Raw genomic sequence first — 57,671 nt, 5'->3', positions numbered from 1 at the left:
GTATAAAGCAGAAAGGTAGTGGAAATATTTCTTCTAGAAGATTTGCATTTTATCTTACATTCACAAAAAAATAGTACTCCTGAAACAATGAAGTTCATTTTATTTGAATGAAATAGGGAGAGAGGATAATGAAGAAAAAAATATTGGGTGTAATGATGATTGCGACAATGGCAGGAGGTATATTTGCAGGGGCGAATGTGACACCTGTAAAAGCGGAAGAGTATCCACAAATGATTGTGTTTGAAGATGTTCCATACGGATTTTGGGCATATGATGCTATTATGGATTTAGCGTATCATAAAGTTATATTAGGGTATGGAAACGGGAAGTATGGTGTTGGCGATCTTATAACACGTGAACAAGTAGCTGGGACTATTTACAGAACACTTGAGATAAAAGAAGAAGGGCCAGTAGGGAATCCATATAAAGATGTTTCTGATAGTACAACCACTTTTAAAAAGGAAATTTTAGCGTTAACAAAACGTGGTGTTTTTTCAGGGGATGGCCAAGGGAATTTTAGGCCGAAAGCACCAATCTCTAGAGCGGAAATGGCTGTCATTTTAAAACGAGCATTTCATTTTGAAACGAAACAAAAACATACATTTAAAGATATTCCAAAAGGCCACTGGGCAGAAGACGCAATTAGTGCGTTACAATCTAATAATGTTGTGAGAGGAACTGGGAATGACATGTATGAATTAAATCGCCCTGTACCTAGAGAACAATATGCTCAGTTTATTAATAATGCGATTATTAATTATCATTTGAAAGAGGATTGGAAGTAGAGTGAAATATGAAAGCACAAATAGAAAAATTTGTGCTTTTTTGTTTGTTTAAAAAAGAATTATTATTCGTATTTATGTATTTTTATGGTTATAAACAAGCTTTATAATCAACCCGATGAAAAAGACATGATGTGTAATATGATTCACAAAACCGTCACGAAATGTGTCGGAAAATATATTGTCACTATACCATTTATTCTGTATATTTTTAAAAAAACATATACATATTGGGGAGATAATTTGATGAGCAAAAAATTATTAAAAACAGCTACAGCATTAACAATTATGGGTGGGGTGTTATTCTCAGCAGAGAGTAATAGTGTAAAAGCGGAAAGTGCACCGTTGCAAAAAGCAAATACAATTGTATTTAAAGATGTACCAAAAGGACATTGGGCATATGAGGCAATTCATGAATTAGCGGAACAAGAAATTATTTTAGGATATGGCGATGGAATATTCGGTTTTGGGGATAATGTAACACGTGAGCAAGTTGCAGCTTTAATTTACCGTGTGTTTGATATGGAAGAACAAGATGAATATGAAAACCCATATGGAGATATTGATGAAAATTCAACAAGCTTTATCGAGGAGATATTGGCTTTAACGGAAATGGGAATTTTCCAGGGAGACGAGAATGGAAACTTTAGACCGAAGGCGACGTTAACGCGTGCGGAAATGGCACAAGTTCTTACGAATGCTTTTGACTTACAGACAAAGGGGTCTCATAACTTTAATGATGTTTCAGCAAATTCATGGGCAACGAATGCAATTAGTGCATTACAAACAAATGGTATTACAATGGGAATCGGAGAAGGTAAATTCGGTCCGTCTATGAAGGTAACGAGAGAACAATACGCACAGTTTTTACATAGAGCAATATTGCATGATATGGAACAAGGGCAGTAATAAAGTTTAACTAGTCAAAGTGAAATTCAAAAATAATACAAAAAGGTCGTTGTTGTATAACAGCGGCCTTTTTTGTATGAAATAAAGCGCGAAAGAATGGCGTTTTGAAAAAAAACGAAATGAATTTTCAAAAAAAACTTCCTTTTCTGAAGATTTGTTATATAATATAAAACATGAAATCAAATCTGTTATAAAACAGTTTAAGAAGGGGATGCTAATATGTCGACGCAAACTTCACGGGTTACACTCGTTGGAGAAATGTTACCAGCGTACAACGAAATATTGACACCTGAGGTGCTTAGTTTTTTGAAGGAACTACATGAGAATTTTAATGAGCGCCGCATAGAACTTTTACAAAAACGTGTAGAAAAACAAAAGAGAATTGATGCAGGGGAGTTTCCGAAGTTTCTAGAAGAAACAAAACACATACGTGAAGCGGATTGGACAATTGCCAAGCTGCCAAAAGACTTAGAGGATCGCCGCGTAGAGATTACTGGACCGGTAGATAGAAAGATGGTCATTAACGCTTTAAATTCAGGAGCGCATCTTTTTATGGCGGATTTTGAAGATTCGAATTCACCAACTTGGGAAAACGCAGTTGAAGGTCAAATCAATTTACGAGATGCAGTAAAGGGAACGATTTCACATGAAAATGATAAAGGGAAAGAATATAGATTAAATGAGAAAACAGCTGTACTCATTGTACGTCCAAGAGGATGGCATTTAGAGGAAAAGCATATGCAAGTTGATGGGAAAAATATGTCGGGTAGTTTAGTAGACTTCGGCTTGTACTTTTTCCATAATGCGAAAGCTCTTTTAGCAAAAGGGAGCGGCCCATACTTTTACTTACCGAAAATGGAAAGTTATTTAGAAGCGAGATTATGGAATGATGTATTCGTATTTGCTCAAAAATATATCGGCATTCCAAATGGAACGATTAAAGCAACTGTGTTACTGGAAACGATTCACGCTTCGTTTGAAATGGATGAAATTTTGTATGAGCTAAAAGATCATTCTGCTGGTTTAAACTGCGGAAGATGGGATTATATTTTTAGCTTTTTAAAGAGTTTCCGTAATCATAATAAATTCTTACTACCAGATAGAGCACAAGTCACGATGACGGCGCCATTTATGCGTTCGTATTCTTTGAAAGTAATTCAAACATGTCACCGCCGTAATGCACCAGCAATTGGAGGAATGGCGGCACAAATTCCGATTAAAAATAATCCAGAAGCAAATGAAGCAGCTTTTGAAAAAGTGCGTGCTGATAAGGAACGCGAAGCTTTAGACGGTCATGACGGGACTTGGGTTGCCCACCCTGGACTTGTACCGGTTGCAATGGAAGTGTTTAATCACATTATGAAAACACCAAATCAAATTTTTAGAAAACGTGAAGAAATATGTGTAACAGAAAACGATTTACTAGAGGTACCGGTGGGAACGATTACAGAAGAGGGCCTTCGCATGAATATTAGCGTAGGTATTCAATATATTGCATCTTGGTTAAGCGGACGGGGAGCAGCACCCATTTATAATTTAATGGAAGATGCGGCAACAGCTGAAATTTCAAGAGCACAAGTATGGCAATGGATTCGTCATGAAGGTGGAAAACTAAATGATGGTCGTAATATTACGCTTGAATTAATGGAAGAGCTAAAAGAAGAAGAATTAGCAAAAATAGAAAGAGAGATTGGTAAGGAAGCCTTTAAGAAAGGGAGATTCCAAGAGGCGACAACGTTGTTTACAAATCTCGTTCGAAATGATGAATTCGTACCATTTTTAACATTACCGGGTTATGAAATTTTATAAAAAACGAAAAGGGGATGGAACAAATGAAAAACGAAAGAATCGAGAAGTTGCAAGAAAGCTGGGAATTAGATGAGCGTTGGAAAGGGATCACACGTCCATATTCGGCAGAAGATGTAATTCGCCTGCGCGGGTCAATTGATATTGAACATACGTTAGCGCGTCGCGGTGCTGAGAAGCTTTGGACATCGCTTCATACAGAAGACTATATTAACGCACTTGGCGCATTAACAGGAAACCAAGCGATGCAACAAGTAAAAGCTGGGTTAAAAGCGATTTACTTAAGTGGTTGGCAAGTAGCAGCTGATGCAAACCTTTCTGGACATATGTATCCAGACCAAAGTTTATATCCAGCGAACAGCGTACCTGCTGTAGTAAAACGAATTAATCAAACGCTTCAACGTGCGGACCAAATTCAGCATATGGAAGGAAGCGATGATACAGACTATTTCGTACCGATTGTAGCAGATGCAGAAGCTGGATTTGGTGGGCAATTAAATGTATTCGAACTGATGAAAGGTATGATTGAAGCAGGTGCATCAGGTGTGCATTTTGAAGATCAATTATCTTCAGAGAAAAAATGTGGCCATTTAGGTGGAAAAGTACTACTACCAACGCAAACAGCAGTACGCAATTTAATTTCTGCACGCCTAGCAGCAGATGTAATGGGAGTGCCGACAATTATCGTTGCAAGAACAGATGCGGATGCAGCTGATTTAATTACGAGCGATATCGATCCTGTTGATAAAGCATTTATTACAGGAGAAAGAACACCAGAAGGGTTTTACCGTACGAATGCAGGTCTTGATCAAGCAATTGCGCGCGGTTTAGCGTATGCACCGTACGCAGACCTCGTTTGGTGTGAAACGTCAGAACCAAATTTAGAAGATGCAAAACGATTTGCGGACGCAATTCATAAGGAGCATCCAGGGAAGCTACTTGCATATAACTGCTCACCTTCATTCAACTGGAAACAAAAACTAGATGAAAAAACAATTGCAAGCTTCCAAAAGGAAATCGCATCTTACGGTTACAAGTTCCAATTCGTAACACTTGCTGGATTCCATTCATTAAATTACGGTATGTTTGAACTAGCACGTGGCTATAAAGAGCGCGGCATGGCAGCATACTCTGAACTACAACAAGCAGAATTCGCAGCTGAAAAACACGGATACTCTGCAACACGTCATCAACGCGAAGTAGGAACAGGTTACTTTGATGAAGTGGCACAAGTGATTACAGGCGGAACTTCATCAACGACAGCGTTAAAAGGATCTACAGAAGAAGCACAGTTTACGAAATAAAAGGAAGGGGCACCTTTTTGAAAGGTGCCCCTTGTTATTTTCTAAACGATTCGAAAAGAGAGATTGAGTTGTCGGCAAAAAACGATACTAACTTTTCTTTATTACTAAATCAACTCCACTCAGCCCTATGATCACGAATAAACTTCATATCTTTCTCATAATGCTCTAGATGTCCTTCATCGATCATTCTTTGGAAATTCAAGTCGCCTTCTTGCGCTTTTCGTTTCATATATGTACATAACCCTTCTAATCGAAGCAACACCATTCCTAAGTAATCTTCATCCATATTTTTATCATAGGACTGAACGAACAAATTCACTCTCTCTTTAATACGATCTGCATGTTGCGATGAGTCATAATGAACGGCTTCACCGGATTCAGTATAATACACTCTACTTAAAGGCACACAAGTATAGAGTGTATAAGCGATATCCCATAGTCTTGGACCAGGAGCAGCAACATCGAAATCAATAATCCCTACTGGCTTCTCATTATTAAAAATAATGTTATATATGGCAAAATCATTGTGACATAAAACCTCAATGTTATTTGGAGTATGATCCATCGGTTTCCAATCAGCTAATAACGGAAAATCACTTACAGCATCATGGTAAAGGCGGAGCATCTTTGCTATTTCTTTTAATACATCATTAGATCGCATATATTCTTTTAAAGGATAATTGCCAGCTTCTCCTTCAATAAAGGATAAAATCTCTCTATCCTTTTCATCTACACCTAAAAACTTTGGAGCATAATGAAATCCTTTGTTTTCTAAATGTTGCAATAGCTTATGAATCTTTTCACTGCCTGGCTTTAACTCTCGCCGAACAGTATTTTCAGAACGATATACGCTTGAGACGTTTCCCCCTGTTAGCTTTTCTTCGTTATCGTAGTTTGACATGTGAAAATTCCCCCTGTGATTAAAAAATCCAATTCCAAATAGTGAATAGACCAACAACGGCAGAAAAGAGAAGGGAAGCAAGCAATGCTAGACAGCCAAAAGGAACTAGCTTATCTTTCCATGTTTCTTTATACTCATAAATTAACTCCTCTGTTACTTTCTTCTGCACTGAAGATAAAGGTTGATCTTTATACAAACCTTTTATATGGTTAGAATCGCCTTTAAACTTTAAAGCACGTGCAATATGATGAGGACTATTTCCCATTGATTTTTCAAATAATAAACATGATTCATGCATAATATCTGTTTTATGCTCCTCTAGATACCAGTAACGTCCAGCCATTTCTGGATATTGTAATTTATAATAAATATCTCCGAGTTGTTTTCGAAGATGTAATTCATTTGGGTATGTAAAGATGAGGCCATGCAATCTATCTCTTGCTTTTCCAAGATTATTATTTTCAATATCCTCTTCAATTCTTTTTAATGTTTTTCTAGGAATTTTATTGGTCATAAACTCCTCCTTATTTAGAATAGAGATAATTATATTTTATAAGAAATACTAAAAATTAGAAATTCTATTTTCGAAAAAGATTGTACATTTTATTTTAATGTGCTATGATGATGTCAGTTGAATAGTTAAATTAAGCAATCCATATGTTATCAAGTGCTGAAAACGAACGAGAAAAAGTATGTGAGAACTAGTTTATGTTTCGTATTTGATAATGTGTGGATTCTTTTTTTAGACAGGAAGACTAAAAAATTTAAAATTTGTATTTTCTTAGGAGGAAATAATTATGGCAGTAACAGGACAAGTAAAATGGTTTAACAACGAAAAAGGTTTCGGTTTCATCGAAGTTCCAGGCGAAAACGACGTATTCGTACACTTCTCAGCAATCGAAACTGACGGTTTCAAATCTCTAGAAGAAGGTCAAAAAGTTAGCTTCGAAATCGAAGAAGGTAACCGTGGACCTCAAGCTAAAAACGTAATCAAACTATAATTTTATAGTTGATGATGGAAAAAAGGATGGCTAATGCCATCCTTTTTTTGTTGAGGAGAAAGTTTTTCCAGAGCCTGTTTTTATATGTAAATCTTTTTTTTATGTTACAACTGGTAAAAAAATATCTGGAATGCGTATTAGTTTCTGTAGAAGAATTAGTTCAGCAAGAGCATTTGCTGCGTATGATAGTAAATAACTATAAATTTGTATTCTCTGTTGAAATAGGGAAATCTTTTCCAGATAGACCTTGAGTAACATCTTTTTTGTTAGCGTTGTTGTTGGAATTTTGTACGTTTTGAGATGATGTTTCTAACAGTTGTTCTTGTTCCTTACTAGGGGTATTCAGAGCATCTGAGGGAATGCTATTAACCTGCTGATTTAATGGATTTTCTTTATCCATAGTATACAACTCCTTTGTAGAATTCGATAAAAAGCAATGTAATTATAAATAGCTACTTATATATATTGTGTTTTTGAATGACATTATATACAAAACTTATATTACAAAGTTAACTAATTAACGAATTGTTAGTGATGGATAAAGATGTACAAATTTTAATTTTTTAACAAAAATTAAAAGCAGGTAACAAGTACAAATACTCTTTCTCATGTTTTATATAAGGATCATATTACAAATCAAAAAAGATGTAGAGAACCTTGGAAGAAAATATAGTCGTTTTTTAGGGGGAAGAAGAATAAATAAAATGATACTACGAATGTAAAAAGGCATTCCATAAAGGAAGGCCTTTTATTGTTCTTGCCCTGATTTTTTCTTCTCACGTTTTTTACATTCTGGACATTTTGATTTACGAAACGGTTTGGCAAAGAATAGCAGAATGAAAAATAAACCGAATATAATACTAGCTGAGTTTTTCACGATAATGACGCTACTATTTTTCATTTGAATCGATGGTTGGAGCTCTTTTTCTTCCATAGTGGCCCTCCATATATTGGATTTACATTTTAATTATAGCAAAGTTAGTTGTTGTAATGATGTGAAATGAGGAATGGATAATAAATATTTATAGGTAGTATAAATGCTGTTTTTACAACTTTAAAATTAATTAATTTCTATATTGTGATTTTATTGTTTAACAAATGTTTGATAAATGATAAAAAATTGTAAAAAAGCGGAACTTGTAAGCTATTTCCTTTTCATAGATGCTAAAATTATATATGCAGCTGCTAATATAAATGGAAAAAAGGAGATAATGGAGTATGGAAAGTAAAGTGGAACGCTATGTCGAAAATTATGTTGTAACGAAAAATACGATGGCCTTACTTCCTGTTATTCTAAGTGAAAAGAAAATTGTTACGCGAGTCGTTGAAATGAATGATTCTTTTTTCGTATTTCAAAAACCTCTAGATATTATAGAAAGAAGTTGCCGCAAGCATGGCTCTAGTTTCTTAGGCAGAAAAGAAGGAACGAAAGAGTTAACTCATATTACACATAAAGCACCGATTGCGATTAGTCCAGCAGATCAACTTTATTTTTTCCCTACCTATTCTTACTCTAGAAAAGAGTGCGCTTGGTTGTCTCATTTTTATATTGAAAGTAATAAAGAATTAGAAGATGGAAATCTTATTATTAGATTTATAAATGGCTTTGCTGTGAAATTAGAGATATCAAAAACTAGTTTTGAAAATCAACAAAATCGTACAGCGAAATTACGTACTGAATATGAAGATCGTAGGAAAAAACAAGGGAATCCTTGTTTTAAAGAAATTGATAAAAGTGAAGAATCAACATTAAGACCAGCTTATGAGAAAGTGTATGTTGTTAGAGAAGAAGAAGTGTAATATAGAAAAAGCTGCCTCTAGAATGTTGCCTTAAGTGGCATTCTAGGACAGCTTTTTTTGCTATTTAAATATTAATAAGTTTCTTCCTTACGGGCAGCATCCATCATAATGAAGATAGCTGATAAAATATGCAAAATCATTCCTACAAACGGAATCCATGCAAGGCAAGAAGTTACAATTCCTAGCACATTACCGTTAGCACTCATATTAACTTTTTTAGCCAATACTAAAGTAACGATATGTAATACTAGCATGAAAAGAAGTGGTAACCAAAGTAAAGAAACAACAATAGTTCCTCCGAGTACAGGTATTCCCAGTAAAGCCTCTAAGGCACCAGTAACCCATTTTAATAATTTTACTGTGTCTTTCAAAGTATTTCCTCCTAAAAACATAAAATAAATATATTGCGATATTTAGTATAACAGATTTATGTTGTTATTTTAATAAAAAATGTAAAAAATACTATTTTTTTATATTTAAATAAATTATTTGTAATATACTATTTTTGAAGAGATATAAGGATATTGTTGGATAGGGTGTTATTAATATGTAATATATTGTCAAATATTGATAGATTATCATAGCTAAATAATGAAGGAATTCTTATGAAAGATATGGAAACTTTAATAAATACATCTCCATATGTCGTATCTACCATTTCCTCTTTCATATAAGCAATGATACAGTAGGGATAGTATTTAGAGTAAAGGGGTAAAGTGTAGAATGGATTTTCAGACAATCAAAGAGTATTTTTCACCAGAAAATATGGATCATATTGTTGAGAGTTATAAAGCGTTCGGACCACTTCTTGGTATTGGTTTACCGATGATAGAGGCGTTGATTCCAGCATTACCGCTTATTGTATTTGTACTGGCGAATGCTGTTGCATTTGGCTTTTGGCTCGGTTTTCTTTATTCATGGCTTGGATCAGTAATGGGTGCATTACTTGTCTTTTTCATCATCCGCCATTTTGGTCGCAGTCGTTTCTTTTCGTTTGTAAATAAGCATGAGAGAGTACGAAAAGCAATGGGGTGGATTGAAAGGAAAGGATTCGCACCGATTTTTGTTATATTTTGTTTTCCGTTTACACCGTCAGCGCTCATAAATGTTGTCGCTGGTTTATCCCGAATCAGTGTAAAACAGTTTGGTCTAGCGTTAGCATTCGGAAAACTTGTGATGATTTTTATTTTAACGTATATCGGTCATGATTTAATGTCATTTATTCATAATCCGGTGAAATCAGTTATTGTAGCGATTGGTATTTTTATTTTATGGTATGTCGGTAAGAAAATCGAAGTAAAGTTAGAACTACATTAAGAATAGTCTTCTTTGTAAAGGAAAGCTTCAGTATTAAAGGATAAGGGGAGAAGCAGATGAAGAAAACTTTGAAAAAAGAAGGCATGGAGTGGATACGAACAATTTTAATTGGTGTATTATTAGCTGTATTTTTTCGAACGTTTTTCTTTTCAACGTATGTTGTAGAGGGGAAGTCAATGATGCCGACATTGCAAGATGGCAATATGCTAGTTGTAAATAAGGTGAGTTATCAAGTTGGGGACTTGAACAGATTTGACGTTGTGGTATTTCATGCGAATAAAAAAGAGGACTATGTAAAGCGGATTATCGGTTTACCTGGAGATCATATTGAATATAAGCAGGATAAGTTATATATAAACGGTCAATTTATTGATGAGCCGTATTTAGAGAAGTATAAGAAAGAGATAAACGGAAGGCAACTAACAGGCGACTTTACATTAGAAGAGTTAACGAAAGAAAAACTGGTGCCACCCGGGTTTATTTTTGTAGTAGGTGATAACCGGCTCGGGAGCTGGGATAGTAGACACTTTGGCTTTGTAAAAGCTGATACAGTTGTCGGTAAAGTTGATTTGCGATATTGGCCAATTCAAGAGGTGCAAACGAATTTTTCAAAAGGTTGATATAATGAAGTAGAAGTATAGAAAAGACAAACAACTCAGTTTGTCTTTTTTCGTGTACTATAATACAATTATAGTAGCAAACTAACGTTCGTTATGTAAGTGAAAGGTGGGGTTACATGTCACTTCGATTTGTGATTGGTAGAGCGGGAAGTGGAAAAAGTACACTTTGTTTACGCGAAGTGCAAGAAGAGTTAAAACAACGCCCGAGAGGGAAAACAATATTATATCTTGTGCCAGAACAGATGACATTCCAGACGCAGCAGGCGTTAATTGGAAGTGAGGATGTAAGAGGTTCTATTCGGGCACAAGTTTTTAGTTTTTCACGATTAGCGTGGAAGGTACTACAAGAAGTTGGCGGAGCGAGTCGTCTTCATATTGATGAAGCTGGTGTACATATGTTACTCCGTAAAATTGTAGAGTCTCGTAAAGATGGATTATCGGTGTTCCAAAAAGCAGCGGAGCAAAACGGTTTCTTTGAACATCTTGGCAGTATGATTGCAGAGTTTAAACGTTACAATGTAACGCCATCTAACGTATATGAAATGTGGCAACAATTAGATGCGCATAGTAGCAGTGCCGAACAAAAGTTACTAGCGAATAAAGTGTATGATTTACAGTTACTATACGATGATTTTGAACGTGCTTTAATTGGAAAATATTTAGATTCAGAAGACTACCTACAATTGCTAGTGGAAAAGCTTCCGCAGTCTGAATATGTAAATGGTGCGGAAATTTATATAGATGGATTTCATTCATTCTCCCCGCAAGAGTTAGAGATTGTAAGACAGCTTATGATTTGCGGAGCGAGAGTTACGATCACGTTAACGATAGATGAAAAAACGTTAGCGCAGCCAGTAAATGAACTTGATTTATTTTATGAAACGACGTTAACGTATGAAAAAATCAAACAAGTAGCGCGTGAAGAGAAAATAGAAATTGAAAAAACAATTCCACTTATGGAACAGCCGCGTTTTCATTCTCCGGCATTAGCACATTTAGAAGCTCATTATGAAGCGCGTCCGAATGAAAAATTTAACGGTGAAGCGAGTGTAACGATTAGTACAGCTGCGAATTTACGAGCAGAGGTAGAAGGTGTTGCTCGTGAAATTCGTAAACTTGTTGCGGATGAAAAATATCGTTACCGAGATATTGCAGTGCTTCTTCGTAATGGGGAAAGTTATTACGATGTGATGCGAACGTTATTTACAGATTACAATATCCCGCACTTCATCGATGAAAAGCGCCCAATGTCACATCACCCATTGGTAGAATGTATTCGTTCTGCACTCGAGATTATTAGTGGGAATTGGCGTTATGATGCGGTGTTCCGTTGCGTGAAAACAGAGCTTTTATATCCATTAGACGTAAGAAAAGAAGCGATGCGTGAAGAAATGGATGAATTTGAAAATTACTGTTTAGCGTACGGTGTACAAGGAAAGAGGTGGACTTCAGAGGATCCATGGATGTATCGCCGTTATCGTTCTCTTGATGATAAGAACGGGATGATCACAGACAGTGAACGTGAAATGGAAGAGAAAATAAATAGGCTACGTGACGTTGTAAGAACACCTGTTATTCGCATGCAAAAAAGGTTAAAGCGTGCAGGAACAGTTATGCAAATGTGTGAAGCAGTTTACTTATTTTTAGAAGAACTGGATGTTCCGAAAAAACTAGAAGAATTACGTATACGTGCAGAAGAAAGTGGAGATTTCTTATTTGCGACAGATCATGAACAAGTATGGGAAGAAGTAATGAGCCTTCTTGATACGTTTGTAGAGATGCTTGGTGAAGAGAAAATGTCTCTTTCTATGTTTACAGACGTTATGTCGACTGGTCTTGAGGCGCTTCAATTTGCTAACATTCCGCCGTCATTAGACCAAGTGTTAATTGCTAATATTGATCACTCCAGGTTATCTGACGTGAAAGCAACGTTTATTATAGGTGTAAATGAGGGTGTTATTCCAGCTGCACCTATGGACGAAGGTATGCTTTCTGATGAAGAAAGAGAAGTTCTTGGTGCAGCAGGGATTGAGTTAGCGCCAACGACGAGACAAACTTTGTTAGAAGAACAGTTCGTTATGTATCAAATGGTAACGAGAGCATCTGAGAAGCTATACATTTCATGCCCGCTTGCAGATGAAGAAGGAAAGACGTTACTTGCGTCTAGCTTTATTAAGAAAATAAAAAGAATGTTCCCTAATGTGAAAGATTCATTTATTACGAATGACGTAAACGATTTATCACGTTCAGAACAAATTTCATACGTAGCAACGCCAGAAGTAACGTTATCTTACGTTATGCAGCAACTACAAACGTGGAAGCGATACGGATTTGAAGGGAATTTAGACTTTTGGTGGGACGTATATAATTTCTACGTAACTTCAGATGAATGGAAACAAAAAAGTAGCCGCGTCTTATCAAGTTTATTCTATCGAAATCGTGCGAAGAAATTAAGTACAGCAGTAAGTAGAGATTTATACGGAGATATAATTAAAGGAAGCGTCTCTCGTATGGAACTATTTAACCGTTGTGCATACGCTCATTTTGCGCAGCACGGTTTATCGCTTAGAGAGCGTGATATTTTCAAGCTTGATGCGCCGGACATCGGCGAATTATTCCATGCGGCATTAAAGAAAATTGCGGACAAGTTATTGCGTGAAAACCGTACTTGGGCGGATTTATCCATAAAAGAGTGTGAGCATCTTTCTGTTTTAGTAATAGAAGAAATCGCACCGTTATTACAACGACAAATCTTATTAAGTTCAAACCGTCATTTCTATTTAAAACAAAAACTACAACAAATCATTTTCCGTACGTCAATCATTCTTCGTGAACATGCGAAGTCAAGCGGATTCGTACCAGTTGATTTAGAAGTGCCGTTCGGTATGGGTGGTACAGGATCACTTCCGCCGATGGAATTCTCATTACCAAATGGTGTGAAGATGGAAGTAGTCGGCCGTATTGACCGTGTTGATAAGGCAGAAGATGAAAACGGGACGTTCTTACGTATTATTGATTATAAATCAAGTTCAAAAGCGTTAGATTTAACGGAAGTGTATTACGGATTAGCACTTCAAATGTTAACGTATTTAGATGTCGTTACTTCGAATGCACAGACGTGGATGAAAAAAGGCCACGCAGCATCACCAGCTGGTGTATTGTATTTCCATATTCATAACCCAATCGTTGAGATGAAAGGTGACGCATCTGAAGCTGAAATTGAAAAAGAAATTTTAAAGAAATTTAAAATGAAAGGACTCGTATTAGGAGATGCTGACGTTGTTCGTTTAATGGATAACAAACTTTCAACAGGAAGCTCAGATATTATTTCTGCTGGCCTGAAAAAAGACGGTAGCTTTAGTGCGCGTTCAAGTATTGCAAGTGAGCAAGAGTTTAACGTACTGCAAAAATATGTACACCATACGTTTGAAAATATCGGAAAAGATATTACAGAAGGTGTTATCGATATTTCTCCTTATAAAATGGGAAATAAAGCAGCATGTACGTTCTGTAACTTCAAGTCTGTTTGTCAATTTGATGAGTCACTTGAAGATAATCAGTTCCGATCGTTAAAAGATATGAAAGATAGCGAAGCGATGGAGAAAATAAGAGAGGAGGTTGGCGGAGAATGATAGAAAATTGGCCTAAAAAACCAGAAGGTAGTCAATGGACAGATGACCAGTGGAAAGCTGTTGTAGCGAACGGGCGTGATATTTTAGTTGCGGCTGCAGCTGGATCAGGTAAAACAGCAGTATTAGTTGAACGTATTATTAAAAAGATTATTAATGAAGAGAATCCAGTCGATGTCGACCGCCTGCTCGTTGTAACATTTACGAATGCAGCAGCGCAGGAGATGAAAAACCGAATCGGGGAAGCGTTAGAAAAGGTATTAATTGATGAACCAGGTTCTCAACACGTAAGAAAGCAGCTGAGCCTATTAAATAAAGCTTCCATTTCAACAATTCACTCATTTTGTTTACAAGTAATTAGAGGATATTACTACATGCTTGATGTTGATCCTCGTTTCCGTATTGCGAATCAAACAGAAAATGAATTGTTAAAAGAAGAAGTGCTAGATGACATATTAGAAGAAGAGTACGGAATCGAAGATAATACAATCTTCTTTGAACTTGTTGATCGTTATACGAGTGACCGTAGTGATGATGACTTGCAACGTATGATTTTAGCGCTTCATACAGAATCAAGGGCGCATCCAAATCCGGAAAAATGGCTTGATAAATTAGTAGAAGCATATGACGTAGAAGGAAAGACAATTGAAGATTTAGTATATGCTTCTTATTTATTAGAAGATGTGAAATTCCAGCTTGAAACAGCGGAACAGCATATTCGTAAGGCAACTGAACTCGCAATGCTTCCTGACGGTCCAGCGCCTCGCATTGAAACCCTGCAAGCAGATGTAGCATTACTTGGAACGCTATCATCAGCTGCTCGTGAGTCGTGGACAAGTGTGTATGAAGCGATGCAAAACGTATCGTGGCAAACGTTAAAGCGTATTAAGAAAAGTGATTACAATGAAGATGTTGTAAAACAAGTAGATTCTCTTCGTAATAAAGCGAAAGATGAAGTGAAGAAATTACAAGAAGAGTTATTTAGCCGCAAACCTGAAAGTTTCTTACGAGATTTTCAAGATATGTACCCAGTATTAGAAAAGCTTGTTCAACTTGTAAAAGTATTTACAGAGCGTTTCCAAGCGATGAAGCGAGATAAAGGAATGGTCGATTTCACAGATTTAGAGCATTTCTGTTTACAAATTTTAAGTGAACAAAGTGAAAATGGTGAAATGAATCCGTCAGCAGTGGCGCTCCAATATCGTAATAAATTTGCTGAAGTATTAGTCGATGAATATCAAGATACGAACTTCGTACAAGAATCCATTATTAAATTCGTAACGAAAGATTCTGAGAGTGAAGGAAACTTGTTCATGGTAGGTGACGTGAAGCAGTCGATCTATCGTTTCCGACTAGCAGAACCAGGATTATTCCTAGGAAAGTATAAACGCTTCACACAAGAAGGATTAGGCGGCGGAATGAAGATTGACTTAGCGAAAAACTTCCGTAGTCGTCATGAAGTACTAGCAGGTACGAACTTTATTTTCAAACAAATTATGGGCGAAGAAGTTGGGGAAATTGACTACGATGCTGACGCCGAACTAAAGCTAGGTGCTACCTATCCAGAAGATGAAGATGTAGCAGCAGAATTATTATGTATTCAGCAAACGGAAGAAGAAGTAATAGACGGTGAAGAAGGTGCAGAAGTCGAAAAAGCACAGCTTGAAGCTCGCCTTATGGCGCAGCGCATTAAAGCGATGGTTGATTCAGGTTATGAAGTGTATGACCGTAAAAATGATAGTATGCGTCCGGTGCAATACCGCGATTTCGTTATTTTACTTCGCTCCATGCCGTGGGCCCCGCAAATTATGGAAGAGTTAAAATTACAAGGAATTCCAGTATACGCTGACCTCGCGACTGGTTATTTTGAAGCGACGGAAGTAAATATTATGATGAACGTATTCCGCGTTATTGATAATCCGATGCAAGATATTCCGCTTGCAGCAGTACTTCGTTCACCGATCGTTGGATTAAATGACGAAGAACTTGCGACGCTTCGTGCTCACGGAAAGAAAGGCTCGTTTTATGAAGTAATGAGCTCATTCTTAAAAGGGGCACCGCTTGAAGAGGAGCAAGAACTTCATGATAAATTAGAGTGGTTTTATAACTTACTGCAAGGATGGCGTGAATTTGCACGTCAACAATCACTTTCTGATTTAATTTGGAAAGTGTACGGTGAGACAGGTTATTACGACTTCGTTGGCGGTTTACCAGCTGGAAAGCAAAGGCAGGCAAACTTACGCGTACTATATGACCGCGCAAGACAATATGAAGCAACATCATTTAGAGGATTATTCCGCTTCTTACGTTTTATTGAACGTATTTTAGAACGCGGTGATGATATGGGTACGGCGAGGGCCCTCGGTGAACAAGAAGACGTTGTTCGCATTATGACGATTCATAAAAGTAAAGGGTTAGAGTTCCCAGTTGTATTTGTAGCTGGACTCGGTCGTCGTTTTAATACACAAGACTTAATGAAACGTTTCTTATTGCATAAAGATTTCGGTTTCGGTTCGCAATTTATCGATCCGCGTAAACGAATTAAATATACAACATTATCACAGCTGGCGATTAAGCGTAAAATGAAAATGGAATTAATTGCGGAAGAAATGCGCGTACTATACGTAGCATTGACGCGTGCAAAAGAGAAGTTAATTTTAATTGGAACAGTTAAGGATGCAAATAAGGAAATGGAAAAATGGCTTGATGCGAGGGAACATAGTGAATGGTTATTACCAGATCATATACGTGCCGGGGCGTCTTGTTATTTAGACTGGATTGCACCTTCATTATATAGACACCGTGATAGTGAAATGCTTCTTGAATTAGGACAAGGAAGCATTCCGGATGAAATTTACGGGTATGACACGAGCTGGAAAGTAGAAGTTGTGGATGGTAACACACTACTTGCACCAGAGCCAGTTCAAGAAGAGAAACAAGAATTGTTAGAAGCGCTTCGTGAGAAAAAGGCTGTTCCCCTGCAAAGTGAACGGAAAGAAGAAGTGTACGACAGATTAATGTGGAAGTACGGATATGAGGAAGCAACATCTCACCGTGCGAAGCAATCTGTTACAGAAATAAAGAGAAATTATCAATCAGAAGATGGTAGTGATAACGCCTTTATTAAAAAACTACGTGCACCAATTAAAACACGTCCGCGCTTTATGGAGAAAAAAGGGTTAACGTACGCAGAGCGCGGAACAGCAGTCCATGCCGTTATGCAGCATGTTGATTTGAAGAAGCCGATTACGGTTGAAGTTCTTCAAGAGCAAATTGCTGGAATGGTAAATAAGGAATTATTAACATTCGAGCAGGCGGAAGAAATAGCGATTGAAAAAGTAATTTCATTCTTTGACAGTGACTTAGGTAAAAGAGTATTAGCGGCGAAAAGTGTTGAGCGTGAAGTTCCATTTACGATGATGCTTGCAGCAGAAGAAGCATATCAAGATTGGCAAGGGAATAGCGGGGAATCGATTCTTGTCCAAGGGGTTATCGACTGCATGATTGAAGAAGAAGATGGTATTACGCTAATCGATTTCAAAACAGATACGATTGAGGGTAAATTCCCAGGTGGATTTGAACAAGCGAAACCAATTTTAGAAGATCGATATAAAGTGCAGCTTTCGTTATATGCAAAAGCACTGGAGAAAAGCTTACAACATCCTGTAAAAGAGAAATGTTTATACTTCTTTGATGGGAATCACGTTGTAAATATTGAAGAATAGAGGGGCTTGAAAATGGTAACGGAAAAAACGTTAAGAACTTGTGAACAGGGACACGAGTACTATAAAAGTAGCGATTGTCCAACTTGCCCAGTCTGTGAGAAAGAGAGAAAACCAAAAGAAGGTTTTCTCTCTCTTCTTTCAGCGCCAGCAAGAAGGGCATTAGAGCACCGTGGAATTCAAACTGTAGAAGAACTCTCAAAATATAGTGAAAAAGAAATTTTAAAACTGCATGGTATGGGACCTGCGTCTTTGCCGAAGCTTAGGAAGGCTTTGGAGGAGAGTGGGTTATCATTTAAATAAAATAGTGCCTCTTCACTACTTACTTGTTTATACCACTATTTGTGGACAGTGAAGCTCTTGCTTATTAAAATTTCATTTTAATAATTTTGAATTAGATAAAAGAAAAAAGTAGGAGAATATCTCCTACTTTTTTTACGCTGTTCCAATCTGATCTTGATCTGCCACATCAGAATCAAATGTATTCGTTGCACTAACACCGTTAAACGTATTCACGACAAATCCAACATTGGAAGCTCCGGATCCATTATAAGCTTTCGTGTTTTCTTTCGGAGAAACGTTATAAAAATCTCCTAAATTGAAAGAACCGTTACTGTTTTGAACGACGAGATTTCCAACAACAGAAGGCATATCCATCCACCTACTTTACTAAACTTTGTAATTACTATATGAATTATTGTGCGGAAGGTTCATCTGTAATATATTGGCGGATTTGCATAATACGAGAGTTATTAAAAACATAATCAACATTTCCAATTTGAAATCCACCAGAGTTTAAAAGTGTGCGCAATTCAACGTTATTCACTTCAATAAAAGGGCATTCATTTACAATATTTAATTTTACATCTGTCGTTCGTTTTGGAATTGTAATGTGTTCATCTGTAAAGATTTCAAAAGCATCAAAGCTACCTTCTCCCCGTATATAACAAGGAATTTCACGGTGGACGGCAATAGCTCTACTTTTTAATTCCATTTGATTGGCATCTCCAACTTGAAATACGGCAGCAATCCCTAACGAAACAATAGAAACATTTTGGACAATAGACACATGATGCAACATAATTTTTCAGTCTCCTTAACCTGGAGTAGGAGGGACATCTGTTACTAATGGTACAAATGGACCCTCTGTAACTGTTTCAAATGGTGTATCGAGAATAGAAGATAGAATGAGGAGATTTGCATCTCCAATTAAAAAGAGTGCGGACGACGATACACCGTTCATTTTAATCTGTCCGACTTTTAATTCACGGTTTACAACGTTAAGGTTCATACCTACTTACTCCTTTCGGAAATTTCCCGGTATGTGCTGAATAAAGGAGAGAAAGGCTTTGTCAATATCTTGTTTCATTGCCTGAATAATGATATCTCGTAAATAATCTGGATCTGTTGAAATACCTTCATATGATTGCGCTTGCGATAAATAATAAGGGAGTCGATGCTCCATCTGTTTTTTTATGTCATCCACCATCATTTGTCGATACATTTCATCAAGCGGTGTTCTCTCTTCTTGTTCAAAATGGAGAATACGATTATATGCTTCTTCATCTAAGTATCGATGCATTTCTTGGAGGATACCTTGATAAAAGTCTGGGTTTGTTTCGGTTTCAGGGTTTACCTTCAATGTTTCTGTATCCACTTGAAAATCTTCAATTTGTTGTCCTTTTGCTGAAAATGGGTTTAAACCAATATTTAAAGTACCATTTAAATTTTCGACTTTTAATTGATCGAATTTGTATTCCACTTTTCCTACAGAAGAGGAGGGGCGATTTTTTAATTCGTTAAGCTCTTCTTGGAGCTGGCGCACTTGATCTTCTAAATTCAGGATGGCTGCTTGTTGTGTTTGAAGAGCTTGTTGAAGTTGGTGTAAGTAAGTATATATATCTTGATTCATTTGTGAAACCTCCTTTTCAATAGGGAGGGTAAAAATATTCCTGCTATATATTTATGACAAGGATGTCTTAAGAAGAACTAGTTGATGGTTTGATAGAAATAATTTGTCCTTTCGCCTGTAATGGGCGAAGCGGTTCCGTAAATCCGCCCGTATTTGAAAATTTAGATAGGGCTTTAATACTTCCGGCAGTACCAATTTGGAACACAGAAGAGGTTGTAATGCTATCAATTTTAATACTGTTGATGATGATACTTTGGTTTACATAAAAATTCAATGCAATTGCCTCCTTTAAGTTGAGCCAATTATCGCTTGATCGATTACATCTGAATCGTTGACAGTCGTTGCACTTTGATAATTGTAGACAGAAACATTATCTCCAACGTTGAAAGAGCCGGCCCCGGCGAAAGCACGTGAGTAACTAATAGGCCTAATCGCAAATACATCTCCAATATGAAAAATACCACTTGATCCAATATTGACGATACGAATATGTCCGACCATAGCTGGCATACAAAACACCCTTCGTTTTTTAAATTTTCTTTTCTACTATTGTATGGGCGTTTCCAATAAAATGTGTATTTTTTTGAAATAAAAGAAACACACGCATTATTGCGTGTGTGTTTTGAATGTTTGATTAGGGTGTAAATCCGTATGTACATGACAAATTACATTTAAGAGCCTGTCCAGTTCTTGGCTACAATCCACTGTTTTTTGAGAAGTCATTCCATAGCGTTCAGCAAAATAAATCATTTTTTCACGTTTTTTTTCAATCGCTTGCTCAAACATTGAAATCGGCTCCATCTCTAAATGAAATTTTTAGTATATATGTAGTACATATTATACAAAAACTTCATAAAAAAGAAATGCATTCGCTAAAAAAAGTAAAATTTCTACATTTTATGCCAAATGATAAAGAGGTAACGAATAGGGGATGAGAAGAATATTGTAAAAATTAGCGTGCATGAGAAGGTTTTTTTCTTGCGGATGCGAATACAATTAAAGGGTATGAGTTTTAGGATGGAGAGTGGAAATATTGCGTTTTGTAACGGCGAAGAAAGAAGAAAAGGTATTTGTAGGTATTGTAGATGAAGAAGAAGAAGAAGAAAAGGTATTACACTTAAGAGAAGCGCAAAGACAAAAAGGGGAAAAGGTTACAATCCCTATTACAATGTTAGAGTGTATTGAAAGAGGGACTGAATGCTTTGAGAAAGTATGTGAAATTGTAAATTGGGCAAAAGAGAACGGGGAAGCGGCGTATTATCCGTTAACAGAGGTGAAAATATTAGCGCCGATTCCAAGGCCAAGAAAGAATATTTTGTGCGTTGGAAAAAACTATCGTGAGCATGCGGTAGAAATGGGCGGAGTAGAGTCTATTCCAGAAAATATAATGATCTTTACGAAAGCACCAACAACAGTTATTGGCATAGATGAGCAAATTAATGGTCACCCTCATGCAACGGACGAACTAGATTACGAAGGAGAATTAGCTATCATTATTGGTAAGCGAGGGAAGCAAATAAAAAAAGAAAAAGCGCTTGAGCATGTTTTTGGTTATACGATTATCAATGATGTAACAGCTCGAGACATTCAAAGAAAACATAAACAGTTTTTCCTTGGGAAAAGCTTCGATACATTTTGTCCGATGGGACCGTATTTAATTCATAAATCGGTGGTTAATGCGCCGAATGCATTACACATTGAAACGGTAGTAAATGGAGAAGTAAGGCAAACTTCTAACACAAATAAAATGATTTTTTCAATAGAAGAAATTATTTCAACGATAAGTAAAGGAATGACTTTAGAACCAGGCGATATTATCGCAACAGGAACGCCGGCTGGTGTCGGAAAAGGTTTTACACCACCGAAGTTTTTACATGCTGGTGATGAAGTGGTCATTACAGTAGAAGGAATTGGTACTTTACGAAATGTAGTGAAATAAAGAAAAGAGCTATCTTGTTAAAAGATAGCTCTTTTTTATGGCCTTGGGTTATAGAGGTAATCGATAACGGCAAAAGTGTAAAGACCAATGAATGCAAGTGTACAAATGCCAAATAGTATAACCGTAAGTGCGCTTTTTTCTCGTCCAAAACCAATGATAGTAAGAATAACAGCAGTCCAAAATGATGCTTTCAGTAGTGTGAGTGTAGTAGGAGTTGAGTAATGAAGCCATGTTGTGGAAAGTAGGAAACCAAAGAATGTAACTAAAATAAAAGCTGTAGCTAAATAGTTAATATGTTTACCATATCTTAATAGCATGTCGCACCTCCTTTACGATTTTAAAATACAGAAAATTACAAATTCATCTTAATATAAATGAATATAAAAAGAAAGAGGTTGTCCCAACATGTCGGACAACCTCTCTATCATTACGATAATACAGCTTTAATTTTTTGGAATGCCCACTCTAAATCTTCTTCAGAGATTACTAGAGGTGGTGCGATACGAATTACATTTTCGTGTGTTTCTTTACATAATAGACCAGCTGCTTTTAGTTGTTCACAGTAAGGACGAGCTGGCTCGTTTAATTCGATACCGATGAATAAACCTTTACCACGAACTTCAGTGATCATTGGGTTATCAATCTCTTTTAATTGCCCAACTAATTTTTCACCTAATTGAAGAGAACGCTCTGTTAATTTTTCTTCTTCTAACACTTCAAGAGCCGCGATAGAAACAGCACATGCAAGTGGATTACCACCGAATGTAGAACCGTGAGAACCTGGCTCAAATACACCTAAAATGTCGCGGTTTGCTGCTACGCAAGAGATTGGGAACACACCGCCGCCAAGTGCTTTACCAAGTATGTACATGTCAGGAGTTACATTGTCCCAGTCACAAGCAAATACTTTACCAGTACGGCCTAAGCCAGTTTGGATTTCATCTGCTACAAATAAAACGTTTTCTTTTTTACATACTTCAAAAGCTTCTTTTAAGTAACCAGCTGGTGGGATATTAATTCCTGCTTCACCTTGAATTGGCTCTAAAATGAATGCTGCTGTGTTTGGTGTAATTGCGGCTTTTAATGCTTCTAAATCACCGTAAGGAATTACAACGATGCCAGGAAGCATTGGACCGAATCCACGCTTGTACTCTTCATTTGAAGACATGGAAACAGAACCCATTGTACGTCCGTGGAAGTTATCTTCACAAACGATGATTTCAGCACGGTTTGCTTCCACTTTCTTCACATCATAAGCCCAGCGACGAACTGTTTTAATTGCAGTTTCAACAGCTTCAGCACCTGTATTCATTGGAAGTACCATTTCTTTATTAGTTAGTTTCGCAACTTTTTCGTACCAAGGACCTAATTGATCGCTATGGAAAGCACGAGAAGTTAACGTAACACGATTAGCTTGGTCAATTAAAGCGTTAATAATTTTCGGGTGACGATGACCTTGGTTTACTGCAGAATATGCACTTAATAAGTCCATATAGCGGTTTCCTTCAGGATCTTCTACCCAAACACCTTCTGCTTTAGAAATAACGATTGGAAGTGGGTGATAGTTATTTGCTCCGTATGTGTCTGTAAGTTCGATAATATCCTTAGTTTGAATCATGATTGTTCCCCCTTTTGTTATTACAAGAAGTTTGTAAATACTCTAAATATTATATCATTTAAATGTAAAAAAGCGAAACATTTCCTGAAAATAAATGAACATGTTATCATATAGAGTGAAAAAGTGTGAAAAGAGGAGGTAAGGGATACGATGGTACATATGCATATTACAGCATGGGCGTTAGGTTTAATTTTATTCTTCGTTGCGTATTCACTTTATTCAGCAGGAAGAAAAGGGAAAGGTGTACATATGGGGCTTCGCCTAATGTATATCATTATTATTGTGACAGGCTTCATGTTGTACATGAGTATTGTGAAGACAGCAACAGGTAGCATGCACATGTGGTACGGCCTGAAAATGTTAGCTGGTATTTTAGTTATCGGCGGAATGGAAATGGTTCTTGTAAAAATGAGCAAAAACAAACCAACAGGGGCGGTTTGGGGCTTATTTATTGTTGCGCTAGTAGCAGTATTATACTTAGGACTGAAATTGCCACTTGGCTGGTACGTATTCAAATAAAAATAAAACCACCTTATAATCTCAAAGACTTGGGAGATAAGGTGGTTTTTATTTTTTATGTCGCATCGATATGCAACTCTTCTCCATTTACTTTCGTAAAACGGAACATATTTTTATTTGACGTAGTGTGACGTACGAAATGGTGCTGCAGTGTACAGATCATTTCGTCGTTATCAAACAAAAGAATATTTACTCCTTCGCGTGACTCCTCTTTCGGTAAGAAGGATAAATAATTATGACAATACATGCAATCATATAAAGAGTAGTGAAGTGATTGCAATGATTCAGTTAATAATGTGAAGACAGAGTCAGGTAATTCCTCGAGCCATTCATTATAGCTAAGAAGTAACTTTTTTCGAATACGTACCATTTCACCATTTTGCAAATGGTGTTGCTCGTTGGCGATTTGTAATACATCTTGTTCATAGAAACGGGCTGGTAACCAATTGTTATTATACAAAATTTCAAACCCATCTTCGGCAATATCTTCTAATAGAAACGCTTCATCATTTTCATCATCAAAGAATACCCATTCATTGTTTATATATTCTACATTACCGACTGTATGAGCACGGGGCTGGTTATATAAAATATGTTTACGTTGTATCATATACGATTTCTCCTTTATGAAAAGTAGTTATTCCTGTTATAGACAGTTCGTGCGTTCTTTATAACTAGACACATCTAGACATAGGTGGGCATACAATAAAACACGTTTTACTGAGTGAGAATGCTATTCCATATGTGGATAGTAGGTTATCGTCAAGTTTTTCATTTTTTGATCCGCACTCTTAGGGTGGGGATTACTGCACGTTCAAGAAAAGAAATAAGATGGAAGGATGATTTATATGTGCGGGATTACAGGATGGGTGGATTATAAACGCTCATTAGAAGGAGAAAGAGATGTCGTTACGAAGATGGCTGAGACGTTAGCGAAGCGGGGGCCGGATGATAATAAAGTTTGGATTAAAGGAAATGTCGCATTTGGGCATAAACGGTTAATCGTTGTAGACCCTGAGGGCGGTAAACAGCCGATGACTTGTTTAAAAGATGAAACGAATTACGCCATTTGCTATAACGGTGAACTTTATAACACAGAAGACATTCGAAAGGAATTATTAAGAAGAGGGTATACGTTCAAAGGTCATTCTGATACAGAAGTATTATTAGCTTCTTATATTGAATGGAAAGAAGAATGTGTCGATCATTTAAACGGTATATATGCGTTTGCAGTATGGGACGAACAGAAAGAACAAGTATTTATTGCGAGAGATCGATTAGGTGTAAAGCCACTTTTTTATAAATATGATAGCGGACGCTTACTATTTGGTTCGGAGTTAAAAGCGATATTGTCGCATCCAGATGTGAAGGCGGAAGTAACATTAGAAGGGTTATCAGAAATATTCGGACTCGGACCGTCAAGAACGCCTGGCCACGGTATTTATGCTGGTATAAAAGAATTACGTCCAGGTCATGTGATGACATTTTCAAAGAACGGTTTGTGTATATGGAGATATTGGAATGTAGAAAGTAAAAAACATGAAGACTCTTTTGAAGAAACAGTAGAGAAAACGCGCTTTTTACTACAAGATGCCATTACAAGACAGCTTGTTTCTGATGTACCACTATGTACCTTTTTATCAGGTGGTGTAGATTCGAGCGCTATTACAGCTATTGCGGCGAAAGAATACGAGAGATCAGGAAAAGGACAATTACACACGTATTCAATTGATTACGAAGATAATGACAAATACTTTAAAGCGAATGCGTTTCAGCCAAATTCAGATGCTCCGTTTATTAATTTGATGACAGAGACGTTTCAAACAACCCATCATCGTTGTGTCATTTCGAATGAAAAACTAGCAGAGTATTTAACGGAGGCGGTACTCGTTCGTGATTTGCCTGGTATGGCAGACATCGATTCGTCATTATTATGGTTTTGCCGCGAAATTAAACAAGATTTTGTCGTCGGCTTATCTGGAGAATGTGCAGATGAAATATTTGGTGGATATCCGTGGTTTTATAGAGAAGATGATCTACAATCGAGTGCATTTCCGTGGATGCGCTCTACAGAAGCGCGTGAACAACTTCTAAAAAAAGAATGGAGAAATAAATTAAATTTACAACAATATGTACAAAGGCGCTATGAAGAGTCGATTCAAGAAGTTCCTATTTTAGAGGGAGAAAGTCCGCTAGAAGCAAAAAGACGCCAATTATTTTATTTAAATATGGTATGGTTTATGACAACATTATTAGACAGAAAAGACCGCATGAGTATGGGGGCAAGCTTAGAAGTACGTGTTCCATTTGCGGATCATCGTCTTGTCGAATATGCGTGGAATATTCCTTGGGAAATGAAAATGTATAAAAACCGCGAAAAAGGTCTATTACGTAAAGCGTTAGAAGATGTGCTTCCACATGACATCTTATATAGAAAGAAGAGTCCTTATCCGAAAACGCATAATCCGCACTATACGAAAGCAATCACAGTATGGCTGCAAGATTTATTAACAGATAAAGGTTCAATTTTACACGAACTATTTGATAAAGAGCAGTTGAGCGGATTGATTCAGTCTGGCGGCAGTGCATTTCAATCACCTTGGTTCGGGCAATTAATGACAGGTCCTCAACTTTTAGCTCATTTAGCACAAATTCACGTTTGGTTTAAAGAGTATGGGGTAAATATTAGGGAATAAGGGAAAAGCGACTTACTTTTATGTAAGTCGCTTTTTATTAAAGAAATTGTCATATAAAATTCAAAATCACTTTATAAATAATACTTAATTAGAATTATTATTTTGACGTACTTATTATTACTTGTTATAATTGGAAACAAACGTTCTGAAAAAGATTCTCATTTATAAAATTGAGGTGTTAGATAGATGACAAAGAAAAGAATAGGTTTACTCGTAATGGCGTATGGAACACCAGAATCATTAGACGATCTAGAGGCATATTATACACATATCCGTCACGGGCGTACGCCATCAGAAGAAGCGCTTGAAGATTTAATTGGGCGCTATAAAGCGATTGGTGGAATTTCACCGCTTGCAAAAATTACGAAAGAACAGGCGCATAAATTAACAGATTCAATGAATAACATATTTACAGAGTATGAATTTACTTGTTACTTAGGTTTAAAACATATTGCACCATTTATAGAAGATGCTGTAGAAGAAATGAAGCGTGATGGGATCGAGCAAGCGATTAGTATCGTATTAGCGCCGCATTACTCTACATTTAGCATTAAAGCGTATAATGACCGTGCTATTCGTCTTTCAAAAGAAATCGGTGGTCCTGTTATTGAACCAATTGAACAATGGTATGATGAACCGAAATTTATTTCGTATTGGGCAGACCAAATAAAAGAGACGTTTACAGAAATTGATAATAAAGAGAAAGCAGTCGTAATTTTTTCAGCGCATAGTTTGCCGGAAAAGATTATTGCAGCAGGAGACCCATATGTAGAACAGCTAAAGCATACGGCAGATTTAATTGCAGAAGCTGCAAATATTCAAAACTATACAATCGGTTGGCAAAGTGCTGGGAATACTCCAGATCCGTGGATTGGTCCAGATGTGCAAGATTTAACGAGAGATTTGTTTGAAGAGCATAGATATGAATCTTTCGTATATTGCCCAGTCGGTTTTGTGGCAGAGCATTTAGAAGTTTTATATGACAACGATTACGAGTGTAAAGTTGTGACGGATGAATTAAATGCTGCGTATTTTAGACCGAATATGCCGAATGCACAATCTATATTTATCGACTGTTTGGCTGAAATTATTTCAAAAAAAGTGAAGGAAATAGTTGACAAAGATTTAGTTTTGAATAATAATTAGATTATAATAATTTTAAATAAATAATAATTACTATGAAAGAAAGAGGAGGATCCCCCTAGATGAATCCAAATAATCGTTTAACAACAAACCAAGGTGCTCCGGTTGGAGACAATCAAAATTCTCGTACAGCTGGTCGCCGTGGACCGGTATTATTAGAAGACTATCATTTAGTAGAAAAATTGGCTCACTTTGATCGTGAACGTATTCCAGAGCGTGTTGTGCACGCACGTGGTGCAGGTGCTCACGGTGTATTCGTTACGAAAAATAGCATGAAGCAATATACGAAAGCAGCATTTTTACAAAATGAAGGAACTGAAACGCCTGTCTTTGTTCGTTTTTCAACGGTTATTCATGGTCAAGGTTCTCCAGAAACAGCTCGTGATCCACGTGGATTTGCTGTTAAATTTTATACAGAAGAAGGAAACTATGATATCGTAGGTAATCATTTACCGGTCTTCTTCATTCGTGATGCAATTAAATTCCCTGATATGGTGCATTCTTTAAAACCAGCACCTGATACAAATATTCAAACACCAGATCGTTACTGGGATTTCATGACGTTAAGCCCAGAATCTACACATATGATGACATGGGTATTTTCTGATTACGGTACACCAGCGAGCTATCGTGAAATGGAAGGTTTCGGTGTACACTCATTTAAATGGATTAATGCAGAAGGTAAAATCGTCTACATTAAATATCACTGGAAACCACAGCAAGGTGTACGTAACTTCAGTGCAAAAGAAGTGCAAGAAGTACAAGGAAAAGACTTCAACCATGCAACTCGTGACTTGTTCGATGCAATTGAAAAAGGAAATTATCCGAAGTGGGATTTACACGTACAAGTAATGCAATTAGAAGAAACGGATTCTTTAGATTTCGATCCGTTAGATCCAACGAAAGTGTGGCCAGAAGATCGTTTTCCATTAATGGAAGTAGGGACAATGACGTTAAATCGTAACCCGAAAAACTTCTTTGCTGAAGTAGAACAAGTGGCGTTCTCTCCAAGTGCAACAGTAAATGGTATTGAACCATCTGAAGATAAATTATTACAAGGTCGTTTATTCTCTTATCCAGATACACAGCGTTATCGCCTTGGTGCAAACTACTTACAAATTCCTGTAAACTGCCCATATGCAGCTGTTCATAACCAACAACGTGATGGTGCGATGCAAATCAATCAAAACCCATCTACAATCAACTACGAACCGAGCCGTCATGCTGAAAATCCAGTTGAAGACCCAGCTTACCGCGATTCAACTATGAAAGTAGAAGGCTATGTATCTCGTGAGAAAATTGACAAACCAAATGATTTCAAACAAGCAGGTGAGCGTTACCGTTCATTCTCTAAAGAAGAGCAAGACAACTTAATTGCAAACTTAACAAATGACTTAAAAGACGTAAATGAACGCACGAAATTACTAGCTGTTTGTAACTTCTTCCGTGCAGATCAAGAGTACGGTATGCGTTTAGCGCAATCGTTAAATGTTGATATTACGCAATACGTAGGAAATGCTCCGAAATAAATAGGAAAAGGCGACTGGGCTTCGGTCGTCTTTTTTGTATAAAGTTATGTGGGGTATTTCGCATGTAAAACATGTCGGAATTTGTTTGTAAATCGATATCTTGTGTCGAACCGTTGATATATTGAAAGAAACAATCGATATATTTGAAAAATCGTTGATATATCCAAAAAAACGTTAATATATTTCCGGTTATACTAGGTGGGGTATGTTGTCCGGTGCGCAAAAAAGAGATGCAATCTATTACTAATAGATTGCATCTCTTTTTTAGTTTGCTCGCTCTGCATGTTCATAAGCTTTCTCACCATGCATCGAAATATCAAGTCCCATATGTTCCTCGTGCTCATCTACCCGGACAGGGAGGAAGAAGTTGATTGCTTTAATAATGGCATACGTCATTATAATTGTGAACGCATATGTTGCGCCGATCGCTACAAGTTGTTTCAACAGCAGCGAGGCGTTTCCGTAAAATAATCCGTTAGCGCCATCGCCGTTTACGGCAGTAGTTGCAAATAGTCCTGTTGCAATACCGCCCCAAGTTCCTCCGATGCCGTGGCATCCAAAGGCATCAAGTGTATCGTCATAACCGAATTTTGTTTTTAAGAAGAAAACGGCGCCAAAGCATAATATACCACCAATTGCTCCGATAAGAAGAGTTGAGAAAGGGGTAACGAACCCGCAAGCTGGTGTAATAGCGACTAGACCGGAAACGGCGCCACAAGCAGCTCCCATCGCAGTCGGTTTTGATTGGAAGAACCACTCTGAAAGCATCCAAGTTAATGCTGAGGCAGCAGCAGCTATATTTGTATTAATAAATGCAGTTAAAGCTACATCATTTAAAGATAATGCGCTTCCGACGTTAAAACCGAACCAGCCAAACCATAATAAGCCTGCGCCTAACATTGTAAATGGCAAATGATGAGGAGAAGAACCGTTTATGTTTTTTCGTTTTCCAAGGAAGATAGCTAATACAAGACCAGCAACTCCGGAAGTGATGTGAACGACGTTTCCGCCAGCGAAGTCTAGTGCACCAAGTTCCCTTAGCCAACCGCCGACGCCCCATACCCAATGAGCGACAGGATTGTAAACGATCGTTGTCCATAGAAGGATAAAAATAAGAAAGGCAGAAAATCGCATTCTTTCAGCAAATGCACCTGAAATTAAAGCTGGAGTTAAAATGGCGAACATGAGTTGAAACATCATGAATAAATTGTGAGGAATAGTGGATGAGTAGTCTGGATTTGGTGTGTAGGTAACTCCGTTTAGACCGAACCAATCAAGTGTACCGATAAGCCCGTGCCAATCTGGTCCGAATGATAAAGAATAGCCGATAACAATCCATTGAATCGAAACGATAGACATTGCACTATAACTATGCATCGTTGTACTGAGTACATTTTTGCTGCGAACCATACCTCCATAAAAAAGTGCTAATCCTGGTGTCATCAACATGACCATTACTGTTGTCACAAACATAAAAACCGTATCTCCCATATTCATGAGCTCTCCTCCTATAATGTTAGAAAAAATAACATTGTTTTGTTATGTTTCATATCATATTCGAAAAGGAATTAAAAATCAACTAAAAATTCAGAAAAATATATACATGATGTTAGAAAATGTAACATAGATTATTTTGTGAGGATTGAAATCGACATATGCGTTTCACTTGGATAATTGGTATAATATTCTTACAATTAAAAACTTGGGGGATGCGTGTGGGAAAAATACGGACTAGGAAACTATTCATTTGTTTTTGCTTAGCTTTTGTTTTGTTTGTACCAATACATACTTTTGCAGACGAAAAAAGAGAGTGGAAAGATGAAGTTATATACTCCATTATGATTGATCGCTTCAATAATGGAGAACCGAAAAATGACAAACAATTAGAAGTTGGTAATTTAGAAGGGTATCAAGGCGGGGATATAAGAGGAATTATAAAAAGGTTGGATTACATAAAAGAAATGGGTTTTACTACCGTTATGCTTTCGCCACTTTTTGAAAGTGGAAAGTACGATGGATTAGACGTGCGAAATTTTAAAAAGGTAAATGAACATTTCGGGACAGACAATGATGTGAAAGAACTTGTAAAAGAAGTTCATGCAAAAGGAATGAAAGTTGTATTTCAATTTCCACTTGGAGAAAACGAACGACAGGTAATTGATGCAATGAAATGGTGGATAAAAGAAGTTGATTTAGACGGAAGCTATGTTATACATAGTGAAAAAAAGCCGCGTTCCTTTTGGGATAACGCGCAAAAAGATATGCAAGTGATAAAGAAAGATTTTCGTATTATGACAAAGGAGGATAGCGAATACAACGAAAAAATAGTAGAATCGTTTTCAAAAGCAGATGTATCGGTGAAATCGTTATACGATGTGAGTAAAAAAGAAGGGGAATTTGTTACGTTTTTAGATGATCAAGAAACAAAAAGATATGCGCGTATTGCAAAAGAAAATATGTATTATCCGCCATCACGTTTAAAATTGGCGCTTACATATTTGTTAACATCACCTGGGATTCCGAATTTTTATTACGGAACTGAAATTGCATTAGATGGAGGAAGTGTACCCGATAATAGACGATTAATGGATTTTAAGTCAGACGAAAAATTTATGCAGCACATAACAAAACTAGGTGAACTTAGGCAGGCGAGACCGTCTTTACGACGCGGTACGTTTGAGCTTCTGTATGATAAGAGCGGGATGAGTATACTAAAACGAAAATATAAAGATGAAGTAACTTTAGTAGCAATTAATAATACGAAAGAAACACAAAAAGTCTCCTTACCTGCAAGTGCAATTGGTGAAAAACAAGAGTTAAGAGGATTGTTGCAGGATGAAATTATAAGAGAGGAAGACGGAAAATTTTATCTCGTTTTAAAGCGTGAAGAATCAAACGTGTATAAAGTTAACGGAGAAACAGGTGTGAATTGGTTATTTATCTCCTTAATCGTTGGTGTGAATGTATTATTTATTGCGTTTTTAATTGCAGTTAAAAGGAAACGTAGATGAGATGAGAAGTTACTCACTCTATGTTCATGTCTTCTTATTGGATTTGTAAGTTTGTTCGGTGGGGCGATAGTGTTTATTCTGTTGATATGAAATTTCTTAAGAGAAACGATGTGAGAATGAAAACGTCCCTAGTGAGAGGAGGGCCAGGTTAGGAAGAGGATTTTCTTCCTAACCTGTTTTTTGTGTTAGCACCGATAGGGAAGAATCTTTGAAAAATCAATAATTGCAACTATATTAATTTTACATTACATTAAAAGTTAGAGAATACTCTTATACTAATACAGTGCTAAATAGTAGGTGGGAAAATGGAGTTTTACGATTTGGGTATTACCATTAAAGAGCTTAGAATTAAAAAAAATATATCACAATCCGAATTATGTCATGGAATATGTTCGCAAAGTCAAATTAGCAAAATAGAAAAAGGTGTGATTTATCCATCTAGTATATTGTTATATCAATTATCAGAAAGACTTGGTATTGACCCAAATAATATATTTGCATTAACTCAAAACAAAAAACTAAAATATGTAGAAAATGTAAAATGCGTAATAAAAGATTGCTTAAAGCAAAAACAATACAAAGAACTTTATGAAATAGTGAAAAAAGAGAAAAACGAAAATAACTTCCAATCAACAGAAGATAAACAATTTTTAATATGGCATGAAGCGATTGCTATATTTATGGTGGATAAATCAATAAAAACTGCTTTAGATTTTTTAAATAATGCATTAAAATTAACTGTAACTAATTCAGATTTTTTATCAGAAAGAGAAATAGATATTATGCAGACAATTGCTATATTCCATGGGGAAAATAAAGAATATGAAAAAAGTATTAATATATTAAGAAGGTGTTTAACTAATTTTAATAAGTTAGATTTTCCTAGAGATAAAGAAATTAAATTGAAAATTATTTTTAATTTAGCAAAAATTTTAGGTCATGCAAATCAACATGAAGAGGCAGTAAAATACAATGATATGGGTATCAAACTAGCTATTAATCTAAATACTTTATATTTACTAGGTGAATTATACTATGGAAAAGCTTGGAATTTATTGAAACTTAAACAACCTAATGAAGAAGATGTTGCAAATAACATGAAAAAAGCATTATTTATATTTGAACTAACAGAAAAAGAAAATCTGATAAAAATGGTTAAAGAAAAATATTTTGAAAACCAAACTGAAAAAAGTCACTCATAATTCATTTGGAAATCACTTGAAATATAATAAAACCTACAGGGAAAATCCCTGTAGGTTCTAAACTTATAAACTTTCTTCTAAAATATTAGTGTTTAATATAAATTTTTGAATAAGAGTTTACTTAGTGTACTTTTTATTTTGAAGTCTGCATCTTTATTAACGATGTATGCTTCTTTTTAAATCCATCCGAATATTATTGGTTCAAGTCGGAGGAAGGCACTTTGAAGTGTCTTTTTTTTATGACCTTTATCATTAACTATTTAATGTTTTTTTAAATGATTACATGACATAGTTTTTTTGTACCAAGCTTTGTTGATACAGTTAGACTTATCCGTTAGTGAATTCGCATTATTAGAACATCCTACAGTATTTAGGGAGAATGTGGCCAATAAAAACCATAGTATTAATTTCTTCATAATAACCACTTCTAACTCTTTTTTAATTAACATTTTTTAAGTTCCTTATTAATTTTACATTACATTAAAGGTTGGGAAATATTCTTATACTCATAAATTGTTACGTTTTGACGTGGAGAGGAATTATGAGTTACAGCGATTTTTAAGATGATTTTGGTCTAAGATGTAGTTATTAAGAAAAGTAATTCAAATTGAAAGGGGAAACGTCTTGAGGTGTCTTTTTCTTATTTTCAATAAGGTCTGCTAAATGCATGTATAAAACAAATTCTACAATAAGGTCTAGTTTAATCATACGGTCACTTGTAAAGTCTTCGTATGGTTAGACTCCGTTTACTTAGCAATTTTCACCGCATATATCTTTTTCTATAGTTTGTTCTCGTAATATTGTCTCTACAAGACAAAAAAGAAAACTCCTCTAATTAAGAGGAGTTTTCTTTTTAGCGGTAGTTAATGAACTGTACGTCGATTGGTAAATCAGCGCTACGAACAGCTGCAATTACTGCTTGTAAGTCATCACGGCTTTTCGCTGTAACACGTACTTGATCATCTTGTACTTGTGTTTTTACTTTTAATTTCATTTCTTTAATGATGTTGTTAATTTTTTTCGCGTTATCTTTATCGATACCTTGTTGAAGTGTTGCGCGTTGGCGAACAGTGTTGCCAGTTGCAGCTTCAACTTTTCCGTAATCTAAGTTCTTAATTGGAACGTTACGTTTTACAAGTTTAGAGATAAGAACGTCTTTTACTTGCTCTAATTTAAACTCGTCATCAGAAGTTAAAACAAGTACTTCTTTTTCTAATTTAATATCACTTTTACTTCCTTTAAAGTCATATCGGTTTTGGATTTCTTTTAATGCGATATTAATTGCGTTTGTTACTTCAGGTAATTCTACTTTCGAAACGATGTCAAAAGAACTATCTTTTGCCATAGTTAGCACCTCCAAATAAATTTCTAATCTTGTTATGTACTGTACATACTAAAGTATAGCTGAAAACGAGTCTAGACTTAAGTGTTTTCGTATTTATATTCATGTAACCTCATTTTATTATAGTGAATTTTGGGCAGTTGGACAAATATAGGAAAAATCATGTTATAATTAACTTTTGTTTGGAATGATAAAAAAGATAATTTTATATATATAGAAGGGAATTAAAAAATATGTATTTGCAAATAGGATCGATTGAACAGGTAACTGTTTTACGCGAAACGGAAATCGGATATATGGTTGGGAATGAAGAAGAAGAAATTTTCCTACATAAAAATGAAGTAGCTGGAGAAATTGAAGAAGGCGATACGATTGACGTATTCTTATACCTTGATCACCAAAATCGTATTTCAGCAACAATGAAGGAGCCAATTATTACAACGTATGATTGGAACTGGGTAAAGGTTGTAGAAGTTATTCCGAGTTTAGGTGTGTTTGTTGATATTGGTGTATCAAAAGATATACTAATTCCAGCCGATGAATTCCCAATTTATATGCCGGTATGGCCAGAAGTTGGAGACGAATTATATTGTACGTTAAAATTAACGAATCGTGATCGTTTAATTGCTCTTCCAGCAAGAGATAGTGATATGCAAGAAATCGTTGTAGATGCGACACCATCTATGCGTAATAAAAACGTAAACGGACGTGTGTATCGTTCGCTTCAAGTAGGTTCATTCGTTTTAACAGATGAACATTTCCGTGCTTTCTTACACCATACAGAAAGAAAAGAACAAGTCCGCATCGGTCAGCGTGTAACAGGACGTATTATTGACGTAAAAGATGACGGTACAATTAACATTTCACTTCTTCCTCGTAAAGAAGAAGGAATGGAAGACGATGCTGCAGTAATTTATGCATATATGGAAGAACGAGGCGGAGCAATGCCGTTTTGGGATAAGAGCCATCCAGAAGATATTAAAGAACGCTTTAACATGAGTAAAGCTGCATTTAAGCGCGCACTTGGTAAGTTGATGAAAGAAGAAAAGGTTTACCAAGAAGAAGGTTGGACTTACTTTAAGAAATAAAGTGAATGAAAAAAGAACTATTCTTTCTCTGGATTTTTAAGAGAAGGGATAGTTCTTTTTATTTTTAATAATGTATTCGCTCTATAAGGTAGATATTGTGAAAGAAGTAGGCAGGATGGAAACTAAAGTTATAGAAGAGGTATGTTATAAAGTTTTAAAAATATATGGTTAATTATTATGTAGTTTTTTAAGTAAGATTTTGATTGTAGTATTTCTTATGTGATTCATTAAAAAGGCTAAAAGAATATAAGAGATTTATCGCAGTGTTTGTACTGCCTATCCTGCTATTTGCCGGGCAGTAAGATCATCACTGATTAAAGTTTCATTTTATGTATAAAATTGTGATAGCTTTTACACTGTGTTTTGAATTTTTACAACGCTGACAGTATTAAAAATATAAAATAATTAGGATGATTATATGCATATTTGGATACTAACAAATTGGCGGAAATATTATAATCTAGAAGAGAAGAGTCATCGCATGGGACTACGAGTAAAATTCGATAAAGATGTTGATCCTGAAGTGAGAAGAGCTATTAAAGAGTTTTGTAAATGGATACGCCGAGAATATTTTTTCCCAATTAGAGTACCTATTTATGTGAAATCTTCATATAAAATAAAGGCGATGGATGGTGAGTTGGTCTATGGTACTTTCTTTGAACCATTTGATCGAAATGATGAGCCGTATATTCGTATTTCGACAGGAGATTATTACGATGAGCTAGAGAAAAGAGGGAAAGATGACGCTTTGGGAGGATATTTGTTTACTATTGCGCATGAACTAACACATTATTTTCAATGGATTAATGATATAAGACTAACGAGAATTGGATATGAGAGGCAGGCTACTGCTTATTCAGGATATATTATTGATGAGTATAAAGAAACTAGAGAGCATCCGTGAAATAGAAACTTTATGGATAATTGAAAGTATGATAATTAGCAATGGGCTTGAATGAATGCCCTAATATTTAGGGGCTATCCGGGATTAGATATCTGAGTTATTAAACAAAAATAAGTGTGGGTAATACGCTTTGACGAAAAGGTGTGTATATGAAATTTTATAACGCAGTATATCTTATAATTTCTTATGATGATGAGATATTGAAAGAGAGGTACGAAAATGCAAGATAATGTACTGGAACAATTGATAAAGAGTCTCTCTGTATTATCCTTTGAAAAAGAACACGAAATAGCAGCAGTTGATTTACATGATATATATGAGAGAACTGAAAGATTCGAACAATTACTTGAAAATATTATGAACTCACAACAGTCTAAAGAAGAATTAATAGATGCGCTAATTGAAGTGGAGATAGAATTAGATCACATCAATTGGCATTATAAAAGCTTGAAGAAAAAGTTGAAAATATTGATGAAAGATTAAAAAGCACACCCTTATCTAAAAAGATAAGGGTGTGCTTTTTTTAATTTCCTTGCGGAGAAACAAGAGTAAATGTATCTTTCAAATCACTATCATTTATTTTAATATTTGCCTTTTTTAATTCCTCTTGTAACAATTTTTTGCTGAATACAGGATCAGCAGTACGTTCTTCCTCTAAGTTTTTGCGAATAGAGTTTTTTACTTCATCGTAAGGTTTTAAATCTTTTTTATCAGTTAATTTAATAACGTGATAACCGTTTGCTGATTTTACGGGATTGCTAATTTGTCCAACATTTAGTTTGTAGGCAGCCGTTTCGAATTCAGGAGCCATTGTACCTGAATTGAAGTATCCAAGGTCTCCACCTTTATCTTTTGATAGCAGATCTTGTGATTCTTGTTTTGCTAATTCTTCAAATGAAGCACCAGCATCTAGTTTACTCTTTATTTCTTTCGCTTCATTTTCGTCACTTACTAAAATGTGACTCGCTTTAATTTCTGGCTTATAGTGGTCTTTTACGTCTTTCTCTGTAATGCTTTTCTTAATCGCTTCATTCATAGCAAGTTTGAACTTAATTTGATTTTTGAAATCCTCTTCATCTTTTAAACCATAATTTTCTAATACTTTTTTGAATTGATCTCCATATTGTTTTTTTACTTTTTCTACTTCTTTATTTACCTCTTCATCAGGTACTTTATATTTTTTTGTGATGACGTCTTGTGCCATCATTTCGTATAGCATGTCTTTTCCGTAACGATCTTTCAATTGTTTTTCGAAGTTATCCTTTGTAATGGTGGAGTCTGTTGCTGTAGCGACTGTAGCTGAGCCGTTTTTTTGTCCGCAAGCAGATAACATCAATATACTTATTAGTGCAGTAATAATGAAAATATGTTTCCCTCTCATGCCAACACCTCATCCGAATATGTTATCGCTATTGTAGAATATAGAAGTGAACATGAAGTGAATTTTTAATGTTTTTTTCCTTTAAAATGTAAAAAAGTACATCAACATAATTGTTGATGTACGATGGAATCAAAGGTGATCGGTCTTTTTAGAATATGCACGTTTACCTTGCTGAATATTTTTTTGTTCTTGCTCATTTTTTTGTGTGCGTTTTGCGTTATTATCGCGTGCTTTTTTGTCGTTATCACTCGTATGTGGCATATGTATCAACTCCATTTCTAAACGTTGTACGTTTATCATTTCCTTTTTCGTAAAGACTATGTATAGCGGTGCATTTATGAAGGGTAAAGGTGGATTCCAAATGGATTTGAAGTTGAATTATACTGAACTTATAAAGAAGTTAATCGTTGTAATCATCGCAGGTTTATTAAACGCGATTGGGATGAATTTATTTTTAACGCCAGCAAAAGTGTATGCGAGCGGCTTTGCTGGATTGTCTCAATTATTATCACAAATATTAGGTGATTTTTTATCGATTCACATATCTACGGGAGTATTGTTTAGCTTATTTAATATTCCTGTCGTTATTTTAGCGTGGAAAAAGGTTGGAAAGGCCTTCACCTTTTTCAGTTTTCTTTGTGTTATATTTATGACTTTGTTTCTAGAGATCATCCCTGTTAGAGCGGTTTCGAATGATATCATATTAAATGCGATTTTTGGCGGGATTATTTCGGCAATTGGAGTAGGGATTGCTTTAAAGTGGGGTGCTTCTACAGGTGGATTAGATATTATCGCCATGATTTTATCAAAAATAAAAGATAAGCCTGTCGGTACATACTTTTTCTTTTTTAATGCAATTATCATTATCGCTGCTGGCTATGTATATGGATGGGAAAAAGCGTTATATACGCTAGTGACTTTATATGTATCAACGAGAATTATTGATGCAATTCATACTCGTCATGTAAAGATTACAGCATTAATTGTTACGAAGAATGGGGCAGACGTAAGAAAGGCGATTCACTCGCGATTAGTAAGAGGGATTACAACGATACCAGCAACAGGTGCTTATACGAATGAAAATAAAGAAATGTTAATGATGGTTATTACCCGTTACGAGTTATACGAATTAGAGAGGATTATTAAACAAGTGGACCCAGGTGCATTTACAAATATACTGCAAACAGTTGGGGTGTTCGGATTGTTTCGGAAAGATTAAAGAGGACCAAAGTTGGTCCTCTTTTTTAATGTAAATTCGTGATGTTTTGCAATTGCTCTTGCATTTCACGGAGCTGAACTTTTTCAGCAGTTGAAGAGTTTGCGTAAGCGGATTGCAAAGCATTTTTTGCTCTATACACGAGATCTTGTTGCTCAGTACCGCTTGAACAAGATACGGCATTTTCAACAGCATCTCTAGCTTGTTGGAATAGTAAGTTCCCCATTTAAACCCCTCCAAAAGAAGAGTTACTTCTTGCTTTTTCTGCCTCAGCTAATGTACCTCTGTACGGGAATCTTGCATCATGCTTCATAACAGCATCGGCTCCTTGTTGGATAAAACGTTTTGATTTGTTCTTTTTACCCATTCGAAAAACCCCCTTTATTTAGCTGAAAACAATCGACGCAATGTCTCATGCGTCTACTTATAGTATGGACATTTGGCAGGAAACTATAAGTAGGGAATTTTTAGATTATAACCCAAGAACCTCTTCTAAATATAAAGCAATACCATCTTCTTCGTTCGTTAACGTCGTATGGTTTGCGAGTGATTTTAATTCAGGGATGGCATTTCCCATTGCGATGCCGTGACCAGCAAATTCAATCATTTCAAAATCATTATCTTCATCACCGAAAGCGATAATTCGCTCTTGTGGAATGTTGTAATGACTAGAAATTTTTTGTAATCCAACTGCTTTATTTAATCCGCTTTTCACAATTTCAATAATCGGCCAAGGTGCGCCCCATTTTCTATGGTCGATTACTTCCGCATGCATATCGGTTAAATGTTGACGAATTGCAGTAGAATGCTCGTCATGGGCGTCAATTAATAAGCAAGTTGGATGATCGTTTAAAATATTTAATAAGTCTCCCGTAAAAATCTTAGGAGAGCCGAATTCGAAAATATGTTTTTTATCTTCATCAATTTCACGAACATACACATCGTCCATTACTTCCGCGTATATATTTTTTACGCCAAAATCAAAGCAAGCTCGGACAATTTCTTGCGCTGTTGCTAGCTCAAGAGGAGAGTGATGTGTTCCCCAGTTTGAATCAAGAGGATGATGTACGTAAGCGCCGTTAAAGTTTACGATAGGTGTGTTAAGATCAAGTTCTTTATAGTAATCATAACTAGCACGGAATGGACGTCCTGTTGAAATAACGACAATATGTCCCTGTTCCTTTGCTTTTGCAATTGTATGTTTCGTTCGAGTGGAAATTATTTTGTTGTCTGTTAATAAAGTGCCGTCTAAGTCTAATGCGATTAAATGTTGTTTGTTCATAATTTCACCTCTTATAATAATTTTTTTGTATCTATCTGTATTTCCGTTTTTAATATGCAGAAATAAGAGGTTAGACTCGGTGAAATCACCATAGATGGAAATTTCACTATATATCCATCTTACGTCTCAAAGTGCTGTGGTGTCTACTATTTATCGTTGGAAATTAAGAAAAGTCAACATCTTTTTAGAAAGTTCAAACAATGTTTCTTTCATTATGTACAAATTGTGAAAAGGGTTACATTACTCGTGTGATGAGGCATATAATGAACATGTAATCTTCTCGTATATGTTTGACTCTCCTTTGAAACTAGCCTAGAGTAGGTTGGTTTCTTTTTTTTCTACAAGTAGGAAAGAAATCCCTGCTTACGCTTGTGTCATTCATATATATGTACAAGAATGAGATGTAGTACTGTTTCCTAAACATGACAGAAAAGCTTTCTTTTAAAATGGATATACTAATGAGGCAAGACGTCATGGAAGGAGAATGAAGATGGGACAAAATCGCAGGTTTCGTTCTGGACAAAAAGCGCCGAATGATGGCATTTACGTAGAAATTGGTGAAACGGGAAGTATGGTGAAAGATCCGCAAATGGTGAAATTAACTGCCGGTGAAAAGTTTCCGGATAACACGAATCATAACCGCCAGTGGACATATAAAAGAAAACCGTAACAGAAGCCGCAATCATTATTGCGGCTTTTTTGTCGTTACACATTGTAATTTCATTTACCGTATTTTTAGCGGTATAATGAATGCTCTCTTTTTCTTTTTCAAATAATAAGTTTGAAAATACATAGGTAAAATTATTGTATAAAAAAGTCAGTTGGCGTATAATCAAATCAAAGGTCAAAGAAAGTCAAACTTTTGGAGGGCTGTAAAGATGGACTTAAATCAAATGACAACAAAAACACAAGAGGCGATTATGAGTGCCCAATCTTTAGCGGTATCTCATCATCACCAAGAGGTGGATACTGTTCATCTATTACTTGCATTATTAGAAGAGCAAGATGGATTAGCAGTACGTATATTTCAAAAAATGAATGTTGATATAGAAGCATTAAAGCAAGGTGCTGAAAGTTTAATTAAAAAGAAACCTTCTGTAACGGGGAGCGGTGCAGAAGTTGGAAAATTGTATGTAACGAGCGCTCTGCAACAACTGCTTGTAAGAGCAGGGAAAGAAGCAGAAAAACTGCAGGATGATTACATTTCAGTAGAACATGTATTGCTTGCTTTTTCTGAAGAAAAAGGCGATATAAATCAATTATTTACAAGATTGTATATTACGAAAGATAACTTATTACAGTCTTTAATGACAGTTCGGGGGAATCAAAGAGTGACTAGTCAAAATCCAGAAGCAACTTATGAAGCGTTAGAAAAATATGGCCGTGATTTAGTGGCGGAAGTGAGAGCAGGGAAAATCGATCCTGTAATCGGCCGTGATAGTGAAATACGACGTGTAATTCGTATTCTTTCACGTAAAACGAAAAACAATCCTGTTTTAATTGGGGAGCCAGGTGTTGGTAAAACAGCAATCGTTGAAGGGCTAGCACAGCGTATTGTGAAAAAAGATGTACCTGAAGGATTGAAAGATAGAACGATTTTTGCGTTAGATATGAGTGCGCTCGTAGCAGGTGCGAAATTCCGTGGTGAGTTCGAAGAGCGTCTGCAAGCTGTATTAAATGAAATTAAAAAGAGTGAAGGCCGCATTTTATTATTCATTGATGAACTTCATACAATAGTTGGAGCTGGTAAAACAGAAGGTGCGATGGATGCAGGAAATATGTTAAAACCGATGCTTGCGCGTGGTGAACTGCATTGTATCGGGGCGACGACACTCGATGAATATCGTAAATATATTGAGAAAGATCCAGCTCTAGAAAGACGTTTCCAACAAGTATTAGCAGAAGAACCAACTGTTGAAGATACAATTTCAATTTTACGTGGATTAAAAGAACGCTTTGAAATTTATCACGGTGTAAATATTCATGACCGTGCGATTGTAGCAGCGTCAGTTTTATCAGATCGATATATTTCAGATCGATTCTTACCTGATAAAGCAATTGACCTTGTTGATGAAGCGTGTGCAACAATTCGTACAGAAATCGATTCTATGCCAACAGAATTAGATGAAGTAACGCGCCGCATTATGCAGCTGGAAATTGAAGAAGCGGCTCTTGGAAAAGAAACGGATCGTGGTAGCCAAGAGCGTCTAAAAACATTGCAACATGAATTATCGGATTTAAAAGAAGTTGCAAGTGGTATGAGAGCAAAGTGGGAGAAAGAAAAAGAAGACATTCACAAAGTTCGTGACTTACGTGAACATTTAGAACGTTTGCGTCGTGAATTAGAAGAAGCAGAAGGTAATTACGATTTAAATAAAGCAGCCGAACTTCGTCACGGGAAAATTCCAGCAATTGAAAAAGAGTTAAAAGAAGCGGAAGAAATGGGCGCGCATAATAAACAAGAAAATCGTTTATTACGTGAGGAAGTAAGTGAAGAAGAAATTGCAGATATTGTTTCACGCTGGACTGGTATTCCTGTTGCGAAACTCGTGGAAGGTGAACGCGAGAAATTATTACGCTTAGAGCAAATCTTATCAGAGCGTGTCATCGGACAAGAGGAAGCAGTAAGCTTAGTGTCAGACGCAGTTCTTCGTGCTCGCGCTGGTATTAAAGACCCGAATCGTCCAATTGGTTCTTTCATCTTCTTAGGACCAACAGGTGTTGGTAAAACAGAACTTGCAAAAACGTTAGCGCAGTCTTTATTCGATAGTGAAGAGCAAATGATTCGCATTGACATGTCTGAGTATATGGAAAAACACGCGGTGTCACGCTTAATTGGTGCACCTCCTGGATATGTAGGATATGAGGAAGGTGGTCAATTAACAGAAGCGGTAAGACGTAAACCATATTCCGTTGTTTTATTAGATGAAATTGAAAAAGCACATCCAGAAGTATTCAACATTTTATTACAAATGTTAGATGATGGGCGCATTACAGATTCGCAAGGTCGTACAGTGGACTTTAAAAATACAGTTATTATTATGACTTCAAATATCGGATCTGCTCATTTACTAGATGGATTAGAAGAAGATGGTTCGATTAAAGAGGAATCAAGAGACCTTGTAATGGGACAATTAAGAGGACATTTCCGCCCAGAATTTTTAAACCGTGTTGATGAAATTATTTTATTCAAACCTCTTACAACGAATGAAATTAAAGGCATTGTTGATAAAATTGTAAAAGAACTACAAGGTCGTCTAGCTGACCGTCACATTACAGTAGAATTAACAGATGCAGCAAAAGAATTTGTTGTGGAAGCTGGTTTCGACCCAATGTACGGAGCTCGTCCATTAAAACGATACGTACAGCGTCAAGTGGAAACGAAATTAGCACGAGAATTAATTGCAGGAACAATTACTGACAATAGTCACGTAGTTGTTGATGTAGAAAATAACGAATTAGTCGTTCATGTGAAATAAAAATAAAAAAAGAGTTCGGATAAAATCCGGACTCTTTTTTTAGTGTTGTTCTACTGGCTCGTTTGGAATTGCAGCTGAAATTGCTAGTACTAACACAGCAAGAACAACTGAGAAAATAGACGCTTGGTTAAAGTCGTATGTACCGCCAGTCATAGAGCCGATTACATAGCTCATCATATGTACAAGTAAGAACGACCAAATTAATGCCCAAATGAAACGCATATTTTACACCTCTATTCGTTCAATCTGTCCTTATTGTAACACAATTGAAAAAAGAATATAGAAAAATATTTGTAGATTTTTCAACGCAAATTTGCATTCCGTTCATACATTATAAAAGAGTGGTTTTATATGTTTAGAAAATAAGGCGGGGGAAAAATGAGTATTACGGAACGTTTTTTTTACTTGGAAAAAGAACCATGTGTCATTTATTTACCGGAGAAGCCAAATGGATTTTCTGTAATGCTTCTTGGTGATTACAACTACTTTATTGAGAATGGTACAAGTTTATGGACACAGCATGCGGGTAGATCTTATTTTTTACATGGCCTTATTGAGCAAGGCTACACTGTCTTTTCTTCTAATTTATACGGAAGACATTGGGGAAACGACCAATCTGTTCGTCTAGCAAAACGTTTATATGACGTTGTGTTAAGAAAAGAGACATTGAATGCGAAAATGCACATTATGGCAGATGGTATGGGAGCACTTGTAGCACTTGAAATGATGAACAAATATCCTGAGTGTATACGCTCTGTCATTATGTTAAATCCGTGTTTAGATTTACCAGAATATGTGGAGTTTGAGAAAGAGCATAAGTTTTTTTACAAGAGACTGGTGAAGGAATTAAGTTTGGCGTATGATTCCAAAGAAGAAGAATTAGAATTAAAAATAAATAAGAAATCATTTACGCTTCTTCCATCTTGTGTACCTGTTAAAATTTTCGTATCAACACAAGAAAAAAGAGGAAGAAAACAGCAGTTGCGTAGATATGAGAAAATGAGGCAACTAAATCAATGTGATACTTCTGTCTTGTTCCATCTGCAAGATGTGAAATATAAAATGGTTAGGCAAACGACCGATTTCTTTAAAAAATATGAAGAAGAATTATGAAGCTCCCATATACATAAATGAGGAGCTATTTGTTTCAGAGGGAAAGGGTTGGTGGTATGGAACGCGTGCTGATAATAGGTGCACTTACGTTTGTAGGTTATCACCTTGTAAATAAAATGATTGCAGAAGAAGTGGAAGTCTATGGTCTTGATTTTGATGAATTCGATAGTATGACCAAAATTAATGAAGAGAAGTTATTATTAATTGGGCGAAATGCGTTATTTACGTATTATTCGATAAGAGATGAAGATGGATGGAGATCGGTTGAGGAAGAGAGATTCGATACTGTTTACTTTTGCTTATATGAGCCAAATCAGCAAAGTGGATTTCGGAATGAAAGAGTCATATTACAATATTTAAAGCGAATTATAAGAATGTGTGAAGAACAAAAAGTGAAGTTAAATTTAATTTCTTCTATTGAAGTAGGCAGTACAGATGAATCCGAAAATAAGCGCCTATTTTTGAAAGTAGAAGAAGGATTGAAAAAAGGGAATTTACAATATAGTGTATTTCGAGTTCCAACATTATATGGACCGTGGCAACCGTCCTTTATGATGTTTCATCAGCTTATTTTATCAGAATTAGTTGAAAAAGAGTGCCGTTGTACGATTGAGGAAAAGGGGAATGATTTACTTTACGTTGAAGATGTATGTGAATACTTATGGGAACATGGAACGAACGGGGCGCATCTTGGTATATACAATTTACTTAGTGGTAAACAGTCATTATGGGAAAAAGGTATGAATCTTTTACGCGCGGATGATAAAGTAAATAAAAATAATAGCGAAGTAAGAGATGAGGCTATCGAAGTAATTTCGATAAAAAGAAATACTCCGTTAGAATACGGTTTAAATAAGCAACTGGCACACATGAAAAAATATAAAGAGTTATACGAAGGGTAGTACGCGTGTTACACTATTGTATGTGAAAGTTTTAATGGAGAGGAAGAGTATAATATGAACGAAAAAAGCATGCAGTTTTTACAAATCGCAATGAAGCATTTACCGGAAGCAAAGGCAATTTTAGATGATAATGGAATTGCACTTGATATGGAGAAGGCACAGCCGGTGTTAGAGTTGTTAATGAAAGTTATGAACGAGGCTTATGAGCTCGGGAAAGCAGATAAAGAATAAAAAGAATAAAAAGCATCTTCTTAAGCTGGAAGAGAGGCCCGAACCGTGGATAGAAGCGGTCAGGGCCTTTTTTATTCTCGCCTGGGAGAAAACCAGAGATAGGAAGAGGATAAAGGAAAAGTAGTGAGGAGAACTCTCTAGTTTAGAAGGAAAGCAGATAAAGAATAAAAAGCATCTTTTTAAGCTGGAAGAGAGGCCCGAACCGTGGATAGAAGCGGTCAGGGCCTTTTTTATTCTCGCCTGGTGGAAAACCAGAGATAGGAAGAGGATAAAGGAAAAGTAGTGAGGAGAACTCTCTAGTTTAGAAGGAAAGCAGATAAAGAATAAAAAGCATCTTTTTAAGATGGAAGAGAGGCCCGAACCGTGAACAGAAGGGTTTGAGTCTTTTTATATTTGAGAGGTATGTTTCTGTTTCTTTTAATGAAAAATAACGTGAATAATGCGTTAGCTTTCTGTTTTATGTGAAATATATTCTAGACAAAAATACATTTATGTTTTAAAATTAGTACCAAGTCATAATAATTGATATAAAACGGAGGGCTGCGATGTGAACGTGGGCATTTTAGGGATCGGAAGATATGTGCCAGAAAAAGTAGTCACAAATCACGATTTAGAAAAAATAATGGAAACATCCGATGAATGGATTCGTACGAGAACGGGAATTGCAGAAAGACGCATTGCCGATGATACAATAGATACTTCATATATGGCCGTAGAGGCTTCTAAAAAAGCACTTGAAGATGCAGGAATTAGCGGAGAGGATATCGATCTTATTTTAGTAGCAACAGTAACACCAGATCGTGCTTTTCCAGCAGTTGCTTGTGTAATTCAAGAAGCAATAGGAGCGAAACATGCAGCTGCAATGGATTTAAGTGCAGCATGTGCTGGTTTTATGTACGGAATGATTACAGCACAGCAATTTATTCAAACAGGAACGTATAAAAATGTATTAGTAGTTGGTAGTGATAAACTATCTAAAATTGTAGACTGGAACGATCGAAATACAGCAGTACTATTTGGAGACGGAGCCGGTGCTGTCGTAATGGGAGCTGTTTCAGAAGGTAAAGGCGTTCTATCTTTTGAATTAGGAGCAGACGGAAGTGGCGGCAAACACCTTTATCAAGACGAGTATGTTATGATGAATGGCAGAGAAGTGTTTAAATTTGCCGTTCGTCAACTTGGTGATTCTTGTCTTCGCGTTTTAGATAAAGCTGGTCTTACGAAAGAAGATGTGGATTTCTTAGTACCGCATCAAGCAAACATTCGTATTATGGAATCTGCAAGAGAGAGGTTAAATTTACCACAAGAAAAAATGAGTATGACGATTGAGAAGTTCGGTAATACATCAGCTTCTTCAATTCCGATTGCAATGGTAGAGGAATTGCAAAACGGACGTATTCAAGACGGTGATTTAATTATACTTGTTGGTTTTGGCGGCGGATTAACATGGGGAGCAGTTGCTCTTCGTTGGGGTAAATAAGGACTGAGAGAAAAAAAGGAGTGTATTTTGTATGGAAAAAAAGAGGGTCGTAATTACAGGACTAGGAGCTGTTACACCGGTCGGAACAGATGTTGAAACAGCGTGGGAAAACATTAAAAAGGGTGTATCTGGAATCGGGCGACTTACAAGAATTGATCCAGAACTATTTCCAGCAAAAGTAGCAGCGGAAATTAACGACTTTGAAGTCGAGAAATATATTGATAAAAAAGAAGCGCGCCGTATGGATCGCTTTACACAATATGCAGTAGCAGCAGCGAAAATGGCAGTTGCAGATGCAAAGCTTGAAATTACAGAAGAAAACGGACCTCGAATTGGTGTATGGATTGGATCTGGTATTGGCGGTATGGAAACATACGAAGAACAATTTAAGATTTTTACTGAGAAAGGCCCACGCCGCGTGAGCCCATTCTTCGTGCCGATGATGATTCCAGATATGGCAGCAGGTCAAGTATCAATCGCAACAGGAGCAAAAGGAATTAACACTTGTTCTGTAACGGCTTGTGCATCTGGTGCAAACTCAATTGGTGATGCATTTAAAGCAATTCAGCGTGGTGATGCTGATGCAATGATTACAGGCGGAGCAGAAGCGCCGCTAACAAGTATGGCATTCGCAGGATTTAGCTCAGCGAAAGCATTAACATTTAATGAAGACCCAGCAACGGCTTGCCGTCCATTTGATAAAAACCGTAGCGGTTTCGTAATGGGTGAAGGTTCAGGTATTCTAATTCTTGAAGAATTAGAGCACGCATTAGCACGCGGTGCTCACATTTACGCGGAAATTGCTGGTTATGGTGCAACTGGAGATGCATTCCATATTACAATGCCTGCTCCTGGTGGGGAAGGCGGAGTGCGCGCAATGCGTCAAGCTTTAGCTGATGCAGGCCTACAGCCAGAAGATATTGATTACATTAATGCGCACGGTACAAGTACGGATGCGAATGAAAAATATGAAACGATGGCAATTAAAGAAACTTTCGGCGAGCACGCGTATAAAGTAGCAATTAGCTCAACGAAATCAATGACAGGTCACTTATTAGGAGCAGCTGGTGCTGTTGAAGCGATTTTCTCTATTAAATCAATTACAGACGGAGTAATTCCTCCAACAATTAACTATGAGACACCAGATCCAGAATGTGACTTAGATTACGTACCAAATCAAGCGAGACACCAAGAAGTAAATGCAGTATTAAGTAACTCATTAGGATTTGGTGGTCATAACGCAGTGTTAGTATTTAAATCGTATAAATAATCGATGAAATAAGGAGTTTTTTCGCAATATATTGCGAAAAAACTCCTTATTTATTTTTACGCCTTTTTCTCCTGTAGCATATACATAAGAAAAAGGAGGGATAAAGATGGGGATTGTTGAAACAGCTGAATGGCTACATTTATATTATGGACGGCCAGAAAAACTTTGTGAGAAATTTACGAAGTATATTCCGTTGCCAAAAGAAAGGTTGTATCGCTTTTTAATTTCAAAAGGGATGTATCGCCCGATCATGCGCGGAGAAAAGGAAATTAAAGAATTAGAGGAAAAGGAAATTTGGAAAGAATTGAGCCTGGAGTATGATAAACTGAAAAATTGGTTAAAAGGTCCAGATGTCCCTGTCTTTATTTTATTATCAGATTCCTATAATCGAACTGTACAAGAAGAGTATAACGGTAGGGCTGGATTATCTATGCGTCATGTTATTTTCTTATTCGTATGTGGGCGGAATTCGGTAGAAGAATTAAAAGTGTTATTGGCGCATGAATATCATCACATATGCAGGTTACATCAAATTGAGACGAAAGAAACAGAATATACATTACTTGATACGATGATTATGGAAGGGCTAGCGGAACAAGCAGTAACAGAAAGGTATACAGAAAAAAACAATGCACCGTGGACGGCGTATCTTTCAAAAGAAGAGGCTGTTTATTATTGGAAAAATGTTGTACATGAAAGAATAAGTATAAAACGAGGAACAAGGGAACATGACATCTTATTAAATGGCTTTCACTCTTATCCGAAGATGCTTGGCTATGCGCTTGGATTTCATATTGTCAAAGATTGTGTAACTTTGGAAGGAGAAGATACACTTTCTTTATTATCTATAGATGCAAAAGAAATATTGAATAAAGCAAATACATTTCATATATAAAAAAACAGGAATTCTATTTCCTGTTTTTTTAGTATTAATAGAAGAAAAAATAATAATTAGAATATATTTCCTCAAGTGGAATAAAGTTAAGCAAAAATGAACATAATGATTGGTACAAACAGTAGTGAAGTGAGGGGTAGTGAATGTTATATCTACATGATGTATGGGTAAATTGGTTTGAAGGTGAAGAAAATGGGTATAACGTTTGTCATTTTTACGAATGGCGGAAAGATGATACGATTGAGCTATTAGATCAAGTGCCATTATTAAAAGTAGATGCCACATTATATCATTACATCGAGAACGAATTGTTAGAGCTTCCGCAAAAAATGCTGGAAGACGTACATCATAAGGCTTATATTCGTAAAAATCATGAACGTTTGCAGCAAGAGTATTGCTTTGTTGTTACAGATGGGAAAGGCATTATTGCCATTGACACAATTGGTTACAATGTACCAATTCGCAAAAGTAGACTTATACCACGCCAAGAGCAAATGGTATATGAGATGGTAGAAAACGTACAAGCAGAAAAGTATGAGTTCCAAGTAGAAGAAACAGAAAAAGAACATCACATTTTATCACCATCGCCTTTCATTATGAATGGCTTGACTCGTAAAGAAAGACAGCTAAAACAATTATTATTTATGGCGTTAGATCAATTACATACAACGAAAAATACAGCAGAAATTCGCTATTGGTTCACAGAGTGGGATCCATCAGCGTATGGAATGGTTCAACATATGGAATTTGAAGATATTTGGGCTAAGCTGTATGATGAAGCGAAAACAGGCTGGTCTGATAAGCACGAACAATTATGCGAGCGTCTCGTAAAAGGACAGCCATTTTTTGAAAAGTTATGGGAAATGGAAAATGAGCAAAAGGTAAATTAAAAAACCGCCAATTGGCGGTTTTTTAATTTTGTAGAAATCTAGCTCCAGCGGCAAGAATGTTCGGTGGCTTCGCGCCTTCCTGCGAGGCAAAAAGCGTCTCTACGTCAGGAGCTCCATCCCCCTCACATTCTAAACGAGCTGCCTCCGCTTTTTGTAGAAATCCAGCTCCGGCAGCGAGCTCTTCGTGTCTAAGAACCTTTCGCATAAGAAGACAAAAAGCGTCTTCTATGCGAAAGAACCTTAGCCAGTCAGAGCTAAACGAGCCGCCTCCGCTTTATATGTAATCTAGCTCCGGCTCCTAACCCTTCGCGTCTAAGAACCTTCCCCACAAGAAGGTAAAAAGCACCTTCTGTGGGAAAGAACCTTAGCCGTCAGGGCTAAGCAGTCGCCTCCGCTTTATATGTTACCTACGTTTTCTGCTTAGTCCCATTGCGTTTTCTACTTTGCGTAGTTGTTTGAATGCAACGCGGTTTGCTTTTTCTGCACCTTTGTCTAGGATTTCGTCTAGTTCTGGTGAGTTGATTAGTTCGTTATATTTGTCTTGGATTGGACGAATAGCTTCTACGACTACTTGCGCTAGGTCGCCTTTGAAGTCGCCGTATCCTTTTCCTTCGTACATTGCTTCGATTTCTTCAACTGTTTTTCCAGAGAATGAAGAGTAGATTGTTAATAAATTAGAGATACCAGGTTTGTTTTCCTTATCAAATTTCACAATACCTTCAGAGTCAGTTACAGCACTCTTAATTTTCTTTTCAATTGTTTTTGGCTCATCAAGCATACTAATCATTGATTTTGGATTCGGATCAGATTTACTCATTTTTTTCGTAGGCTCTGTTAATGACATAACGCGAGCTCCTACTTTTGGAATGCGAATTTCAGGCATTGTGAAGATTTCACGGTAACGTTTGTTGAAACGCTCTGCTAAGTCACGTGTTAATTCGATATGTTGCTTTTGGTCATCACCAACCGGCACGATTTCAGTGTTGTAAAGTAAAATATCAGCAGCCATTAATGGTGGATACGTAAGTAATCCAGCTGGAACTGAATCTCTACCAGAAGCTTTATCTTTATATTGCGTCATACGTTCTAATTCTCCAACGTAAGCAACAGATTGCATGATCCATCCTAGTTGAGCGTGTGCTGGTACTTCTGATTGTACAAATAAAGTAGCTTTTTCAGGATCGATGCCGCATGCTACATAAAGTGCAGCAAGACTGCGGATGTTTTTACGAAGCCCGACGGGATCTTGAGGTACTGTAATCGCATGTTGGTTTACAATACAGAAATAACAGTCGTGTTCATTTTGAAGCTCTGTAAACTGCTTCATTGCTCCTAAATAGTTTCCAAGTGTAATCGTTCCACTTGGTTGAATACCAGAAAAGATAACTGACATAAGTAATTCCTCCTAAAATAGAATGCGTGATGTGGGGAAGAGAAGGCAAACAAAAAAGCCCATTCATCCCAAAAACTATAGGGACGAATGGACCGTGGTACCACCCTAATTATTTCACTACTGTGAAATCTCTCTAATCCATAATAACGTTTGGATATAACGCCAAAGCCTACTACTTTCGGTTCGGTTTGGTGCTCAAAAGCCCATTCCATACTGTACAATTACTTGTTCACACCAACCACAAGCTCTCTGAAATTGCCTCAATATGTACTCTTCTTTATCATCGCATACATATAAATTTATTTATTGTTACTTGAGCTCTTTTAATATGAAAGAACTAAAGTTTTATAACAAAATGTTTTGCTGATTATTATATCATATGGGATAGTGTTTGCAAACTACATCAAAATAGTAAAGCTAATGAGGGTCGAGAACAACCCAAGGAAGATACCTGTAATACAAATTGGATATGTCCATTTGAATGAATATGTTTTATAAATACGTTCTTTCTTATCTGTAGGTTCCTCGACTTCTTCAATTAAAGAGTCAATCTTTTTGTTCGTACCAAATACTCTTTGGAATGCGTAAATGGTTACATTGAAAAAACCATTTTGAAATATGTATAAAAAACCGCCGATCAGAATAAAAAACAGTGCAATATAAAACAAAATGTTGACAAAGTTCAACAAAAATTGAGATGAAATGAGGAATGCACCAATACTAGAAGCAATCATCGCTATAAAAATTAGTATACAAGTATGAAAAAAAACTTTATTCAAAATATTCCCCTCCGTCAAAATATTACTAGAATTATTATACTATAAAAGCTATAATAAGTACTAGGATTAATTTTTTGAAAATTATACGCAATTAAAGGTCTGATTTTAAGATGATGGTAGCAATGTTAATGTATCCCTTTACGAAAAATTAAAAATATAAATATTTTATTAAAAATTTTAACAAAAAAACAAAAAACTATATTCACAATTGTTATATTATATGTATAATGAAAATTGTAGAAACTTGGAGATTATTCTTTCAATTCTACTTTTTAACAAGTGAGGGTACAGGAAGTGCAATTAGGGGAGGCAACACAACATGAAGAAAAAGATACCGTTATTACTTGCATCAACTTTAACTGCAAGTATGTTGCTTAGCGCGTGTAGCTACCAAAAAGATGACGCAAAAGCAAAAGGGAAAGAGAACGCTACGAGTAGTAGTAACGGAAAACAGATTCTTAATTTAACAGAGTTATCTGAAATTCCGTCAATGGATGCATCATTGGCATCTGATTCTTCGTCTTCTACAGCATTAAATAATACGATGGAAGGTTTATATCGTATTGGCAAAGATCAAAAGAGAATGCCTGGAGTTGCAGAAGATGTCGAAAAGCTAGATGATGGGAAGAAATACATATTTAAATTAAGAAAAGATGCGAAATGGTCGAATGGGGAACCTGTAACAGCTAAAGATTTTGTGTATTCATGGAAAAGAGCAGTAAATCCAGATACAAAAGCAACGTATTCGTACATTATGTTCGATATTAAAAATGCAGAGAAAATTCATAAAAAAGAATTACCTGCTGACCAATTAGGTGTAAAAGCGATTGATGATTATACATTAGAAGTAGAATTAGACAATCCCGTTCCTTACTTTATCGATTTAACAGTTTATCCAGTATTTTACCCACTAAATGAAAACTTTGTAAAAGCACAAGGTGATAAATTTGGTTTAGAGGCAAATACAACATTATATAACGGTCCATTCGTTATGAGTGATTGGAAACATGAACAAAGTTTCCAATTCAAGAAGAATCCTTCATATTGGGATAATAAAACGGTTAAAATCGAAGAAATCAACTTTAATATTGTAAAAAATACAGCAACTGATGTAAATTTATATGAGACAAACGCGATTGATCGAGCGGCTTTAACGTCTGAATTTGTTGATAAGTTTAGAAAAAGCCCAGAGTTCCAAACAAGAAAAGAAGCAGGGGTTGCTTACTTAAGATTTAATCAAAGTAATCAGTACTTAAGTAATAAAAACTTAAGAAAAGCAATTTCAATGTCCTTTGACCGTGATAACATTGCAAAAGTTATTTTAAATAACGGTGCAATTGGAGCTTACGGATTTGTTGGAAAAGATTTCGCTGAAGGTCCGAATAAAAAAGATTTCCGAGCTGAAAATGGAAAGCTAGTTGAAACAAATCCAAAAGAAGCGAAAAAGCTTTGGGAAACAGCGAAGAAAGAGCTTGGAACTGATAAAATCGAACTAGAATTCTTAAACTTTGATAATGAAGATGCTAAAAAAGTTGGGGAATTCTTAAAAGGTGAGATGGAAAAGAACTTACCAGGTTTATCAATTAAAATTAAACAGCAACCATTCGCACAAAAAAATAAATTAGAAGATTCTCAGCAATATGATATTGCGTTTAGTATTTGGGGACCAGATTTCCCAGATCCAATCTCATATTTAGATATGTTTGTTACGAATGGTTCTCAAAATAAAACAGGGTATTCTAATCAGAAATATGATGAGTTAATCCTAAAAGCTAAAACAGATACAAAAGATTTACAAGCTCGCTGGGACAACCTTCTAGAAGTAGAGAAAATGTTAATTAAAGAGGATGCAGTTATCACTCCAATCTTCCAAAAAGGTTCAGCGTATGTAGTAAAAGGTGCCGTAAAAGATATTATCCCAATTAACTATGGTGGTAAATTAACTTACAAATGGGCATCTGTTGAACAAAAATAATCTTTTTTTCCATCGTTTACAAGGGTATATGCCTATGATGGGCATATGCTCTTATTTTAAAAAAATAAAAGTAAGAATATTTTAAACTATCTTATTGCTTTTGAGAAAAACGGGGAGGTGCTTGACTATGGGACGTTATGTATTAAAACGTTTCGTGTACATGGCTTTGACATTATTTTTAATTACTACACTGACTTTCTTTTTGATGAAATTACTTCCGGGTTCTCCGCTTAAAAACCAGGAGAAGCTATCACCGGCACAAAAAGAAATCATTCTTGAAAAATACGGATTGAATGATCCGGTACCAGTTCAATACGCACGTTACTTAGGTAACCTAGCAAAAGGTGATTTAGGGGTATCATTCCAATATGATAACCGCCCAGTAACAGACATGATTGTAGATCGTATTGGACCATCAGCCCAATTAGGTTTACAAGCGATTATATTAGGAACATTTATCGGTTTAATTTTAGGTATTGTTGCCGCGCTTCGTAATAATACGTGGGTAGATTATAGTGCAACAGTTATTTCGGTACTCGGAATGTCGGTACCATCATTCGTATTCGCCGCATTACTGCAATATTTCGTAGGGGTAAAACTAGGCTGGTTCCCAGTAGCATTCTGGAAAGGACCAGAGTTTACTGTAATGCCTACAATTGCATTATCGATGGGAGTTATCGCGACAATCGCACGTTTCTCTCGTGCAGAATTAATTGAAGTTATGCAAGCCGATTACATTTTAACAGCGAAAGCGAAAGGAATTAGCCAAGGCGTTATCATTGTCAAACATGCACTTCGTAACGCGTTAATTCCAGTTGTAACAATTTTAGGACCAATGGTTGCGGCATTAATTACAGGAACACTTGTTATCGAGCAAATTTATGCTGTACCAGGACTTGGGGAACAATTCGTTAAATCGATTACTTTAAATGACTATACAGTTATTATGGGAACTACGATTTTCTATAGTGCGATCTTCATTTTAGTTATTTTCATTGTCGATATTTTATACGGAATTATTGATCCTCGTATTCGTTTAGCGGGAGGGAAAAAATGATGAAAGATGTACAAAAATTATCTCCAGATTTATTTCAACAAGCCAATCAAAATAATGTTGATAATGAAGTCATTGCCCGTCCAAGCTTAACGTTTTGGCAAGATGTAAGAAGACGTTTATTCCAACATAAAGGTGCGATGCTTGGCCTTGTATTGTTAGTTATCATTGCGCTATTAGCGATTTTTGGACCGATGGTAAGTAAACACTCGTATAAAGAGCAAGATTTAGGTCGTGCGAAATTACCACCAAAAATTCCAGTTATTGAAAATGTTCATTGGTTACCATTTGACGGTACAGATCAATATGGTGTTGACCAATATGAAAAACGTGATATTAAAGAGTACTTCTGGTTTGGTACAGATGACCTTGGCCGTGACTTATGGACAAGAACATGGGAAGGTACACGCGTATCATTATATATCGCTCTTTTAGCGGCAGCAATTGACTTAGTAATTGGGGTTGCATACGGAGGTATTTCAGCATTCTACGGCGGTAGAGTAGATAACATTATGCAACGTATTATGGAGATTATTAACGGTATTCCATACTTAATCATCGTTATTTTAATGGTAATCATTATGGGATCTGGTATTTGGTCAATTACACTTGCGATGGCGATTACAGGTTGGATAGGGATGTCGCGTATTGTTCGTGGACAAATCTTAAAATTAAAAAACCAAGAATATGTATTAGCATCTCGTACATTAGGCGCAACAAATACACAATTAATTGTGAAACATTTAATTCCAAACGTAATGGGACCTATTATCGTAATGACGATGTTTACAATTCCATCAGCGGTGTTTGGTGAAGCGTTCTTAAGTTTCATCGGTTTAGGAATTCAGCCACCATTTGCGTCACTAGGTTCTCTTGTAAATGATGGTTATAAATCTATTCAAACGTATCCGCATATGATGTTCATCCCTGCGGTTGTCATCAGTATATTAATTTTAGCGTTTAACTTAATGGCAGACGGATTACGCGACGCGTTAGATCCAAAAATGCGTAAGTAAAAGAGGGGAGAGGCAAAGATGAAAACATTGTTAGAGGTAAAAGATTTACAAGTCTCCTTTGATACACATGCAGGTGAAGTACAAGCTGTACGCGGCGTTACTTTTGATTTGAAAAAAGGAGAAACATTGGCGATTGTAGGAGAATCTGGTTCAGGGAAATCAGTTACTTCTAAAGCGTTAATGGGATTAATTCCGAATCCTCCTGGACGCATTAAAAATGGTGAAATCGTATTTGAAGGTCGTGACTTAACAAAATTAACAGAAAAAGAAATGCAGCAAGTACGCGGTAAAGATATTGCGATGATTTTCCAAGATCCAATGACATCATTAAACCCAACGATGACAATTGGAAATCAAATTATGGAAGGTCTAATTAAACACCAAGGGATGAGTAAAGCAGATGCACGTAAAGTTGCTTTAGAGTTAATTGACCTTGTAGGTATTCCAAATCCAGAAGCTCGTTTAAAACAATATCCTCACCAATTCTCAGGTGGTATGAGACAGCGTGTAGTTATTGCGATGGCGTTAGCTTGTAACCCGAAATTATTAATTGCCGATGAGCCGACAACAGCGCTAGACGTTACGATTCAGGCGCAAATTTTAGAACTTATGAAAGACATT

General features: G+C 36.2%; 61 protein-coding genes and 1 other annotated feature (1 of these 62 only partly in view). Of the genes, 35 read left to right on the top strand and 26 right to left on the bottom strand.

All coding sequences use genetic code 11. From position 1 onward, the window contains the following. The first annotated feature begins 128 nt into the window (after positions 1 to 128). From MKY38_RS16275 to aceA, 4 genes are all read left to right on the top strand, one after another. Complete coding sequence (locus MKY38_RS16275) at positions 129 to 785, top strand: S-layer homology domain-containing protein (RefSeq protein ID WP_065223850.1); 657 nt, start codon at positions 129 to 131, stop codon at positions 783 to 785. A 138-nt stretch (positions 786 to 923) separates the two neighbouring features. Continuing rightward, complete coding sequence (locus tag MKY38_RS16270) at positions 924 to 1,691, top strand: S-layer homology domain-containing protein (protein ID WP_114555789.1); 768 nt, start codon at positions 924 to 926, stop codon at positions 1,689 to 1,691. A 219-nt stretch (positions 1,692 to 1,910) separates the two neighbouring features. Next, on the top strand, positions 1,911 to 3,500 hold the full coding sequence (gene aceB / locus MKY38_RS16265) for a malate synthase A (protein ID WP_000107345.1): 1,590 nt from the start codon (positions 1,911 to 1,913) through the stop codon (positions 3,498 to 3,500). A gap of 23 nt (positions 3,501 to 3,523) precedes the next feature. Beyond that, entirely contained in the window at positions 3,524 to 4,801 is a 1,278-nt protein-coding gene (aceA, locus tag MKY38_RS16260; RefSeq protein WP_000787346.1) for an isocitrate lyase, read from the top strand. A 109-nt stretch (positions 4,802 to 4,910) separates the two neighbouring features. Here aceA and MKY38_RS16255 read toward each other — a convergent pair whose 3' ends face one another. Both MKY38_RS16255 and MKY38_RS16250 read right to left on the bottom strand, forming a co-directional pair. Further along, positions 4,911 to 5,702 carry a phosphotransferase gene (locus tag MKY38_RS16255; RefSeq protein ID WP_070179946.1) on the bottom strand — a complete coding sequence of 264 codons (792 nt, stop codon included), beginning with the start codon at positions 5,700 to 5,702 and terminating at the stop codon, positions 4,911 to 4,913. A 19-nt stretch (positions 5,703 to 5,721) separates the two neighbouring features. Next, positions 5,722 to 6,216 carry a DUF6584 family protein gene (locus MKY38_RS16250; protein ID WP_070179947.1) on the bottom strand — a complete coding sequence of 165 codons (495 nt, stop codon included), beginning with the start codon at positions 6,214 to 6,216 and terminating at the stop codon, positions 5,722 to 5,724. A 283-nt stretch (positions 6,217 to 6,499) separates the two neighbouring features. Here MKY38_RS16250 and cspA point away from each other — a divergent pair, with 283 nt between their 5' ends. Continuing rightward, positions 6,500 to 6,703 (top strand): RNA chaperone/antiterminator CspA, encoded by a 204-nt coding sequence (gene cspA / locus MKY38_RS16245; protein WP_000301519.1) that lies wholly within the window; start codon positions 6,500 to 6,502, stop codon positions 6,701 to 6,703. Between the two features lie 196 nt (positions 6,704 to 6,899). Here the strand turns inward: cspA and MKY38_RS16240 are convergent, their stop codons facing one another. Together MKY38_RS16240 and MKY38_RS16235 are read right to left on the bottom strand one after the other, a co-directional pair. Beyond that, the gene (locus MKY38_RS16240; protein ID WP_000356922.1) at positions 6,900 to 7,103 is read right to left on the bottom strand and encodes a hypothetical protein; all 204 of its coding nucleotides are present in this window, start codon (positions 7,101 to 7,103) and stop codon (positions 6,900 to 6,902) included. 348 nt (positions 7,104 to 7,451) lie between these two features. Continuing rightward, positions 7,452 to 7,637, bottom strand: coding sequence for a hypothetical protein (locus MKY38_RS16235; RefSeq protein WP_070179948.1), 186 nt, complete (start codon positions 7,635 to 7,637; stop codon positions 7,452 to 7,454). Positions 7,638 to 7,921: 284 nt separating this feature from the next. On the opposite strand from MKY38_RS16235, the gene MKY38_RS16230 reads away from it, so the two are divergent. Next, a complete protein-coding gene (locus MKY38_RS16230) occupies positions 7,922 to 8,503 on the top strand; it encodes a competence protein ComK (RefSeq protein WP_065223855.1) in 582 nt (193 codons plus the stop codon). A 71-nt stretch (positions 8,504 to 8,574) separates the two neighbouring features. Here MKY38_RS16230 and MKY38_RS16225 read toward each other — a convergent pair whose 3' ends face one another. Then, a complete protein-coding gene (locus MKY38_RS16225) occupies positions 8,575 to 8,874 on the bottom strand; it encodes a hypothetical protein (RefSeq protein WP_080476084.1) in 300 nt (99 codons plus the stop codon). 352 nt (positions 8,875 to 9,226) lie between these two features. On the opposite strand from MKY38_RS16225, the gene MKY38_RS16220 reads away from it, so the two are divergent. The 5 genes from MKY38_RS16220 (at position 9,227) to MKY38_RS16200 (ending at position 18,094) form a co-directional block, all read left to right on the top strand. Next, positions 9,227 to 9,820 carry a TVP38/TMEM64 family protein gene (locus MKY38_RS16220; RefSeq protein ID WP_000347517.1) on the top strand — a complete coding sequence of 198 codons (594 nt, stop codon included), beginning with the start codon at positions 9,227 to 9,229 and terminating at the stop codon, positions 9,818 to 9,820. Positions 9,821 to 9,876: 56 nt separating this feature from the next. Continuing rightward, the gene (gene lepB, locus MKY38_RS16215) at positions 9,877 to 10,440 is read left to right on the top strand and encodes a signal peptidase I (RefSeq protein WP_000751919.1); all 564 of its coding nucleotides are present in this window, start codon (positions 9,877 to 9,879) and stop codon (positions 10,438 to 10,440) included. A 116-nt stretch (positions 10,441 to 10,556) separates the two neighbouring features. Beyond that, positions 10,557 to 14,072, top strand: coding sequence for a helicase-exonuclease AddAB subunit AddB (gene addB / locus MKY38_RS16210; RefSeq protein WP_065223857.1), 3,516 nt, complete (start codon positions 10,557 to 10,559; stop codon positions 14,070 to 14,072). Next, positions 14,069 to 17,794, top strand: coding sequence for a helicase-exonuclease AddAB subunit AddA (gene addA, locus MKY38_RS16205; RefSeq protein WP_341049161.1), 3,726 nt, complete (start codon positions 14,069 to 14,071; stop codon positions 17,792 to 17,794). Before addB ends, addA begins: the two co-directional genes overlap by 4 nt. A 12-nt stretch (positions 17,795 to 17,806) precedes the next feature. After that, complete coding sequence (locus MKY38_RS16200; protein WP_000255728.1) at positions 17,807 to 18,094, top strand: RNA polymerase alpha subunit C-terminal domain-containing protein; 288 nt, start codon at positions 17,807 to 17,809, stop codon at positions 18,092 to 18,094. Positions 18,095 to 18,226: 132 nt separating this feature from the next. Here the strand turns inward: MKY38_RS16200 and gerPF are convergent, their stop codons facing one another. The 7 genes from gerPF to MKY38_RS16165 all read right to left on the bottom strand — a co-directional run bounded on the left by gerPF (position 18,227) and on the right by MKY38_RS16165 (position 20,489). Then, positions 18,227 to 18,442 (bottom strand): spore germination protein GerPF, encoded by a 216-nt coding sequence (gene gerPF / locus MKY38_RS16195; RefSeq protein WP_001141566.1) that lies wholly within the window; start codon positions 18,440 to 18,442, stop codon positions 18,227 to 18,229. Between the two features lie 43 nt (positions 18,443 to 18,485). After that, on the bottom strand, positions 18,486 to 18,872 hold the full coding sequence (locus MKY38_RS16190) for a spore germination protein GerPE (RefSeq protein WP_000902333.1): 387 nt from the start codon (positions 18,870 to 18,872) through the stop codon (positions 18,486 to 18,488). A 15-nt stretch (positions 18,873 to 18,887) separates the two neighbouring features. Then, the gene (gene gerPD, locus MKY38_RS16185) at positions 18,888 to 19,082 is read right to left on the bottom strand and encodes a spore germination protein GerPD (protein WP_001052807.1); all 195 of its coding nucleotides are present in this window, start codon (positions 19,080 to 19,082) and stop codon (positions 18,888 to 18,890) included. A 6-nt stretch (positions 19,083 to 19,088) separates the two neighbouring features. Further along, positions 19,089 to 19,703 (bottom strand): spore germination protein GerPC, encoded by a 615-nt coding sequence (gerPC, locus tag MKY38_RS16180; RefSeq protein WP_001070760.1) that lies wholly within the window; start codon positions 19,701 to 19,703, stop codon positions 19,089 to 19,091. A gap of 67 nt (positions 19,704 to 19,770) precedes the next feature. Next, a complete protein-coding gene (gerPB, locus tag MKY38_RS16175; protein WP_001012508.1) occupies positions 19,771 to 19,977 on the bottom strand; it encodes a spore germination protein GerPB in 207 nt (68 codons plus the stop codon). Positions 19,978 to 19,991: 14 nt separating this feature from the next. Next, entirely contained in the window at positions 19,992 to 20,213 is a 222-nt protein-coding gene (gerPA, locus tag MKY38_RS16170) for a spore germination protein GerPA (protein WP_001111187.1), read from the bottom strand. 96 nt (positions 20,214 to 20,309) lie between these two features. Next, the gene (locus tag MKY38_RS16165; protein ID WP_000462841.1) at positions 20,310 to 20,489 is read right to left on the bottom strand and encodes an aspartyl-phosphate phosphatase Spo0E family protein; all 180 of its coding nucleotides are present in this window, start codon (positions 20,487 to 20,489) and stop codon (positions 20,310 to 20,312) included. Positions 20,490 to 20,736: 247 nt separating this feature from the next. Here MKY38_RS16165 and MKY38_RS16160 point away from each other — a divergent pair, with 247 nt between their 5' ends. Continuing rightward, positions 20,737 to 21,642, top strand: a complete 906-nt coding sequence (locus MKY38_RS16160; RefSeq protein WP_341049160.1) for a fumarylacetoacetate hydrolase family protein — start codon at positions 20,737 to 20,739, stop codon at positions 21,640 to 21,642. A gap of 35 nt (positions 21,643 to 21,677) precedes the next feature. On the opposite strand, the gene MKY38_RS16155 is transcribed toward MKY38_RS16160, so the two are convergent. Then, positions 21,678 to 21,959: a hypothetical protein gene (locus MKY38_RS16155; protein ID WP_000926857.1), complete on the bottom strand. Its 282-nt coding sequence runs from the start codon at positions 21,957 to 21,959 to the stop codon at positions 21,678 to 21,680. A gap of 110 nt (positions 21,960 to 22,069) precedes the next feature. After that, positions 22,070 to 23,260 carry an ornithine aminotransferase gene (gene rocD, locus MKY38_RS16150; protein ID WP_000616658.1) on the bottom strand — a complete coding sequence of 397 codons (1,191 nt, stop codon included), beginning with the start codon at positions 23,258 to 23,260 and terminating at the stop codon, positions 22,070 to 22,072. 150 nt (positions 23,261 to 23,410) lie between these two features. Here rocD and MKY38_RS16145 point away from each other — a divergent pair, with 150 nt between their 5' ends. Then, positions 23,411 to 23,779 (top strand): YisL family protein, encoded by a 369-nt coding sequence (locus MKY38_RS16145; RefSeq protein ID WP_000233495.1) that lies wholly within the window; start codon positions 23,411 to 23,413, stop codon positions 23,777 to 23,779. Positions 23,780 to 23,834: 55 nt separating this feature from the next. Here the strand turns inward: MKY38_RS16145 and MKY38_RS16140 are convergent, their stop codons facing one another. Next, positions 23,835 to 24,389, bottom strand: coding sequence for a DUF2777 domain-containing protein (locus MKY38_RS16140; RefSeq protein WP_000616049.1), 555 nt, complete (start codon positions 24,387 to 24,389; stop codon positions 23,835 to 23,837). 238 nt (positions 24,390 to 24,627) lie between these two features. Here MKY38_RS16140 and asnB point away from each other — a divergent pair, with 238 nt between their 5' ends. The 3 genes from asnB (at position 24,628) to katB (ending at position 29,147) form a co-directional block, all read left to right on the top strand. Continuing rightward, entirely contained in the window at positions 24,628 to 26,475 is a 1,848-nt protein-coding gene (asnB, locus tag MKY38_RS16135; RefSeq protein WP_114555786.1) for an asparagine synthase (glutamine-hydrolyzing), read from the top strand. A gap of 186 nt (positions 26,476 to 26,661) precedes the next feature. Continuing rightward, complete coding sequence (hemH, locus tag MKY38_RS16130) at positions 26,662 to 27,621, top strand: ferrochelatase (protein WP_070179952.1); 960 nt, start codon at positions 26,662 to 26,664, stop codon at positions 27,619 to 27,621. A gap of 59 nt (positions 27,622 to 27,680) precedes the next feature. After that, positions 27,681 to 29,147 (top strand): catalase KatB, encoded by a 1,467-nt coding sequence (gene katB, locus MKY38_RS16125; RefSeq protein ID WP_048553980.1) that lies wholly within the window; start codon positions 27,681 to 27,683, stop codon positions 29,145 to 29,147. Positions 29,148 to 29,411: 264 nt separating this feature from the next. Here the strand turns inward: katB and MKY38_RS16120 are convergent, their stop codons facing one another. Then, positions 29,412 to 30,644 (bottom strand): ammonium transporter, encoded by a 1,233-nt coding sequence (locus MKY38_RS16120; RefSeq protein WP_070179953.1) that lies wholly within the window; start codon positions 30,642 to 30,644, stop codon positions 29,412 to 29,414. Between the two features lie 158 nt (positions 30,645 to 30,802). Here MKY38_RS16120 and MKY38_RS16115 point away from each other — a divergent pair, with 158 nt between their 5' ends. Continuing rightward, positions 30,803 to 32,158: an alpha-amylase family glycosyl hydrolase gene (locus MKY38_RS16115; RefSeq protein ID WP_065223864.1), complete on the top strand. Its 1,356-nt coding sequence runs from the start codon at positions 30,803 to 30,805 to the stop codon at positions 32,156 to 32,158. A gap of 305 nt (positions 32,159 to 32,463) precedes the next feature. Beyond that, positions 32,464 to 33,360 carry a helix-turn-helix domain-containing protein gene (locus MKY38_RS16110; RefSeq protein ID WP_000397889.1) on the top strand — a complete coding sequence of 299 codons (897 nt, stop codon included), beginning with the start codon at positions 32,464 to 32,466 and terminating at the stop codon, positions 33,358 to 33,360. Between the two features lie 853 nt (positions 33,361 to 34,213). Here the strand turns inward: MKY38_RS16110 and MKY38_RS16105 are convergent. Further along, on the bottom strand, positions 34,214 to 34,705 hold the full coding sequence (locus MKY38_RS16105) for a YajQ family cyclic di-GMP-binding protein (protein ID WP_001040149.1): 492 nt from the start codon (positions 34,703 to 34,705) through the stop codon (positions 34,214 to 34,216). A 230-nt stretch (positions 34,706 to 34,935) separates the two neighbouring features. On the opposite strand from MKY38_RS16105, the gene MKY38_RS16100 reads away from it, so the two are divergent. From MKY38_RS16100 to MKY38_RS16090, 3 genes are all read left to right on the top strand, one after another. Next, positions 34,936 to 35,790, top strand: a complete 855-nt coding sequence (locus MKY38_RS16100; RefSeq protein WP_000281265.1) for a CvfB family protein — start codon at positions 34,936 to 34,938, stop codon at positions 35,788 to 35,790. A 418-nt stretch (positions 35,791 to 36,208) separates the two neighbouring features. Further along, a complete protein-coding gene (locus MKY38_RS16095; RefSeq protein ID WP_000548429.1) occupies positions 36,209 to 36,694 on the top strand; it encodes a hypothetical protein in 486 nt (161 codons plus the stop codon). Between the two features lie 219 nt (positions 36,695 to 36,913). Then, positions 36,914 to 37,177: a hypothetical protein gene (locus MKY38_RS16090; RefSeq protein ID WP_341049159.1), complete on the top strand. Its 264-nt coding sequence runs from the start codon at positions 36,914 to 36,916 to the stop codon at positions 37,175 to 37,177. A gap of 40 nt (positions 37,178 to 37,217) precedes the next feature. Here the strand turns inward: MKY38_RS16090 and prsA are convergent, their stop codons facing one another. Further along, complete coding sequence (prsA, locus tag MKY38_RS16085) at positions 37,218 to 38,075, bottom strand: peptidylprolyl isomerase PrsA (protein WP_078384957.1); 858 nt, start codon at positions 38,073 to 38,075, stop codon at positions 37,218 to 37,220. Between the two features lie 129 nt (positions 38,076 to 38,204). Further along, complete coding sequence (locus MKY38_RS16080; protein WP_001120851.1) at positions 38,205 to 38,336, bottom strand: DUF3941 domain-containing protein; 132 nt, start codon at positions 38,334 to 38,336, stop codon at positions 38,205 to 38,207. Between the two features lie 100 nt (positions 38,337 to 38,436). Here MKY38_RS16080 and MKY38_RS16075 point away from each other — a divergent pair, with 100 nt between their 5' ends. Then, positions 38,437 to 39,294 (top strand): YitT family protein, encoded by an 858-nt coding sequence (locus tag MKY38_RS16075; protein ID WP_000364431.1) that lies wholly within the window; start codon positions 38,437 to 38,439, stop codon positions 39,292 to 39,294. Between the two features lie 25 nt (positions 39,295 to 39,319). Here the strand turns inward: MKY38_RS16075 and MKY38_RS16070 are convergent, their stop codons facing one another. From MKY38_RS16070 to MKY38_RS16060, 3 genes are all read right to left on the bottom strand, one after another. Next, positions 39,320 to 39,517 carry a DUF3813 domain-containing protein gene (locus MKY38_RS16070; protein ID WP_000527407.1) on the bottom strand — a complete coding sequence of 66 codons (198 nt, stop codon included), beginning with the start codon at positions 39,515 to 39,517 and terminating at the stop codon, positions 39,320 to 39,322. Continuing rightward, on the bottom strand, positions 39,518 to 39,658 hold the full coding sequence (locus MKY38_RS16065) for a hypothetical protein (RefSeq protein WP_000516816.1): 141 nt from the start codon (positions 39,656 to 39,658) through the stop codon (positions 39,518 to 39,520). Positions 39,659 to 39,763: 105 nt separating this feature from the next. After that, the gene (locus MKY38_RS16060; RefSeq protein WP_001041232.1) at positions 39,764 to 40,573 is read right to left on the bottom strand and encodes a Cof-type HAD-IIB family hydrolase; all 810 of its coding nucleotides are present in this window, start codon (positions 40,571 to 40,573) and stop codon (positions 39,764 to 39,766) included. A 490-nt stretch (positions 40,574 to 41,063) separates the two neighbouring features. Between MKY38_RS16060 and MKY38_RS16055 the strand changes: the two genes are divergently transcribed. Together MKY38_RS16055 and clpB are read left to right on the top strand one after the other, a co-directional pair. After that, positions 41,064 to 41,243 (top strand): YjzC family protein, encoded by a 180-nt coding sequence (locus MKY38_RS16055; protein ID WP_000531421.1) that lies wholly within the window; start codon positions 41,064 to 41,066, stop codon positions 41,241 to 41,243. A gap of 208 nt (positions 41,244 to 41,451) precedes the next feature. Continuing rightward, entirely contained in the window at positions 41,452 to 44,052 is a 2,601-nt protein-coding gene (clpB, locus tag MKY38_RS16050) for an ATP-dependent chaperone ClpB (RefSeq protein WP_078384959.1), read from the top strand. Between the two features lie 39 nt (positions 44,053 to 44,091). Here the strand turns inward: clpB and MKY38_RS16045 are convergent, their stop codons facing one another. Then, the gene (locus tag MKY38_RS16045; RefSeq protein WP_001211116.1) at positions 44,092 to 44,274 is read right to left on the bottom strand and encodes a YjzD family protein; all 183 of its coding nucleotides are present in this window, start codon (positions 44,272 to 44,274) and stop codon (positions 44,092 to 44,094) included. Between the two features lie 156 nt (positions 44,275 to 44,430). Here MKY38_RS16045 and MKY38_RS16040 point away from each other — a divergent pair, with 156 nt between their 5' ends. From MKY38_RS16040 to MKY38_RS16010, 7 genes are all read left to right on the top strand, one after another. Then, positions 44,431 to 45,165: a hydrolase gene (locus tag MKY38_RS16040; RefSeq protein ID WP_000028714.1), complete on the top strand. Its 735-nt coding sequence runs from the start codon at positions 44,431 to 44,433 to the stop codon at positions 45,163 to 45,165. 29 nt (positions 45,166 to 45,194) lie between these two features. Then, complete coding sequence (locus MKY38_RS16035) at positions 45,195 to 46,067, top strand: NAD-dependent epimerase/dehydratase family protein (RefSeq protein WP_001986101.1); 873 nt, start codon at positions 45,195 to 45,197, stop codon at positions 46,065 to 46,067. Positions 46,068 to 46,121: 54 nt separating this feature from the next. After that, positions 46,122 to 46,298 carry a ComZ family protein gene (locus MKY38_RS16030; RefSeq protein WP_001986215.1) on the top strand — a complete coding sequence of 59 codons (177 nt, stop codon included), beginning with the start codon at positions 46,122 to 46,124 and terminating at the stop codon, positions 46,296 to 46,298. Between the two features lie 547 nt (positions 46,299 to 46,845). Then, positions 46,846 to 47,778: a beta-ketoacyl-ACP synthase III gene (gene fabH / locus MKY38_RS16025; protein ID WP_001100547.1), complete on the top strand. Its 933-nt coding sequence runs from the start codon at positions 46,846 to 46,848 to the stop codon at positions 47,776 to 47,778. A gap of 31 nt (positions 47,779 to 47,809) precedes the next feature. Next, complete coding sequence (gene fabF, locus MKY38_RS16020; RefSeq protein ID WP_000412656.1) at positions 47,810 to 49,048, top strand: beta-ketoacyl-ACP synthase II; 1,239 nt, start codon at positions 47,810 to 47,812, stop codon at positions 49,046 to 49,048. Positions 49,049 to 49,154: 106 nt separating this feature from the next. Then, the gene (locus MKY38_RS16015; protein ID WP_000513277.1) at positions 49,155 to 49,943 is read left to right on the top strand and encodes a DUF2268 domain-containing protein; all 789 of its coding nucleotides are present in this window, start codon (positions 49,155 to 49,157) and stop codon (positions 49,941 to 49,943) included. 143 nt (positions 49,944 to 50,086) lie between these two features. Then, positions 50,087 to 50,833 carry a YjbA family protein gene (locus tag MKY38_RS16010; RefSeq protein ID WP_000966127.1) on the top strand — a complete coding sequence of 249 codons (747 nt, stop codon included), beginning with the start codon at positions 50,087 to 50,089 and terminating at the stop codon, positions 50,831 to 50,833. A gap of 22 nt (positions 50,834 to 50,855) precedes the next feature. Here MKY38_RS16010 and MKY38_RS16005 read toward each other — a convergent pair whose 3' ends face one another. From MKY38_RS16005 to MKY38_RS15995, 3 genes are all read right to left on the bottom strand, one after another. Next, complete coding sequence (locus tag MKY38_RS16005; RefSeq protein ID WP_086385476.1) at positions 50,856 to 51,038, bottom strand: hypothetical protein; 183 nt, start codon at positions 51,036 to 51,038, stop codon at positions 50,856 to 50,858. A 198-nt stretch (positions 51,039 to 51,236) separates the two neighbouring features. Further along, on the bottom strand, positions 51,237 to 52,226 hold the full coding sequence (trpS, locus tag MKY38_RS16000; protein WP_000110982.1) for a tryptophan--tRNA ligase: 990 nt from the start codon (positions 52,224 to 52,226) through the stop codon (positions 51,237 to 51,239). Positions 52,227 to 52,302: 76 nt separating this feature from the next. After that, positions 52,303 to 52,519 (bottom strand) — a binding site (T-box leader). 105 nt (positions 52,520 to 52,624) lie between these two features. Next, positions 52,625 to 53,005, bottom strand: a complete 381-nt coding sequence (locus tag MKY38_RS15995; RefSeq protein ID WP_001044997.1) for a DUF3899 domain-containing protein — start codon at positions 53,003 to 53,005, stop codon at positions 52,625 to 52,627. Positions 53,006 to 53,324: 319 nt separating this feature from the next. Here MKY38_RS15995 and MKY38_RS15990 point away from each other — a divergent pair, with 319 nt between their 5' ends. The 4 genes from MKY38_RS15990 to MKY38_RS15975 form a co-directional block, all read left to right on the top strand. Beyond that, positions 53,325 to 54,980 (top strand): peptide ABC transporter substrate-binding protein, encoded by a 1,656-nt coding sequence (locus MKY38_RS15990; RefSeq protein ID WP_065223867.1) that lies wholly within the window; start codon positions 53,325 to 53,327, stop codon positions 54,978 to 54,980. Positions 54,981 to 55,107: 127 nt separating this feature from the next. Then, on the top strand, positions 55,108 to 56,037 hold the full coding sequence (opp3b, locus tag MKY38_RS15985) for an oligopeptide ABC transporter permease (protein ID WP_000534167.1): 930 nt from the start codon (positions 55,108 to 55,110) through the stop codon (positions 56,035 to 56,037). Further along, positions 56,034 to 57,050, top strand: coding sequence for an oligopeptide ABC transporter permease (gene opp3C, locus MKY38_RS15980; RefSeq protein WP_000974106.1), 1,017 nt, complete (start codon positions 56,034 to 56,036; stop codon positions 57,048 to 57,050). Before opp3b ends, opp3C begins: the two co-directional genes overlap by 4 nt. A gap of 18 nt (positions 57,051 to 57,068) precedes the next feature. Then, positions 57,069 to 57,671, top strand: partial view of an ABC transporter ATP-binding protein gene (locus MKY38_RS15975; RefSeq protein WP_000854347.1) — the 5' portion only. It continues 441 nt past the right edge of the window; 603 of the gene's 1,044 nt are visible here — the first part of the coding sequence; it begins with the start codon at positions 57,069 to 57,071; its stop codon lies off the right edge, out of view.

Source organism: Bacillus sp. FSL R5-0585 (assembly GCF_038004545.1).
GTDB classification, from domain to species: domain Bacteria; phylum Bacillota; class Bacilli; order Bacillales; family Bacillaceae_G; genus Bacillus_A; species Bacillus_A cereus.
The sequence above is the reverse complement of the archived record's forward strand: the minus strand, read 5'-3'. Positions and strand labels throughout refer to the sequence as shown.

Coding starts and splice junctions, on each gene's coding strand:
- prsA (WP_078384957.1), bottom strand. CDS start 38,075: ATGAGAGGGAAACATATTTTCATTATTACTGCACTAATAAGTATATTG.
- trpS (WP_000110982.1), bottom strand. CDS start 52,226: ATGTCAGTTATCTTTTCTGGTATTCAACCAAGTGGAACGATTACACTT.
- opp3b (WP_000534167.1), top strand. CDS start 55,108: ATGGGACGTTATGTATTAAAACGTTTCGTGTACATGGCTTTGACATTA.
- MKY38_RS15990 (WP_065223867.1), top strand. CDS start 53,325: ATGAAGAAAAAGATACCGTTATTACTTGCATCAACTTTAACTGCAAGT.
- MKY38_RS16075 (WP_000364431.1), top strand. CDS start 38,437: ATGGATTTGAAGTTGAATTATACTGAACTTATAAAGAAGTTAATCGTT.
- MKY38_RS16200 (WP_000255728.1), top strand. CDS start 17,807: ATGGTAACGGAAAAAACGTTAAGAACTTGTGAACAGGGACACGAGTAC.
- addA (WP_341049161.1), top strand. CDS start 14,069: ATGATAGAAAATTGGCCTAAAAAACCAGAAGGTAGTCAATGGACAGAT.
- MKY38_RS16055 (WP_000531421.1), top strand. CDS start 41,064: ATGGGACAAAATCGCAGGTTTCGTTCTGGACAAAAAGCGCCGAATGAT.
- MKY38_RS16045 (WP_001211116.1), bottom strand. CDS start 44,274: ATGCGTTTCATTTGGGCATTAATTTGGTCGTTCTTACTTGTACATATG.
- cspA (WP_000301519.1), top strand. CDS start 6,500: ATGGCAGTAACAGGACAAGTAAAATGGTTTAACAACGAAAAAGGTTTC.
- MKY38_RS16140 (WP_000616049.1), bottom strand. CDS start 24,389: ATGATACAACGTAAACATATTTTATATAACCAGCCCCGTGCTCATACA.
- katB (WP_048553980.1), top strand. CDS start 27,681: ATGAATCCAAATAATCGTTTAACAACAAACCAAGGTGCTCCGGTTGGA.
- MKY38_RS16145 (WP_000233495.1), top strand. CDS start 23,411: ATGGTACATATGCATATTACAGCATGGGCGTTAGGTTTAATTTTATTC.
- MKY38_RS16190 (WP_000902333.1), bottom strand. CDS start 18,872: ATGTTGCATCATGTGTCTATTGTCCAAAATGTTTCTATTGTTTCGTTA.
- rocD (WP_000616658.1), bottom strand. CDS start 23,260: ATGATTCAAACTAAGGATATTATCGAACTTACAGACACATACGGAGCA.
- opp3C (WP_000974106.1), top strand. CDS start 56,034: ATGATGAAAGATGTACAAAAATTATCTCCAGATTTATTTCAACAAGCC.
- MKY38_RS16070 (WP_000527407.1), bottom strand. CDS start 39,517: ATGGGGAACTTACTATTCCAACAAGCTAGAGATGCTGTTGAAAATGCC.
- hemH (WP_070179952.1), top strand. CDS start 26,662: ATGACAAAGAAAAGAATAGGTTTACTCGTAATGGCGTATGGAACACCA.
- aceA (WP_000787346.1), top strand. CDS start 3,524: ATGAAAAACGAAAGAATCGAGAAGTTGCAAGAAAGCTGGGAATTAGAT.
- MKY38_RS16065 (WP_000516816.1), bottom strand. CDS start 39,658: ATGGGTAAAAAGAACAAATCAAAACGTTTTATCCAACAAGGAGCCGAT.
- MKY38_RS16090 (WP_341049159.1), top strand. CDS start 36,914: ATGCAAGATAATGTACTGGAACAATTGATAAAGAGTCTCTCTGTATTA.
- MKY38_RS16010 (WP_000966127.1), top strand. CDS start 50,087: ATGTTATATCTACATGATGTATGGGTAAATTGGTTTGAAGGTGAAGAA.
- MKY38_RS16095 (WP_000548429.1), top strand. CDS start 36,209: ATGCATATTTGGATACTAACAAATTGGCGGAAATATTATAATCTAGAA.
- MKY38_RS16110 (WP_000397889.1), top strand. CDS start 32,464: ATGGAGTTTTACGATTTGGGTATTACCATTAAAGAGCTTAGAATTAAA.
- gerPF (WP_001141566.1), bottom strand. CDS start 18,442: ATGCCTTCTGTTGTTGGAAATCTCGTCGTTCAAAACAGTAACGGTTCT.
- gerPA (WP_001111187.1), bottom strand. CDS start 20,213: ATGCCAGCTATGGTCGGACATATTCGTATCGTCAATATTGGATCAAGT.
- MKY38_RS16115 (WP_065223864.1), top strand. CDS start 30,803: ATGCGTTTCACTTGGATAATTGGTATAATATTCTTACAATTAAAAACT.
- MKY38_RS16235 (WP_070179948.1), bottom strand. CDS start 7,637: ATGGAAGAAAAAGAGCTCCAACCATCGATTCAAATGAAAAATAGTAGC.
- MKY38_RS16060 (WP_001041232.1), bottom strand. CDS start 40,573: ATGAACAAACAACATTTAATCGCATTAGACTTAGACGGCACTTTATTA.
- addB (WP_065223857.1), top strand. CDS start 10,557: ATGTCACTTCGATTTGTGATTGGTAGAGCGGGAAGTGGAAAAAGTACA.
- MKY38_RS16155 (WP_000926857.1), bottom strand. CDS start 21,959: ATGCTATTAAGATATGGTAAACATATTAACTATTTAGCTACAGCTTTT.
- asnB (WP_114555786.1), top strand. CDS start 24,628: ATGTGCGGGATTACAGGATGGGTGGATTATAAACGCTCATTAGAAGGA.
- MKY38_RS16030 (WP_001986215.1), top strand. CDS start 46,122: ATGAACGAAAAAAGCATGCAGTTTTTACAAATCGCAATGAAGCATTTA.
- MKY38_RS16275 (WP_065223850.1), top strand. CDS start 129: ATGAAGAAAAAAATATTGGGTGTAATGATGATTGCGACAATGGCAGGA.
- aceB (WP_000107345.1), top strand. CDS start 1,911: ATGTCGACGCAAACTTCACGGGTTACACTCGTTGGAGAAATGTTACCA.
- MKY38_RS16220 (WP_000347517.1), top strand. CDS start 9,227: ATGGATTTTCAGACAATCAAAGAGTATTTTTCACCAGAAAATATGGAT.
- MKY38_RS16015 (WP_000513277.1), top strand. CDS start 49,155: ATGGGGATTGTTGAAACAGCTGAATGGCTACATTTATATTATGGACGG.
- MKY38_RS16250 (WP_070179947.1), bottom strand. CDS start 6,216: ATGACCAATAAAATTCCTAGAAAAACATTAAAAAGAATTGAAGAGGAT.
- MKY38_RS16255 (WP_070179946.1), bottom strand. CDS start 5,702: ATGTCAAACTACGATAACGAAGAAAAGCTAACAGGGGGAAACGTCTCA.
- MKY38_RS16270 (WP_114555789.1), top strand. CDS start 924: ATGATTCACAAAACCGTCACGAAATGTGTCGGAAAATATATTGTCACT.
- MKY38_RS16105 (WP_001040149.1), bottom strand. CDS start 34,705: ATGGCAAAAGATAGTTCTTTTGACATCGTTTCGAAAGTAGAATTACCT.
- MKY38_RS16100 (WP_000281265.1), top strand. CDS start 34,936: ATGTATTTGCAAATAGGATCGATTGAACAGGTAACTGTTTTACGCGAA.
- MKY38_RS16165 (WP_000462841.1), bottom strand. CDS start 20,489: ATGTTTGAGCAAGCGATTGAAAAAAAACGTGAAAAAATGATTTATTTT.
- clpB (WP_078384959.1), top strand. CDS start 41,452: ATGGACTTAAATCAAATGACAACAAAAACACAAGAGGCGATTATGAGT.
- gerPD (WP_001052807.1), bottom strand. CDS start 19,082: ATGAACCTTAACGTTGTAAACCGTGAATTAAAAGTCGGACAGATTAAA.
- fabF (WP_000412656.1), top strand. CDS start 47,810: ATGGAAAAAAAGAGGGTCGTAATTACAGGACTAGGAGCTGTTACACCG.
- MKY38_RS16040 (WP_000028714.1), top strand. CDS start 44,431: ATGAGTATTACGGAACGTTTTTTTTACTTGGAAAAAGAACCATGTGTC.
- gerPC (WP_001070760.1), bottom strand. CDS start 19,703: ATGAATCAAGATATATATACTTACTTACACCAACTTCAACAAGCTCTT.
- MKY38_RS16240 (WP_000356922.1), bottom strand. CDS start 7,103: ATGGATAAAGAAAATCCATTAAATCAGCAGGTTAATAGCATTCCCTCA.
- lepB (WP_000751919.1), top strand. CDS start 9,877: ATGAAGAAAACTTTGAAAAAAGAAGGCATGGAGTGGATACGAACAATT.
- MKY38_RS16230 (WP_065223855.1), top strand. CDS start 7,922: ATGGAAAGTAAAGTGGAACGCTATGTCGAAAATTATGTTGTAACGAAA.
- MKY38_RS16120 (WP_070179953.1), bottom strand. CDS start 30,644: ATGAATATGGGAGATACGGTTTTTATGTTTGTGACAACAGTAATGGTC.
- MKY38_RS16080 (WP_001120851.1), bottom strand. CDS start 38,336: ATGCCACATACGAGTGATAACGACAAAAAAGCACGCGATAATAACGCA.
- MKY38_RS16005 (WP_086385476.1), bottom strand. CDS start 51,038: ATGCGAAAGGTTCTTAGACACGAAGAGCTCGCTGCCGGAGCTGGATTT.